This window comes from Ktedonobacter racemifer DSM 44963, from assembly GCF_000178855.1.
Taxonomy (GTDB): domain Bacteria; phylum Chloroflexota; class Ktedonobacteria; order Ktedonobacterales; family Ktedonobacteraceae; genus Ktedonobacter; species Ktedonobacter racemifer.
In genome coordinates this window covers 1903160-1960830 of the sequence record NZ_ADVG01000001.1, presented here as the reverse complement: position 1 = coordinate 1960830, position 57671 = coordinate 1903160, and the positions used below count along the sequence as shown (strand labels likewise).

The window sequence follows — 57671 nt, the reverse complement described above, 5'->3', positions numbered from 1 at the left end:
AGATCACGGGCACGGGCGCTGGTGGCGGTGGTGGTATCGGCTACGGTGGCGGTGTGTCTCAGGGCTATGGCTTTGCTGGCGGCATTGTCGGCAACTCCTACTACTGTGGCAACTTCTCCATTCGCCCCCGCACCAACCTGAACCTCGGAGATCGCCGTACCGATGAGGATCAGAGCAGCAGCACCGGCAAAATAGAGGGGGGAGACGAAGAAAAATCTCTCATTAGCGCCCTGAGTACCAACACCCGCACTACCCGCAACCATCGCTTCGATTTTGCGTGTAGCATTTCTGGTGGCATTGGTGCCAGCACGTGTATCTTCGGCGGAAACTAAATTACTCTATTTGCGCGACTTTAGTAGCGCAACGAGAAGAGGGTCAGGGCATATGCTCTGGCCCTCTTCTCGTTGGAAAACGATCGTCTTCAGAAGCTATAGAGAAAAGCTCTAAATAATTGCCAAAAACGTATTATATATGCTTTAACAGCTATTTATGTATTGCATATACTAAAGCAGGTAGACCACTTGAGGAGTGGAGGACAGAAGGCTACGAGGATTTTGTCTTTCATCGTTATTAAGAAGAGGTGAAGTGGGGTGGTGTTCTGCAAAGGGACGAACTCTGTTTTCACTGAGGGATACCAGAATGTTCAGTATAAAACAGAGAAAGGAAGACATAGTAATGCTGTATAACATGGTATACGCGTGGAAAAATGAGGAGTATCGTGAGCAGTTGAGCCAGGGCGAGCAGCCTCAGTTGCCTGAATGTCCGGCTGGTGAGGTGGAACTGAGCGAGGCTGAGCTGGAGTTTATTAACGGCATGAGTGGAGGCTTTGGCGGCGGTTATGGTGGAGGCTATGGCTTTGCTGGCGGCATTGTCGGTAACTCCTACTATTGTGGCAACTACTCAGGCGGTGGCACAACCAATTTGGGGTTTGACGGAGGCACCTTTGGTGGAGATACCTTTGACGGAGGCATCTTTGGCGGAGGTAGCAGGTTTAACTTTTCATGCAGCGTCTCAGGTGGCTTCGGCGGCAACTGCATCTTCGGTGGAAAATAAATAAAGAGCCGAAGGCATTTGCTGCAGACAGCAGGAGAGCCACCGCTCATGCCCTGGCTCTCCTGCCTTCTACTCAGTGGGAAGTTGCACATAATGATTACAAATATGCTGAAAATATTATAATCCACATAATATATTTAGTTTTACTTTTTAGATATACTGGTAACAGGTGCCCCGTAAGAGATGCAAATGAATGAGAGTTGTGGGCGTAGCCACAACTTCCAAAGAAGTGAAAGAGGTGAGGCAGAGGAAATCCCTTCAAGGGAGAAGGCTCTGCGGGCGCTGATGGGTATTACGACAATCAGGTTGAAACCGAGAAAGGAATATAGAGTTATGCAGTTTGATATGACACGCGCGTGGAAAGACGAGGAGTATCGCCAGAGCCTGAGCCGGGAGCAGTGGGCGCAGTTAATCGAGAGTCCAGCAGGTGAGGCCGAACTGAGCGAGGCCGAACTGGAGCAGATCAATGGTACTGGTCCCGGTGGTGGCCTCGGCAAGGGGGGTGGTGTAGCTGAGTCCGGAACCAGCGCTTTTGGTGTTAAAAATAACTCCTACTACTGCAACAACTTCTCGATTCGCCCCACAACCAACGTGAATCTTGGTGAGAATGACCGTAACAGAAACGGCCTGCTTGATAACCTCACCATCGCTCTCTTTGGAGATCATACCACTCGGGATCGTAGAAACATTAATTTCGATTTCGGATGCAGCATTTCGAGCGGCATCGGTAATAACGTGTGTATCTTCGGGGGCAATAAATAAAGAGCGCACACATCTATTGGCGCATACCCGATACAAGAGAGAAGAGAGGCGGGGCATCAGCCCCGGCCCTCTTTTTTTATTTCACTATATTATATTGCCTGCTTGTATTGCATTATAAGACAGTCTTTTGCCTGATTAATATAATATTAATAGAGAATTTTGAGGAAAATAATATGTGGAAAGTTAACAAAAGTCTCTGCATAGTTTAGATGCATTGATGAAGTAAATTTAAAATACTCTTCCTTCTGGTGCATCGTTGTGAAAAGAGCATCATATTATTTTTCCTCTCTCATTGCTAACTCTCAGATCTTATTCCGAACCCCAACCACCTAACCCCCATTCGGGGGCAAGCAGTGGCACGGCGCCACTTGCGTGCCTAGCGCTTCGCCACCATTCGGGGACCACCTAAAGGTGGCATGGCAAGCGCGCTCAGGTTTTTGGATAAGAAGCATTAGTGTTTTGAGGAAAGCATACCTATGAGCATGAAAGAGATTACCTCACCTACAAGCGCATCTACGCTTGAGCAGCAGTTATATACACATGTGAGCGCGAACTGGTACCGCGCCCTGACACTCGCGGAGCGGGCCGCTCTGCTTGCCCGCGCAGACAAACCTTTCCCTACGCCATCGCAGGAAGCAAGCGCAACTGCGAAACGGCGATTGGCACGCTGGAAGGAGCAGCGCCCCTTTAAAGATGAGTACTATTTCGCGCAGCGCCTGGCAAAGATTGGCGTAACGGAGGAAGAGTTCCTGCAATTGCTGAGTGTGCCCCCTGAATTCCTCAAAGAGTGCGCCGCTACCGTACCTGAGTGGCTACGTACCCTGCTTTCTATCTTTCAAGACGAGCAGGCACCAGAGGAGGCGGTGCTCAAGCTCATAGAGCAGAACCAGGCTCTCTCTCATTCGTTTATTACCACGCTTCGACCCCTATTGATATATGCCTGTCGACGCCTGAAGGATGGTGTGGATAGTATTGCGGAAGAATTTACGGCTCTGCCTTTTGAACGGGAGCAGGTCGTCACGAAGCTCTTCGCGCTCTTGCCAGACTTCCTCTTGAATCAGTCAGCCAAGACCTTTGTGCTTGAGCTAAACGTCGCGCGTGTGCAAGGGCGCTTGCAGGGCGAGACGCCAGAAGAACGCTTTCAAAACTTTCTGCAACAACTCAGCTCAAAACAAAACATACTGGCGTTCCTGGAAGAATACGTCGTACTTGCTCGCTTGCTTATTGAGGGCATCGAAAGCTGGCTGGAGGTCCACCTGGAAATCCTGAGGCGGCTCTGTCGTGATTGGCAAGAGATACGCGCGACCTTCTCTCCTGATCAGGACCCGGGCCTGCTGATTGAGATACAGGGGGGACAGGGCGATACGCATCGAGGTGGACAGAGTGTGTCTATTCTGCGGTGGAGTTCTGGCTTTCGGCTGGTGTACAAACCGCGTCCACTTTCTACAGACATCCATTTTCAAGAATTGCTGTTATGGCTGAATGAGCATGACTTTCAACCCGCTTTTCGCCCCTTTACGTTGCTCAACCGAGAGCAGTATGGCTGGGTAGAGTTTCTTCCCAGCACCACCTGCCAATCCACTGATGAGCTTGAGCGCTTTTATCAGCGACAGGGTGGCTTTCTAGCGCTTCTTTATGCCTTGCAGGCCGCGGATTTCCACGCTGAAAACCTGATCGCTTGTGGCGAGCATCCCTTTTTGATCGATCTAGAGGTGTTATTCCTGCCTCTGGCGGGGGACCCGGCAGAAGCATCTGAAGCGAATCAGGAAGCCTACGTAGTGGATGGGCCGCCGCGCACTGTCTTAAATATAGGGCTGTTACCCAGCCGTATCTGGTCAGACGAGAATCAGGACGGTGTTGATATTAGTGGCGTAGGAGGTAGACCAGGCCAGCTCTCGGCAGTTCCTGTATCAACCCTACAGGGAATGGGAACTGACGAAATGAGCATTAAGCGCGAGCGGATTGAGATGGCGCTTGGTCAGAACTTGCCGACGCTACAAGGACAACCTGTTGATCCCTTCGATTATTCTGAGTGCCTGGTGATAGGTTTTACTAGCGTATATCGCCTGCTACTTGCTCATCGCGAGGAGTTTTTGACGAGAATGATACCGCGCTTCGCGCAGGACGAAGTGCGCTGCCTGGTCCGCCACACGCAACTTTACTACACCTTGCTGGAGCACAGCCACCATCCTAATATGCTGCGCGATGCCCTGGATCGTGACCGGTTGTTTGACCGTTTATGGTTTACTGTTGACACCATTCCGCCGCTCTTACACGTGATCGATGCCGAGACTGCTGATATGTGGGCCGGGGATATTCCCTTCTTCTATTCCCATGCCTCCTCTCGTGATCTCATGAGTTACCGTGGTGAGCGTATTCCTAAATTCTTCGTTGAGTCCGGGTTAGACATGGTGCAACGAGAGATTTCGCGCCTGAACGAACGAGACCTTGCCCTGCAAAGCTGGCTTATTCGCTCATCATTTATCTATCTGGTGAATGGGTCCAATAGAAATCTCTACCCTTCATTACAGCTAGACCCTACGCCGAGACCGTTCTCACACGAGAGAGTCCTGGATGCGGCCCTGGCAGTGGGAGAGCGGCTGCACGAACTGATGCTAGAGAATGGCGAATTCATTGACTGGATGGGCGTTTCGATTTTTGACCAGGAGACATGGAGTTTAGGGCCAGCCGGTGCCGATTTATATGCTGGCAATGCTGGTATCATCTTTTTCCTGGCATACCTGGGAGCGCTCACGGGGAAAGAGAAATATAGCACCATTGCCAGGCGGGCACTCAAGATGCTCCGTGGCCAGGTGGAGTTCCACAGGAAGGTGGTGGGTTTCTTTAATATTGGCGTGTATAACGGCCTATCATCGTATGTCTACCTCCTCTCTCATCTGGGGACGCTGTGGAATGAGCCCGCTCTCTTCTCAGAGGCCGAAGAGTGTGTGCGCGCCATTGCTGGGCAGGTGCCCACAGATGAAATGCTTGATGTGGTCGCAGGTTCGGCCAGCGCTATTGCGGCTTTCTTGAGTCTCTACCAGGTTCATCCATCGCAGACAACTCTGGACGCCGCTATCGCGTGTGGTGAACGCCTGCTGGAGAAGAAAGTTCAGTTAGAAGTGGGTATTGGTTGGATTACCAAGACGGAGGATGCACCACTCGCCGGTTTGGGTCATGGGAATGCCGGTATTGCCCTCAATCTGCTCCGCCTCGCCGACATCAGTGGTGATGAACACTTCCGTGAGGCTGCTTTACAGGCTTTTGCGTTTGAGCGACATATCTTCTCGCCGCAGCATAACAACTGGCCCGATCTGCGTGCGGAAGCCGATGGAACAGAAAAGGACGAGCAGAAGAAATACATCATGGCCGCCTGGTGTCATGGGGGAGCTGGCATTGCCCTGGCTCGCCTGGGGTGCCTGCGCTACATTGATGACGAAGCCATCCGTGCGGAGATTGAGGCGGGTCTGAAGGCAACAAGGACGCGCGGCTTTGGGAACAGCCATTCGCTCTGTCATGGCGACATGGCAAGCCTGGATGCATTGCTCACCGCCGCGCTTGTGCTCGATGATCCACAATATCAGGAAAATGTTGAGCATGCCGCTCCGATTATTCTGGAGAGTATTAAACGCCAGGGCTGGATAAGTGGTGCCCCGATGGGCATGGAGACCACTGGCTTGATGTTGGGTATTACCGGCGCGGGATATACCTGGCTGCGCCTCGCGTTCCCCGATAAGATGCCTTCAGTACTACTGCTGGACCCGCCGCTAGCGTAGTCCAATAGGACAGCTATAGGTAGACTGGAGAAAACGCTGCGTCCCGTTCCTCATGGAACGGGATGCGTTTGTGTTGGAAAGGAGAGAAACGAATAGCATTGGTATCTGTTTATTCGTTAAATTACGCTATATAGCGATATATTTATGTAAATAGGGCATTAGTGGTGTAGGAAGCCAAGCGAATTTTATTGATATAATGCAATGGTCATTGATTTTTGCGCTAATAGAGTACATAATAGTAATGTGAATTGTATATGGCACTGGTGTAAGAAAGGAGTAAATAAAGCAAATTGGTCAAATAGATTATTATGTGATATGGAGAGAAATGATGAGATACGAGTGAGATGGGGGGAATAGATGCAATAAGCACATACATTGCGTAGAACATGGAGGGTAACCTTCCTTCTCCGTATACGGATGTGGGGGGGAAGGAGATTGAGGCACGGTATGTTCTTATCTCCCTGTTCACTGTAATGAGACGCTCCTCACGCTTTGGGTAGCGCTCCAGAATCTCAGAGAAGCCCGATGGAACCACCTGAAGGATGGATGAGAATTGTCAACATCGTTGACACACTATCAAGTGCCTTCTGGCGAGAAGTGCTTCATGGTTCGTTCAGGGAAAGGAAGTCGTTCTGCACCACATGTACGAGGTGAAATCCGGGGAGATGGGCACTACAGTAGAACCCACATGCGTACGTTGGAGACTAGGCTGACGCGCGGTACGCGTGGGGTCAAGTTTCTCGAAATCATTGCCTCCCCAACCAAAGGGTGGGGGAGACACAAGTAGCGGAAAGGTCTGGGGTGGACATGTCGCAAGAAGTATCGGCAATGGCAACAACTGGCATTGAAGCGGCAGTTGATCCAACTGTTATTGTAACAGCAGTTGATCTTGATTACACTTCGTCAAACCCGGCGGACGTGGCGGGAGATGGACTGAAGAAGTGGTTCATGTACAATGATACCGTCGACAATACGCTTGGGTCTTTTGTCGTAGAGCCTGGGATACCTCCTCCTGGAAATGGAAGGGGAAGTGTACAATTCACTCTTGGGCCATCTCTGCTTCCGCCTCCTCAGCTTACGCAGCGCGATAATATCGCGACATATCAGTTCAGTGGCACACGGCTTGTTTCGATAACGGCGATGTCATATAGCGCATACTCGCATAGCGGAGTAGCGGGGCCGAATGAGTCGCCGTTTCTGAATTTTAACGTCGATTTTGACGGCAATAGAGCCGATTTCCAAGGACGACTTGTCTATGTACCAAGTGCCAATGGTGCAGTTCAGCAAGATACATGGAACACATTTGATGTGATCGGTGACTGTAGCCCCCTATGGACATGGTCACGTTTGGGAAGTCATGGGAATAAATGGCCGGACTATCCCCTCCATCAACCCCAAAGTACCAGTCAGTACCGTACATGGCATGACATTATAACTGCATTTCCGGATGCGCGTATTCTTCCAATTTCTCCGGATAATGCCGGATGGCTTGGCATTCGTGTAGGCGAACCAGGACCGACAGGTTACACGGGCAATGTCGGTTCCTTCACACTGGGTACTGCTGCGGGAACGACCACATTCGATTTTGAGCCGACAGCCATCGTGCAGGCCCGTGCCTTTGGCTTGCAGAGCACCAATCCGGCGGCGGGGCCTTTTGGGAATGTCTCGATCCAGTGTTCGGGAAGCAGCCAATCACTCACGGTTCCTTCCGCATTCGCCAGTGGAATCATTGCTGTAGGCATCACTGATACGGTTTCTAGTCCACCGGCATCGACATCTGTGCCACCAAGTGTGGATGCATCTTCGGTGATTAACCAGCTTAGCGGGCATGGAATAGTGGCTATCGGCATGAATGTCCAGGCCCATGCTACGGGATCATCACTATCACCGTCTGGCTCAACGTCCTTCGCAATGTTGATAGTCCCTGGTCAACCTGTACGCACGAACTATAGCCCTTCGCCGAATACACAGTTTACATTGCCTAATGGGGACACCTTGATGCTCAATGAGCAGGTTGTGGTGCAGCAAACAGTTCGGACCTCCATGCAGACCAATGGGCTTCACCTGCATACAGCGGGAGGAACCGACGTCCTGGCGGGCCACGTGGAGGCAACCATCACGTACGTCTAATCCGCGGAAGCAACGCTGCATGAAAGGCTCCTTTCTTCTCACATACCAGGGAAGGAGCCACTTCTTCAGTATCAGATTTGGGTGATGGTCCATAGCCGTCTGTGCTGATTGTAGTGTGACAGGAATTGAGACGTTTGCGCAAGGACTTCAACGTGATTTCCCGGCCGTGAAGGCTGCATCCTAGCTTCCCTGCAGCAATGGTCCAACGGAAGGATTGGTGAAGCGGCTCAAGTTAGTGAAACAGATGATGTATGGGCGTGGCAGTCTCGAGCTCTTGCGCCAACGAGTGCTCAGTGCTATCTCTTGATAGTGCTGAGCACTATTATATTGGAATTGGTGAGGATAATTGACCAACTTCTAATAAAATTATTGGGAAGAATACCAGGGGTCTCTTCTTTGTAATTTGGGATCTTTTCCCATGCCCAACCTGATCTAGCGCTCCTAACGATGTCGTAAACTGGCTTTTGGTGTTCTTTTAACGGTAATTGTGCAATCGCACATACTTATATGTTAGTTATCCGAATATCATTTTGTATGGATTGTATAGTGGTAATAGATTGCTCAGAGGGAAAAGAAAAATAAAAGCGACTCCAAAGGACGAATGTCTTTTTCACGATGTCGATGTGGAAATGTTGAGTTGTCTGATGCCAAAAGCAAATATATCTTTCAACCGAGTGGGCAATTATAAAATGAAGATTGAAACACTGAAAGGAAATAATGAATATGCAGTATGATATCGTTCGCGCTTGGAAGGATGAGGAGTATCGTCAGGGCCTGGGCCAGGAGACACTCGCAGAGAATCCTGCTGGCGTTGTGGAGCTGAGCGATGAGTCTCTGGAGATCGTTAGCGGTGGTTGTCACCATGCCTGGCACCGTGGCCGGCACGAAGAAGAGAACAATACCAACCAGCAGAACAACGTAAATGTCTCGTACACCTATGGTAATGGTGGCCTGATCGGCAACGTTGTCAATGTTTGCGCTTACTCGCTCACCGTCATTGGTTCTTCCTGCAACAACACCAACTACAACGGCTAATTCGTAGTGGTTCAGGAACGATATACGTTTTTCTCGGAAGTGGGCTGGGGAATCATCCCTTGGCCCTCTTCCGCTTTTCTCTGAGTGCCTGATTATGTGTCGCTCCATGCTGGAAGGATTTTGCTCAATGGATACAAATCTCATTAGATAAAGATACATTAAGCATATGGAACAATTATTTAGAATAATTGCAAAGATCGCATTTTGTGTGGAGTATTTCTCACGCAGTTGCAGATAAACGCTTTAATCTTATTGTGTTTTTGCATATAAGTCAGTGTTGTTCGGGGAAAGTACATAGATGAACATAAGAGATATGATTCAGGCGTCGGGGAAGCCAAAGAATGGGCAGGTGAACGCAAACTGGTATCGCGCGTTAACGCTTGCCGAGCGTATCGCTTCTCCTCTCCATGCCCAGGCGACGAATCCGGAGACTGCGATTAGCGATAGTGCTCGTCAGCGCCTGGCACGTTGGAAAGAACAGCGGCCTTTTAATGAGGACGATTATTTTCGTCAGCGTTTAGAAATGGCGGGGCTGACGGAGGCTGATCTGCTCTACTTGCTCAACGAACCTGTAGAGGCGCTGAAGGCGCGTGTGGGGATAATCCCTGACTGGTTGCACACGCTACTCACTGTTTTTAACGAGCCCTCGCCCCCTGATGCGTCTCTGCTGAAGATAATTGATGGTGAGCAACATATCCTGTCACGCTCATTTCTGGCGGCGCTGCAACCATTGCTGGTTTATAGCTACCAGCGCTTGCAAGTCGGGGTGGATCAACTGGCGGAATCATACCCAACGCTACTCTTTGAGCGTGAGCAGGTGACGGCCTCACTGTTTAAACTGCTGCCAGAGAAGCTACTCAGTAAGTCGACGAAGACATTTATCCTCGAATTGAACGCGGCACGTGTGCATGGGCTACTACAGGGGGAGACGCCAGAGGAGCGCTTTCAGAGCTTTCTCCAGCGTTTACGCAACCAGGAGCACATCCTGGCCTTTCTAGAGGAATACGCGGTCCTGGCGCGCTTGCTGGTCGAAATCTGTGAAAGCTGGGTGAATGTGCAGCTAGAGCTGTTGCAGCATCTGTGCCTTGATTGGGAGTCGCTGAAGGCCCTCTTTGCTCCTGATCGCGATCCAGGGGCACTGGTCGAGGTGCAGACGGGAAGGGGGGATGCCCATCGCGGTGGTCGTAGCGTCGCGGTGCTCCGCTGGAGTTCTGGTCTGCGCGTGGTCTATAAACCACGCTCGCTCGCCACGGACCGCCATTTCGCGGCCCTGCTGGACTGGCTGAACGCGAAGGGCTTCGAGCCGGAGTTTCGCACGCTGAAGATGCTGGAGCGCGAGACCTATGGTTGGGTTGAGCTTGTTGAGTCGTTGACCTGTCACGCGGTCGAAGAGGTCGAACGCTTCTACCAGCGCGAGGGTGGCTACCTGGCGATCCTCTATGCCTTGCATGCGGGCGATTTCCACGCGGAGAATCTGATTGCCTGCGGTGAGCATCCCTTCCTGGTCGATCTTGAGGTGCTCTTCCTGCCCCGTTTAAAGGCACTTCCCCGGCCGCCTGAGAGCGAAGAACAGGACCTCTTATTTGATGGGCCGCCGCATACAGTTCTCAATGTGGGCATGCTCCCCAATCGTATCTGGTCGGATGGCAAGAACGCGGGGGTCGATATTAGCGCCGTGGGTGGCCGTCCGGGCCAGCTCGCCCCAACACCTGTCCCGGTTGTTCAGGGGGCTGGTACTGATGAGATGCGCGTCGAGCACCAGCACATAAGCTTGAGCTTAGGCCAGAACTTGCCCACGTTGCAAGGCGGGGAGGTTGATATTGCCTCCTATAGCGAGCATTTTGTCACTGGCTTTGCCGCTGTCTATCGTTTATTGATGATGCATCGCGAGGAGTTCCTGACCGACCAAATCGCGCGTTTTGCTGAGATCGAGGTCCGCTGTCTCCCGCGTAATACACAGCTCTACGATCTGCTTCTGGAGCATAGCTACCATCCAAACATGTTGCGTGAGGCGCTGGAGCGTGATCGCCTCTTCGACCGCCTCTGGTTTAATATCGATAACATACCTCAACTCAAGCCCCTCCTGAACTTAGAGATCGCAGATCTCTGGGCGGGCGATATTCCCTTTTTCTATACGCATGCCTCGTCGCGAGACTTGATCAATGGACATGGTATCCATGTTCCCGAATGCTTTGCTAGCTCTGGCCTGCAACTGGTACAGGAGTTTGTCGCGCAATTGAATGAAGAAGACCTGGAGCGTCAGTCCTGGATTGCGCGTGCATCGTTTGTCAATCTAGATCTGCCAAGCGGGCGCAAGCTGTATCCCTCGCTCAAGTACGAGTCGACAACCACTCCATTCTCGCGTGAACGTGTGCTGGATGCTGCACTCGCTGCTGGAAACCGCTTGCTGGAATTGCGGCTAGAGAATGGTGAGTTCCTTGACTGGCTGAGTATTACCTCGCGTGGCCCAGGTCGCTGGGGTCTTTATCCCTCTGATCTCGATCTATATAACGGGGTGACGGGCATTGTCTTCTTCCTGGCCTACCTCGGTGCCCTGACCAGGGAAGAGAAATATACTTCGGTTGCCAGGCATGCCTTAAGATTGCTTCACCGTCAGATGAAGTACAGACGCGAATCGGGGCGCCCTTTTACCGTAGGTGGCTATAACGGTGATAGCTCGTATATCTACCTGTTATCGCATCTAGGGACCCTCTGGAGTGATCCTACGCTGTTTCTGGAGGCCGAGGAGTATATAGGACCGCTGGTGCAGTCTGTGGCGCGAGATGAGATGTTTGATGTCATGGCAGGTGCGGCAGGCGCCCTTGCGGCCTTGCTCAGCCTCTACCAGGTGCATCCATCTGAAGCCACGCTGGATGCCGCGATCAAGTGCGGTGAGCGCTTGCTGGAGAAAAAGGTACAGCAGGAGGTTGGAATTGGCTGGATCGCCTCGGTGGAGACCGTTGCCCTGGCTGGAATGGCTCATGGTACTGCCGGTATCGCGCTCAATTTGCTGCGCCTGGCTGGCGTGAGTGGCGGTCAGCGCTTCCACGAGGCTGCATTGCAGGCCTTTGCCTATGAGCGCCATCTCTTCTCGCCAGACGCAAATAACTGGCCAGATTTGCGTTCAGGAAGTAAACCAGGGGATGAAAATGAGACGTACAAGATGTCTGCCTGGTGTCACGGGGCTGCGGGTATTGCCCTGGCGCGTTTAGGCTGCTTGCGCTTTGTTGATGATGCAGCCATTCGGCAAGAGATCGAGATTGGCCTTCAGACGACCATCTCCAAGGGCCTGGGCAATAGCCACTCTCTTTGTCATGGCGACTTGGGTAATATGGATATTCTCTTGAGCGCGGCCCAGGTACTGGAAAGGTCTGAGTTCCTTGAGTGCATCGAGCAAGCCACGCCCAAGCTATTAGATACGATTGATCGGCAGGGTTGGGTAAGTGGTGGTCCCATGGGACTGGAGACGCCAGGCCTGATGCTGGGCCTCTCAGGGGCTGGCTATGCGCTGTTGCGCTTAGCATTTATGTATCATGTACCCTCTGTATTGCAGTTAGAACCGCCGATCAGCGCTCAATAGCGCCTTATAGTATTAACCCTATTCGCGTAATGGACCCTGGCAGTTGCAAGCTGCCAGGGTCCATTACGCTACCAACCAAGAATAGGTATGTATGTGTTTTTCGTATCTGTATAGTATGTGTAGGCGCGCTTTTTCTCGGTGGCGTTATCTATGGGCTGGGTTGTTAAAGACCTGGAGAGGAAGAGTGTGCGACGAGGAAATCCTACTGTTTGAATTATTGGAAGAGGAAACAATGCGAACGCATCAAAAGATCTGGAATATATTCCGGGGAAGCAACGGGGCAAAGAGTGTGGTGTGGAGATGTGCGGCGGTAGCGTTGGTAATGTTCACTATCGTTGCGGCATTGAGCGTGAGCATGCATGGACTTCAAGCTCCCAAAGTAGCACATGCCGATGATGATGCTGTGTATACGAATGTCTATCCCTACGGGGAATGCACCTGGTTCGCCAATGAGCGCTATCGTGAACTGCATGGCTACTATGTGCCCTGGACATATGGGAATGCCAATGAGTGGGTTGATCGTGCCGCCAATTATGGTTGGATTGTATCGAGCCAGCCAGTACTCCACTCGATTATGGTATTGCAAGTTGGCGTCCAGGGCGCTACAGGCTATGGACATGTAGGCGTGGTCGAGGCAATAGAGAGTGATGGAGCCGTGGTCATGAGCGCGATGAACGCTGATGGAGGACCTGGAGTAGTGACGCATAATGAGTACTATCCTGGTCCGGGGGTCTCGTTTATCTGGGGGTAGTGCTCTCTGTAGTGCTCTCTAATTAATATAGATGCTACGCTAATCTTCAAAATAAAGGGAGTGTGTATTTTAGTTGCGTTCAGGTGAAAATATGGCATAAAATGAGAAGAGATAAAACGGCGTGTATTCTTGAGCAGGCTGTCCATCTCCTGGAGGCGTTCAGAGAATACATTCAGCGTTGAATGGCGAAAGGATGTCGTTGATGCTCAATTTTTCTCCCTCTGAAGAGCAGGAAGAAGTGCGCCGCCTGGCCTCAAGCCTGTCCATTGATCTATTGCGTCCCCAGGCCAGAGCCGCGGAAAAGCAGGGCGATATTTCTCAAAATGTCATGCGTACACTCGCGCAGACCGGGCTTACGCTTCCCTTTGCTGAAGAATATGGGGGGGCTGGCCCCATCGAGGCCGCTACCTACGCTCTGGTGGCTGAGGAACTGGGATATGGTGATGGAGGCCAGGCCTTATCTATCCTCGGCTCGCTGATGGGACCACTCTGTGTTGAATTGGCGGGGAATGTGTCGCAGAAAGAAGCCTATCTTCCAGATTTTGGCGATGCCCAGCACGGGTATCTGGAGCGAGGCTGTCTGGGTATTGCCGAGCCTACGGGTGGCTATGAGCTTCGCAATGTACAGACAATACTTAAACGTCAAGGCAATCACTATCTTCTCTCTGGTGTTAAGCGCGATGTCCTTCATGGAGAGCAGGCCCATCTAAGGCTAGTTCTAGCGCGGATAGAGGGGACAAGCGACTATGAAGGTTTGTCTGCTGTGCTCCTACCAGAGCAGGCTAGCGGCCTGGAGGTGCGCCCTGAAACGCAGAAGCTAGGGCTTCAGGCCGCGCCCAGCGCCACCTTCCACCTGGAGAATGTTGTTTTGCCAGAAGGGGCTTTGCTTGGTGAGCCGGGTTCGCCCGCGGTGTTAAGCGCGGCCTCGCTGTATTTGCTTCTGCGGGCTGGGGTGGCATGTGGGATGACGCGCGCGGCACTTGAGTATGCTAGTCGCTATGCCGAGGAGCGGATCGCCTTTGGTCGCCCCATTGTCTCATACCAGGGAATTGCCTTTATGCTGGCCGAAATGGCGATGAAGCTGGATGCGGTCCGACTCTTTCTCTGGCAGGCGGCGACGCTGTGGGATCAGGGGCAGGATATAGCCGCGATTGTTCGCGATGTCGAGGCCGTACAGAAGCAGGCTATCAAGTTGGCACAATCAGCGACGATTGACGCGGTACAGGTTATGGGTGGCGCTGGCTTTCTACAGGATCACCCCGTTGAGATGTGGATGCGTAACGCAGCATCGATGGAGTAGAAGCTCATGCTAGATTTTCGCTTAAGCGCAAAGCAGCAGGAATATCGCGAGTTTGCACATCAGATCGCGCTAGAAGAGATGCGCCCGATCTCATTGGAGTGTGATCGCACCGAGCAGATTCCCGAGTCGTTTTTCTGGCAGATGCAGAAGCGTTTCCGTGGTGGCGTCGAGGGGCAGACGCGACAGTTTCGCCAGCCGGGAGAGCGTCAGGAGGCGCTGCTGGCGATGCTCGCGCACGAGGAGATGGCCTGGGGTGATGCCGCCCTTGCCACCGCTATGCCTGGACCGGGCCTGGCCGCTCCCCCTATCCTTGCTCAGGGTTCACCAGAGCAGCAAGAGAAATTTTTATGTATCTACAGAGATGACCAGTTACACTGGGGCGCCCTGGCGCTGACGGAACCCGGGATTGGTTCAGACGTCGCCGGGATGGCGACCACGGCCAGGTTAGAGGGCGAAGAGTGGGTCATTGATGGACACAAGCACTATATCACCAATGGGGCCAGGGCTGACCTCATTATTACCTTTGCGACCATAGACAAGAGTATGGGGCGCGCGGGTATTCGTCCCTTTGTCGTCCCTAAAGGGACACCGGGACTGGTTATTGGTCGTATTGAAGAGAAGATGGGGTTGCGTGCCTCGCAGACAACCGAGTTAATCTTTGAGAACTGCCGTATTCCTAAAGATCACCTGCTTGCTGGACGCGAGGCGGGCGCGAAGGGTGGTTTTAAGGCCGCTATGGGAACCCTGGACGCTACACGTCCCATGGTCGGAGCGCTTGCGGTTGGTATCTGCCGGGCGGCGTATGAGGGCGCGCAAGCCTGGTATCAGCATGAACTACCGGCAGGATATGCTCCATATCAGCGACGCGAGATCGCTGAGAAGTTGGAGGAGCTGCGGCAGGAGATCCAGATGGCGCGGCTGCTTGTGTGGCGTGCGGCCTGGATGGCTGATCAGCGTATTCCCAATTCCAAAGAGGCGTCGATGTGTAAGGCATACGCGGGCCAGCTGGTCATGAAGGTAACCGCTGAGGCTGTGCGCCTTTCGTCGCCTGGAGAGATGACGGAGACAAAGCAGTTTATCCATAAGTGGTTCCGTGACGCCAAAGTGTTTGACATCTTTGAGGGAACCGCGCAAATTCAGCGCCTGGTGATTGCGCGGCGTATGTTCCCGAAAGTTAGCATCCCTTGATGTATCGCGCATTCGGGTCGAATACGTAGAGCTAGTGGGTCAGCTTGCAATTGAATACCCTCGAATCACTGCAGCGCTCGATCCGGACAGACGGCGTGTCCGCGCGCGTTCGCGCCGTCGCCTGCGCTTGCCATTCCAGACAAAGGGCGTCGGCTTCACGTTCCAACCGGCCACTGTTTGCTCCAACCAGTCGATGACTTGTTGGGGGTTCTTGGGATGTTGCCCAGACAAAGCGCGCGGCACAATGATGCGTTGTACCGACTCTGCCATATTGAGCCACGAGCCACCAACGGGAGTGTAGAGCGGCATCACCCCATGATGAAACAACCATACCACAAGGTCGGGAGTCAGGTGCCCAGCCAGATTGTCCCACACGAGCACGATGCGTAAGGGAGGAAGCCCCTCATCGTTCTCGTGTGGCCACAACCACGTTTTCCACTGTGCATAGTGCGCCCGCTCTGCTTCCGGCGGCAAGGTCTCTGCTGGCTGCTTTTTCTCCAATTCGTCCAACACCTCCGAGAGTTGCTCTTTCAGCCAGGGATGCAAGACGGCATTGGGAGCGGAGAGCACCCCTTTCGCTCGGAGCTGGCCTGTGGCAGGGCGAAAGAGGGTCAGCAGTTTAGCGGTGCCCCCCACGCTCGTACTCGTGGGGATGCAAGAGGGGATGGCCCTCTGGTTGCCACGAGGAGCCCGGCTGTGGGATGGCCTGATACGGTCCAGCTTCATCTTCATTGAGTTGCACGATCCCGGCAGCTTCCGCGTGCTCGCATGCCAACTCGATCAGTCTTTTTTTTCCAGTGTTTGCTCGTCATAGGTCGTCACCGTGCCGCCTTTGCGTTTGCGCAGCGCGTAGCCGGTGCGGCACCAGGTGCGTGTTCGCTGATAGCTGTAGCCTGAACCATGCAGCACCTGACGAATGGTTTCGTTGGCGATGTGAGGCAGATCCGAGGCTTGCAGTGCCTTGCGCAGTAAGGAGAGTGACCAGGTAGCAGTCTGATCGGTCTGCCGATCTGGGGTCCTGTGTACTTCTTGCAGAATACGCGCCTGCTGCGCGCTCGTGTAGGTCGGCTTGCGCCCACGACCAGCAGCAATCGAAAGCGCTGCCAAACCGTGCTCATTGAAGCGCTCGACCAACTCGCGCACACTGCATGCCTCTCTAAAGCCTGCCACCAATGCTGCCTGCGGAAAAGACTGCGAGGCCGCTACTGCCAGCAGCGCTTTGGCTCGCCGCGCCACGTCTATCCGTTCACTGCTGGCCTTGACGATGCGCTGCAATTCACGCTCTTCCTGCTCGCTCAAGGGACGCAGAGGGTGTTTTGGGGATTGAGCCATGGACGTTTTCCTTCTTTCTCCCCCTATTCTATCACCTCCGCTTCCCTCCTGGTGCTCAATTGCGAGTTGACCCACTAGTGATGAAAGGAAGAGAGGGTGGCGAGGATTGTGCCACCGTTCTCCGACACTTGGACAAATATGGACAAGCCACATTCACCCGGATCGGTTCCTGCTTCACCGAGGGCAGTTTCACTGAACCATCTCACGACGGATCAGCCAGAGCTGCCCTCTCCGACAGGCGTTTCACCCTTCCCGAGGAACTCCCGGTAGGGACCTGGCTGGCCGCTCAGATACAAGATCGCCAGCGCTGCCAGGTTCAGCGCGGCATTGAGGTCACGATCGATCACCAGCCCACAGGCCGGATGCTCGCAGACATAGATGCGCTCTGAAAGGTCTATCTCTTCTTTGATATGGTTGCAGCCAGAGCACAGTTTGGTGGAAGCAAACCAGCGATCTGCCCACAGCAGGTTTTCGCCTTGCCAGAACGTTTTGTAGCCCATTTGCCGCTTGAACTCGCCGAATCCGACATCGCTGATTGCCAGAGCCAGCTTGTGGTTCTGTGCGCATCCCTGCCACATGGAGATCTTCAAGCACGACCACGGCAGGACGCCTCTGGGCATCCGAGATGCAAGCCTGGCGCAGCAGTTTTTTCATCTGCTTGGCTTTGACCTTGTTCGCAATGGTTTTCGGCAGGGGTTCTGGGGGCGACTCCTTCTTTGATCGCTTGCCACGCTTTGGCTTCACCTTGGCTCTCGGCTCTGGCAACGTAGCAGCAATCTCAGCTTTGCGGATTTCACGTTCTTCTGGCGTCAGTTGGGCGCGGGTGAGCTGGCTTGTGCCTTTGTGGAGGGCATCCTCGCGCACATAAGCGACGCGGGCATACTTGCGCGCTAATTTTTGACGGGCTTTGGCGCGGTTCTTGCTCCCTTTCTGTTTCCGGGAGAGCCAGCGATGCAGCCGCTTGATCCGCTTGAGTTCGGATGTGAGGGCTTTGGGGTTGGCAATGGCACGCCCATCGGAGCATTGGGCCAGGGTTTTGATCCCGGTATCTACGCCGATCGGCGGACCAGCTGCCTGTGGGGGATCGGGCACCTGCTCAATCACTTGCACCGAGACAAACCAGCGCCCTGCCTTTTCACTGACTGTGGCCGAGAGCACAGCGACGCCGCCGGTAGGCAAATAGCCACACTCGTGCAGGCGCAGCCGTCCGAAGCGCGGCAGTTCAATGGCTTGCTCGTAAATATGAATGCTGCCTGTTAGCCGGAAACTGCCCAATCCTTTCCGTTTGGTCTTCGGCTTGGGGAACCCCGGCTTGCCCCTCCACTTGCCTTCTTTCTTGAGGTCACAGCGGCGGAAAAAGTTCCTGTAGGCTTGATCTAGATCGCGTAACGCCTCCTGCGGCGCGGCTTTTGACACCTCGTACATCCAGGGAATCTCGGTTTGCTTGAGCGTGTTCAATTCCCGGTGCAGTTCCATCGCACTGATCCAGCGTTTCTCCTGTTGATAGACCTCTTGCTTGCGTCTGAGCCCCCAATTCCAGGACCAGCGCGCTGCGCCTGCATGCTGTTTGCAGAGGGTGATTTGTTGGTGATTGAGATCTAATTGCGTGCGATAGCCGCGTGTAATCAGCATCGATCTGGTCCCGCCTGCATCTTAAGAACGCCTCATCAAACGCACTCCTCGGTCCGCTCCTCTTTCATGACAGATTCCACGCACTGCTTGATGCGTTCGGCTCTGTGCCGAGAGCCGCGCCTGCCGTACATCCGGGCCGCCATACTGGTCATGAGGCTGACAACGTCATCGACGAGATCGTCCTGCGTCTCATTGGGAAAGATGGCTTCGATGCGGCGTCCCTGGGCTTGGAGCAGCGGTGTGAGATACCTCCACCCAAAACGGGTGCCACGATCGCGGTGTTCGACAAGAATGGTGCCAATACTTGGGTCGGCCAGCAGCTTGAGGAATTTCGGGCGGTTGTCGTTGAGGCCCGATGCAATTTCGACGACTTCTTTGGCCACTGGGTAGCCACGGGCCGCCGCGTAGTCGCGCAGGCGTTGCACCTGGCGCTCGAGATCGCTTTTTTGATTAGCAGAGGACACGCGCGCATACAAGGCGATGCGCCCCGTCTCTGGCTTCTCCGCCACCGGATCGCGCACGATCACCGTCCCTGTGGGCGTTTGGTAGGCATCGAGCGTCCCGGCTTTATACCACCGCCAGGCGGTTTTATAGGTGACTCCAGCTTTTTTGGCATACCGACTTAACTTCATGTCCATATAGTACCATGAAATATCCATATTAGTCAATACACTCTAAAATCTTTTTAACCCTCTCTTTGCTTTATGCGTGGGGAGATGGGGATTTTTGAACCTTTACCGCCGCCGCCTCTTCTACCTCCTCTAGAGCTTCGGCCTCGTCAGCCAGCTCGTCAAATGGGAAGTCTTCCTCTTCCTCTAGCTCTGGTTCGAGCCAATTTCCGCGCGCTCCACGCTTTGCGGCATGTTGGCGTTTGGAGAGGTCCTCATAGAAGCTATCCTTGTGGCTTATAGCGCGTTTATCGCGTAGTTTCCCTCTCATGCTATCACCTCCTCTCTGGTACGAGGTAATAGCGAGTTTCTGAGCACAGCAGACCAGTGAATAGCAAGCTTTCAGCCTTTCTTGTACTGCGAAAAACTCAGTCAATAATCAAGGGCATAAAAGTATTGTGTGGGTAGGGATACCTCTTTACTGCGCAACTAAAATCACTTTCAAAAGGAACTTTGTATGTGGGTAAGGTACGATGCTGATGCATGAGGAATGAAAATGTATTTCGAGGAGGAACGGCGGCCACACCAGACGCCCGGGTAGGCGCTGATCCCGGATGCTATGAATATATGTGCCAGAGCCAGCAAGGGGTTAGCTAGCGGCTCGCGTTGCTGGTCAGGTGAGTTCCGTCGTTGCTTCTCATCATGCGCATCACTGTGTTGCGTGTTACGCCCATAGAACTCACCTCCTATCTGTTTTGAGAAAAATGTGTGTAACATCATTCTTTATATCAAACTGACTACCAATGAGTCTCCCAACTGGTGATGAGTGTACAGGTCTTCCGGGGAAAAGTCAAGCCTTTTTCAGTACATTTGCAGGGCTGCGCAAAATTTCGCCTCTATTGCATAAAGAGAGGTGGCATGATGAGTTAGCAGTACCAGCTCATCATGCCACCTCTCTTTATGCAATAGAAAAATGGCTTAGGGACGATAGTTGCCCGCTTGCGTAAAAAATATTTTGCGGAAGCCAAGAAAAATGACGATTGCAATTCCCAATTCAATCACAGCCATGCCAATCCAGAGCCAGATGAGATTGAGTCCATGAGGCCCAGTTGGCGAGGATGGATCGATGGCTTGCAGGACGAGCGGGGAGAGAATGCCGAGTGGGATAAAGAACAAGAGTATGCAGCACGCGGCGACAAAAGCTGGCAAGAGAATGCGCCAGAGCCCCGAATCCTGCAAATTCTCGGTCTTGGCGGTTCCATAGGCTTTGCGAGGCTCATTTCCGGCGATTTCTGGCTTAGTTGAAACCTTTTGTTGCTCTTTAGCTGGCTCCATTGCCACTTTATTTGTGGTTGAGGTCTTTTCTTCCATAGATACTATCTCCAAAGAACAAGAAATTACTTCTGTCCCTCAGTATATCATACAAAAGCGCCAGGCTCAGCCACCGTGGCGTATGGATTAGATATGTCGTTGGACGAAACGTTCGAGCTGGCGACGAACAACAAGGATCAATGCAGGAACGAGCACTGTACTGATCAGCCATTTGCTAACTCCTCGCCCGGCGGATATGCGTGACATAAGTGGCCCCCTCTGCTTATGTGGTCATAAGATTAGCTCTCTGCTCCAATTAATGTAGTAAAACGTATGCATGCATAGCTCTACCGCATCTTTCGTTGTTCCTGCTTCCCTCCCAGGTGCCTCCAAGCTGAAGCCCTTTGGTCTTACCCCAAGTCCACAGGCGACTTTTACGCTCCGCCCGAGCCAGTATCGAGAGCGGCCTGATCAATCAGCCCGATCAAGCGTAGGGCTTCAAAGAGAATATTGAGGCTCGCATTCGAGTCTCTATCCTGCTCAAACTGAGAGTAGGCGCACTGGGGATTCTGGCAGTGGAACGCCCGATCAGAAAGTTGCATCTCTTCCCACTTCCAGCCACAAGCATGGCAGGTTTTGCTTGAGGGGAAGAAGCGCCCCACCTTTACCACCTGCCCGCCGCGTTGTTCAACTTTGCTGGTGAGCAGGTTCAAAAGTTTGCCAAGGGAGGCATCAGAGAACGAGCGAGCCAGTTTGCGATTTTTGAGCAACCCGCTTCCGGTTGAGATCCTCCACGCCAATGATCCCATAGCTATTGGCGAGCCTCGTTGTGAGCTTGTGGAGCACATCATCGCGTAGGCAGGTAATGCGATAGTGGAGGCGAGCCACTTGACGACGCGCTTTCTCCCGGTTTTTGGAGTCTGGCTTGCGCCGATGGAGACGTTTATTGGCCTGACGCAGCTTTTTGAGTGCGGTGCTGAGGCATTTTTGGTTCTCAAATCCCTCACCAGTACTCAAGGTTGCCAACCGGTTCAAGCCGACATCTATGCCAATGGCAGCGGAGCGCTTGATTGGGTGATCATTGGGGACTTCTACCGCGATCGAGATAAACCACCAATCCGCCGTGCGCGTTATTCGCGCTCCGGTCACTTTCCCTTTCCATCTGAGATTTTCCGACATATTCACCCATCCAAGTTTGGGGATCCAAACGCGGTGGTCACCGAGTTCCATCTGATCATTGGCCAGATAAAAGCTCGGCTTACTGCGCTTTTGGCTCTTGAAACGAGGACGGTGCGCCCGACCCTCGAAGAAGGCGGTCCAGGCTTTGCCCAAATCCAAAAAGGGCTGGTCCGAGGCATTCTTGGTGACCTCCCACGTCCAAGGAAAACGCTCCCTCCGGATCTCGTTGAACTGTTTTTTCAGTTTCAATACGGTCGGTTTCTCGCCCACCTCATATTGCTGATTCCACTCAGCCAACGCCCAGTTCCATGTAAACCGTGTAATTCCAGCGGCTTTCGCAAAATAGAGCGTTTGCTCCTTGGTAGGATGGAGGCGAATTTTGTGCGCACAAATCACTTGAAAGTCCTTTTTACACCATGAGCTTCTTTTACATAATTATTTGAGAACATTTCTTCCCTGATGTCAATGAGAAAGGAATGTGTGCCATGTGCTGTTTTTTGACTCCATTCTCCTCTCTTTTGATGAACTGTTGATTTCTCTTTTAAGCATAGGTGCCTCCACAAGCTGAGGCAATTGGGGAGCGTGAGGGCGATAATTTGAAGATAAAAATTGCTTGACAAATAGCTGCATAGATGTTACTATGACGACGTCAGCAATTAGGGCGCTTAGCTCAGCGGGAGAGCGCTTCGTTCACACCGAAGAGGCCACTGGTTCGATCCCAGTAGCGCCCATTTTTAATCCCCCTTTTGCAACTACTTTACCTCTTCTTCTCTTGTTTGTTCTTCTTTGCATGGTTACGCTGCTCCCACATTTTTCCTGAAAATGTCTTTACCTCTTTTTGTGAGCTATATTCTTGTTTTTCTATCCTTTTTGGGCTGTTGCAATTGCTTCCCTCGAATTTATAGCTTATAATAATAGATACACACTACTGGTTTCGGCGGGTTCTTGTCTTCATGCGAGGACTTTCTGACCGCGTTTTGGGCGAGGGTATGCTATGCCAGCATTAGCAGTTATGCTTATGAATGTCCTGCACCTCCAGGTGGTATATCCGCTGGGAGCCGTCCTGCTTGCCGTCTTCTGGATAATCTCTTTCCGCTTAGCACATCTCCTGGTGCTTTTACTACGGCGGGAGCCTGTGATCGGGTGGGCAATTGGTCCCCTTGGTGTCTCCTTTATGGTCTTGCACAAGCCTTCCGTGTTCTTCACCTGGTTAAACGCGCTTGTCCCGGCGCTGGTCTCTGGAAGTGTGCTCTACATTGGCTTCTTTACCCCTCTCAGTCCGTTTATTGTACCTCACCATCCTCTGTTTATCGGACTGGTGGTCTGTTGTGGCATTCTTGTTAGTAGCACGAGCGATGTTGTGCTTGCTTTGCGCGATTTGCTCTATCCACTTTGGGGCGAGGCACGTATTCTGCGCAATATCCAGATCCTACGGTCCACCTGGGCCAGCATCCATTTCACACCCTATGGTCACTCATATGTCAATGACCACTTTGGCTCGTCCCCCGCTGATTTATTGAAAGCTTTTTAGTCAATAACCCCATACATGAATGCAAGGGCTTGCCCACATCCTAGGACTGGGCTTCAGGGCTGATTGACAGCAGCCCACTACCCCGAAAGGCAGTAAAGCGGTTGCGAATGTTGTGAAGTAGGCGGCTGACGCGTTGCCCTGCGGTACGTTTTCATCCGCCCCTTCCCGAACCAGGACGTGCGCGATTTCCGCGCATCCGGCTCTCCGGTTTCTTGTCGTTTCATGGAGGTAGGCATAACGCATCTCGCGCACCGCTCCATCTGCGACAATACTCCCTGCTTCCCTTCCCCTTGTATCAAGCATTACCTTGATCGTTTGAGTACTATGGAAGCTCCGTCGTCATAGGCTCGCACCCGTAGACGATCCCGCATTTGCGCACATCAAACGTTAAGTACGTTTAGGTGCCTCGTTCGTTTCCTTGAGCCAGTTCATTACTGGTCGTTCATTGGAGAGAGTATTCCACGCCCGCACTGAAAAGGCGTGTATTCCAATGACATCGCCACAGGTATGCTGCGATGAGCCAATGCTTAGACCACTGGAAACTGAGGTTCAGCCAGTCTAGGTTTCACCATACGTACAGGACTCGCGGTGCATCACACTACATACCTTCGCGTTTAACCGCTTTTCCGACATGCTATTTTCCTCTTTGAGTTTCCTCGCCAAGTAGGCCGAATGTCCTTGAGGTTATCACTCTCAACCCCATCTTCCTACGGAAGAAATTTAATGTACGCCGAAACGGCGCACTACCGCCGCATTCACATCAGCATGGTCCGTGTGACCACAGTGAGGGCAGGAGAAGGCATGACGTTTGCGCATCCCACGCAAGCCACAACGAGAACAATTCTTACTCGTGTAGGCAGGGTTTACCTGAGTGACACTCAGCCCACATTCCTGTGCTTTGTTCTCCACACAGGTGCGGATGAGGCGTCGTTGCCACAGCGACATTCGACGTCGAAGTGCCTTGCCCCTGAGCTTGCCCTTCTCTGGTTTGGGCATATGCAAGTCCTCAAGGACGAGCACGGCATTCTCAGGGGCAAAGGTGATCAGGTGCTTGGCTGTTTGTTGGGCAAAGGTGCGGGTACGATTGCGTTGTGTGCGACCAAGCCGTTTGAGAAGACGCCGAATACTGCGTGTATCCTTCTTCTCTGCCTTACGGGTCGCGTGTTTGCGCTGGAGACGAGTGCGGGTCTTGGCGGTACGTCGGTTTTTGACTTTGATGTCTTTCCCACTCACAAAGAGGGTGCGCCCATCGGGGTCAACGGCGACAAGGGCATTTGTCTCATTGAGGTCAATGCCTACCGGGAGAATGCCTTGAGGTTCTGGGGCGTCGAGCGTGAGCGTCACACGCCCAATGAGCTTGCCGTCGCGTTTGATGACCGTAAGGCTATCAATCTCAAGAGCTTTCTCAAAGGCGGTCTTGAAGTCTTGAGGAATGGAGTAGGTCAGATGTTTGCGCCCCGCCACGGTCCAGATGGAGAGGGTGCCGTCCCTGCGAAAATCAGCGTCACGCCCACGCTTTCCGACCAGGAACAACGCACGGGCGGGCTTTCTTGAAGAGAAAGGGGCGTTGTGCAGGTTTCTTGTTGGACGTTCCAGAAGCATAGGCGGCGGAGACAAGACGAATAGCAGAGATCGTCATTTGTGCCGAGAGCGAACCTTTCACCTGATGGTAACACGCCCGTTGCAACGCGAGAGCACCAAGAGGTTTCCCACCATTGAAACACGGTTCAGAGAGGGCATGTTGCACCTCCCGAAACCCATCAATAGTGTGCTCAAGGTCGCTGTCAGGCTCTATAACAATGGGAACGGTTCGTTGTATCTGCATACACACATTTTACCACTAAACGGTAGTAGTGTCCAATTGTACCTGTGGCATTCGCGGCAATTCCTCTCTACGGCTCAAGCCGAGGGCACCCTTGCCGCAATTCTGGTGGGGGTAGTGGTTTATTGGTCTGCGAGCACGCCAACGAGAAGCGTGGGCCTCAAGTCCATACCAGCATGGACCCTACACTCTCTAGTGGTTGCGCAGTTCGTGCGAAGCCGTGCGCGTGGTTGGTGGCAGGGTAAAGTAGAAGGTTGTGCCAATATGTTGATTATTCGTAAACCAGATACGTCCTCCATGCCGCGTGATAATTTCTCTGGTCACAAAGAGACCCAGCCCGATGCCCGAATATTGTTGGGTTGAGGTGTTGTGGACGCGGTAGAAGCGTTCGAAGATGTGGTCGTAGTGCTCGAGACTAACCCCAATGCCCTCATCAATGATACTCACCAGGAACTCCCCTTGCTGTCTTTGCAGGCGTACAGTAACCTTTCCTCCATTGGGGGAGTACTTGATCGCATTATCCAGAATATTGCCGATGACCTGTCCAATCCGCTTGCGGTCGGCAATGATACGTGTATCACGTGTCTGAATATCCAGGTAGAGTGTATGTTGCTCGGCGCTATTTTGGATGGTATGGACATATTCATTGAGCAGGTCGGTCAGGTAAAACTCTTCGTATTGTAGTTGTAGCTGGCCCCATTGGAGTTGTGAGAGATCCAGCAGATCATTGACCAGGCGTTCCAGATGCTCTGTCTGGCTCTGAATGATGTTCAGGCTGCGCAAGTCATAGCTCTCAGGCGGCTCGGGTGTGGGCAGAGGATTGAGTTGTGGAGGCGTGCCACGTAGCTTGCGCAGGCGTCGTTCAACGCGTCGTACCAGGTGTTGCGTATAGCCTTTGATCGCTGTTAGCGGAGTGCGTAGCTCATGTGAGACGACGGAGACAAACTCATCTTTCAGGCGTTCAACCTGTTTCATCGAGGTCACATCGTTGAGCACGGCCACAATCCCTATCGGGGGAGAAGTGACATCATCTGCGGCATAGAGTGGTGCGGCGCTCACATGGAGCGTCAATGGTACGGTTTCGTTACCCTCGCCAATAAAGAGTTCTTGATTCGTCACCGTTTTCCCTTGCAGGGCTTCTTGAGCAGTATCTGCCAGGCGTTCGAGCCAGGGAACAGCGTTTTCTTTAGCCAGTTCGTGCAGGGGGATGTTGAGTTGAAAATGGACATTCGCTTGCCCAAGCATATGCCTGGCGGATTGATTGAGGGAGGTAACCGCCCCTTCTGCATCGGTGATCAGCAGGCCTTCAGCCATACTGCGAATGACCAACTCCAGGCGCTGGCGCTCAAGCTCTGCTTGTCGCCAGAGTGCATTCTCCCGTTCGCGTAGACGCACATTCTCCAGTGCGATAGCGGCATAATCGGCGATCATCGCGGTAAGCTGGAGCAGGTTGGTGTCGAAGGCGCCGGGCTGTTCATCAAAGAGGCTAAGCAGTCCGATGATGTGGCTTTCGACCGTTAAAGGGATGTTGAGGCAAGAGCCGACGGTCTCTCCTGAGTCGCCTTTTCGCGCGCGAGGTTGTGCCAGTTCATCGGGGGCATCCAGGTAGGCGGTTGCCGCGAGTTGTTTCTCATCGATATGGGGAAAATCCATGACATGAGCCGCGCTGGTAATCCGGTGAATCATGGCTTCGAGCAAGGGTGTGCTCAGGGGATAGGATGGGATAATGAAGAGCTGGTTGGGAGGGCCTTTGAGCAAGATACAGCAGGCAGTGAAACTATAGATCTCTTGTAGGGCCGCAAGCAGGGCACGGTGGACTTGAAAGCGATCAAACGCCGCAACGAAGCGCTTTCCGATAGTATTGAGATATACTATCTCTTCACGGATATGAACCAGGCGATCCGCGTTCTGTCCAGTGGAAGAGCGAATCGCGCCTGCCTGGGATTGCATTTCCGATTGCACGCTGCTCTCCATGCTCTTTCCTTGCTGCTACTAGAGTTGCCGTAGTTGCTGGGTTACTTCCTCGTGCAGGTGTGGCACAATAAGGTCTCCTGTCAATTCTCGTAAGCCAGCGAAGCATTCGTCAAGAAGGTCATTGAGACCGATGGCGAGCTCGGTTGGGGTGACGCCTGAGAGTTCTTCCTGGATGGCAGATGGATGAATATCGGTATAAGGCCGTTTAATAAGACACCCAAGGAAGGGATGTTTATCCATAACTCTTTTGGCAGCTCCCTGAACCAGCACGCGCGTGGTCGCTCTCCCCAGATAGGGATAGACTCGCTTGTCAATCAGGCTGATGGCCTTCAGGAATGCCTCAGTAACTTGCTCACGAGAGATGGAAGAGGAGTTGTCAGGTAAGTATGACACTGTTCGCTCCCTTCACCTGTTGAAAAAAACGCTCTCCTTTTTTATTATAGCATAGTTGCCTATATATTGTAAGTGTATGGTACTTACAATGCTTGAGCCGCTTTCTGGCTTATACACAGCCTTTTAGTCTCTTCTGGCTTTTTTCAAATTATGCTATAGAAACATTGATAGATGCACAATGAAAAATGTTGAGACTATTCTTTTGATGAGATTGTGGGTGCTACTAGGTGCTACTATTTTAATGGAATAGTGGACCAAGGTGTGTGCTTGACTTCTCGCGCCTGCGGCCCTCGCCCAGGTTAAAGGATGGAATGCGGGATGGCAGCCCCCGGCTGCCATCCCGCATTCCATCCTTTAACCTGGGCGAGGTTGGATTTCTATCCTTAGCCTGGGCAAAAGTTCGCGTGTTGTATGCTTCTAGTATCCTCGTTAGAAGAGTCCGGAGACGTGTAGTAAGAGTACGACGGCGACGATGACCAGGATGAGCAGAAGGGAGAGTACCCAGAAGATGGGGTTACTCAGGGCTAGCATGGATGTGCCTGCGCCTGACAGGGCTGGCAGGTTTGAGAGCCGGTCCTGGCCTGCGGCCATCTCAAGGAAGCGTTCGCGCCCCTTCTCAAGCTTGGTCTGTTTCTCCTCGGCCTTTTCCTGAACATCATAGCGATCGCGTTGCTCATCAATCGCGAGGGCAAAGTGCTCGGCGCGAATCTGGAACTGGGTAGTATCCTGGGTGGGAAGCAGGGCCAGGCTATTAGAGCTGGCAGAGGTTGCGTGTAGCGCATTTGTGACATCGGCCGTCGCCGCTGCTTGAGCTGGAACAGTCGCTGGTTGCAGCGTATTGAGTTGGGGCGTGATCCATTCGCGCAGGGCGAGGAGGGCCGCGCGCCGACAGATGGCCTCGATATCCGCGCCGCTACGTCCATCGGTGAGACGCGCCAGCTCTTCGCTGGTCACTTCAGAGGCAATGGGTCGACCGCGCAGATGCACATCAAAGATCATGCGGCGCTCGTCTTCGTTGGGATAGCGCAGTTCAACGACCAGGTCAAAGCGTCCCGGGCGCAGGATCGCAGGATCGATGAGTTCCGGGCGGTTAGTTGCCGCCAGGACGATGACGCCTTCGCGCCCCTCAATACCATCCATTTCGGTGAGTAGCTGGGCGATCAGGCGGTCGCCGACGTTGCCATCCATGCCGCTGCCACGGCGGGGTGCGAGGGCATCGATCTCGTCGAAGAAGACCAGGCAGGGCGCGGCCTGTTTCGCACGCCTGAAGACTTCGCGTACGCCTTTCTCCGATTCACCAACCCACTTCGAGAGCAGTTCTGGCCCCTTGATGGAGATAAAATTCGCCTCACACTGATTGGCAAGTGCCCGGGCGATCAAAGTTTTACCCGATCCAGGAGGACCCGCGAGCAAGACGCCGCGTGGTGGCTCGACCTTGGCATTGGCATAGATGTCGGGATAGCGCAGGGGCCACTCGACCCCCTCGGTCAGGTTCTGTTTAATATCCTCCAGACCACCGATATCATCCCATGATGTTTCGCTGACCTCGACATAGACCTCGCGAGTGGTCGAGGGTTCGATCTCGCGGAGCGCGGCCTGGAAGTCAGCCATGGTAATACTCATGTTGATCAGGGTCTCATAGGGGATGTAGCCTCGCTGATAATCGATATGTGGAAGCACACGTCGCAAGGCAATCATGGCGGCCTCGCGGCAGAGCGCCTCCAGGTCAGCACCTACAAAGCCCGGCGTCAGTTGTGCCAGGCGCGCAAAGTCGATGTCGCTGGCCATGGCGGCATCCCGGCTGTGGATGTTCAGGATCTCTGTGCGCCCGCGTACGTCGGGAACGCGCAGGGCGATCTCGCGGTCAAAACGACCTGGGCGGCGGATGGCGGGATCCAGAGCATTGGGCTGGTTGGTCGCGCCAATGAGCACGATCTGGCCGCGAGAGGCCAGGCCATCCATCAGGGCCAACAACTGTCCTACGATGCGCCGTTCGACCTCGCCGCCGCTCTCGGCACGTTTAGGAGCCAGGGCATCAAGTTCATCGATGAAGATAATGCTGGGAGCCTGGCGCTGGGCCTCCTGGAAGACTGAACGCAGGCGCGACTCGCTCTCTCCATAGAACTTATTGATAATTTCAGGCCCATTAATGACGAAGAAGGCGGCATTGGTCTCGGCGGCGACGACACGCGCGATCAAGGTTTTGCCGGTTCCGGGAGGACCATAGAGCAAGACACCCTTGGGAGGCTCGACGCCAAGGCGATCAAAGACGGCGGGATACTTGAGGGGCAGCTCAATCATCTCGCGAATGCGCTGGAGCTCTTTGCCTAAGCCGCCAATATCCTCGTAACTGATAATCCCTGGACCATGATTGGTTGCGCCTCGTGACTGCGCTCGTACCAGTGTTCCTGGTTGGACCAGAACGGCCTCAACATCAGCTGTTGGCTGAGGTGGATCAATCGGGGGCAACTCGCTGGTGGCGCGTTTGCGCAGCGCATAGGCGGGTGTGGCTGGCGAGGTGTTGATAATCAGGAACTCGCGTGGCGAGGTTCCCGGCATGCCAATGCGCAGCAGATCGCCAATAGTGACAGGGAGTCCGACCAGGTAGCGGGCGATGTATTGCAGATCGCTCTCCTGGATTGGCGTTCCCGCGCTTAGTGGGAGGAGCGTGATCTTCTCCGCATCGCGTACTTTGGCCTTGCGGACCGTCACGCGCTCACCCAGGCCAGAGGCGCAATTCTGCCGTACCTGGCTATCCATCTGGATAGTGGGCTGGCCGCGATCAGTGAGCGCGCTGGGGACGACCTTGGCCGCGGTCGTGCGTGAACCCGTAATCATCACGATATCCCCTGCTTTACAGCCCAGGCGCGCGATTTGTGATGGATCGATGCGTGCGACACCTCGCCCGACCTGGAGACCCTCAATCACCGTGAGCTGGAGCGCATCACTGCTCGCTTCAGTGACCTCTTGCGCATCAAGGGGCCGCGTTGTCCCGCGGGTAGTGGTTGCCTGTACGGTTGTATGTTCTTGTTCCTTGGGAAGCTTGGTTGTTGTAGTGGTTTGGGGAGCACGATTCTGCTCAGTGCTGCCAGTGTCCTGTGACTCCGCCATAGAATATAAAGCCCTTTCTCAGCCACGAAAATACTCTTGCTTCGTAGACATTCAGATCTCTCTGTAGTAGCTTACGAAAGTGCGCAAAAAAAGTTGAATTGTCTTCTAACGTCTGGTACCAGGAAGGGCTACATAGACAAAATGGGGAGGAGGAGGAAAAGCCGCCAGGAGCGCGAAAGATGGCAGAATGGGCGCTCCTGGTTCTGCTTCAGGGTTAGCGGCGCGCGTTCCAGAGGGTGGTGTGAGCATCGACGCTTGAGGTGCGTCCAGCCTCGACGATGGTGCGGCGCAGGAAATAGCCACCTATCAGCACGAGCAGCGAGATGAGTAGACCCTTGCCACCACGCGCCCGCGTGCGCCGTGGTTTCTTTCCACCCAGCAGGGTGAGTGATTGCAGAAGCCAGGGGAGCACCAGGCCACCACCTATCATAAAGCTCCAGAAACGCCGACCTTGCTCCTGGGGACCAGTGCCGACGAGAGGGCGTGCGGCCCGACCAGAACCGCGTAAGAAGCTAAAGATCTCCAGAGCCTCCAGGCTCATAGCCACCCACTCAATCTTTTCCAGTTTATGCAGAGTCCGCGTAGGCGCGCCTATGATGCGCAAGATAAGCGAGATCAGGGCCGCACTGGTGGAGAGGGCGGAGGTGAGGAAGATTGCCCCCAGGCGCTTATCACGTGACCAGAGGGGAATGCTGGTAGCTGTAAGCAGGACGCCTGAGTAGCTCCCCAGGAAGAAGGCCAGGGCGACACCAGGAAGCGCGAGTAGCTTCTGGGGCAAGGCCGCGAGCACACGCGCTCCCCACCACTTGCCAAGCAGGCCATCGCGTGCGGCCTGGATGGTCGCGGTTATACCGCTAAAGAGGGAGAAGCCAAGCAGGCACCAGGTCCCCATGGACATGGGTGACTTGACTTTGAAGACGCGCAGCATATGTAAGAAGCGCTCCGGGCGTCCCAGGTCTTTGATTAGAAGCGGTGGACAGGGCAGCAGAGCCAGCAGCGCAAGGTAGTATCCTGTGCGCACTACCACGCGATCCTCTTTGCTACCAAAAAACGAGGCAATGCTGGCTAGAACATAGCAGCCAGCCGCGAGACCTCCAAAGAAGAAGTACCAGATAATCTCGGTACTCCAGAAGGATTTCGTGAGCACGGGATAGTCATAGTAGGTTGGCTCCTGGCTCTCTTTAACTGGATCAGGCTCATACCCGGTCGTCAGCGTGGCCAGGCGCTCAAAGAGCGTGTCTGTATCGTTCATGTTAGCTCTCTACTCCACTAGTCTTTCTGCTGAAAGAAGAGCATACTCGCCAGGCCTAGCACGAGCGCGGCCAGAATCGACCAGAGAGACGCGACTGGCACATTATTCATGGGGCGCGCTGGATTGCGAGGCAGGTTATAGACCTCAGGCTCTTCTAAAAGTAAGAAGAAGGAATTGAGGCCACCATCAAGGATCTGGTCATCGACGCCGTAGAGGCGTGCCTCCTTGACCCCGTGCTTCTTCAAGACACCCAGGCGCTCACGCGCACGCTCTTTGAGCTGCTCGACCTCGCCAAAGGTGATGGAGTCAGTGGGGCAGGCCTTGGCGCAGGCGGGCTCCATATCGTCTTTCAGGCGGTCGTAGCAGAGGGTGCACTTATGGGCGGTATGGCTTCCGCCATCGTCGCGCGCGATCACGCCGAAGGGGCAGGCAACCGTGCAGTAGCCACAGCCATTGCAGATATCCTGCTGCACATAGACGGTATCGAACTCGGTGCGGATGATTGCGCCCGTGGGGCAGGCCTCCTGGCAGGGAGCGTTGGCGCAATGCTTGCAGACATCGCTACGCATAAGCCAGCGCTCATTATTGAAGAAGGGCAGCGCCGTTCCGGGTGGGGTCTCAGGCAAGATGCCTTCGAACTTTGCCGCGGCGATTTTATCTTCGAGTGTCTGTACCTCAAAGAGTGGAAGCTCCGGGACAGGTTGTCCAGCATGGCCATTGCTGGCGGGTTCAACGCGGTCGATCTGCTCGATAAACTGCACATGGCGCCAGGTATGCGCGCCAAGGTGCGTCGTGTTATCGTAGCTGGAGCCGCTCCACTGGGCTGGAGGCGGCGTTAACTGGTTCCACTGGCGGCAGGCCACCTCGCAGGCTTTACACCCGATACAGATACTGGTATCGGTAAAAAAGCCCATCGTTGCCTGCTGTGGTGGCGGTGTCTCCTTATGGAGCGGCTTGAACATATTTAAGAGCACAGGCGTCCCCGACCGTCGTTTAGCGACGGTGGGTTGGACCAGTGTTGTGTTGGGTGTGGTTTCAACGACCATTCGAGTCCTCCTCGTGGAGGCGTCCCGGGCGAATATTACAGGTAAACGCCTTGGCCTCTTCAATACTCACATTGGGTTCAAGCACCATATGGGTCAAATCATTGGTGATGCTGCCCGTGCTCTTGCCCTGGAAGCCCCAGTGGAAGGGCAGACCAATCTGGTGAATCTGACGTCCCTGGATGCGCAAGGGGCGCATCCGGCGTGTGACCATGGCGCGTGCCTCAATCTCGCCGCGTGGTGTACTGATCACCAGCCACTCACCATGCTTGACGCCGCGTTCAGCGGCCAACTCAGGGCTGAGTTCCGCGAAGAGTGCGGGCTGAAGCGCGTTAAGCCAGGGCATCCAGCGCGTCATGGGACCGCTGACATGGTGCTCGGTTAGGCGATAGGTCGTAATCACGATGGGATAGCGCTCATCGCCAACTGCCGCGAGCGGGTTGCCTGGGCGACCCTTGAAGTACTTGGCGGTCGGATTACTCTGCTGCTTGTAGAGTTTATTATGCACGGGCGACTCAATCGCCTCGTAATGTGTGGGCAGTGGTCCATCCTTGAGGCCAGAGGGGGCGAAGAGCCAGCCTCGCCCATCGGGCTTCATGATAAAGGGATCGCTACCGGCAATGGCATCCATTCCCGTGGCGTCAGGGGCCGGAACATAGTCTGGCCGCTTGTTTACAGGAAAGTCGGGGATATCATAGCCAGTCCACTGCTGCTTCTCTTCGTCCCACCAGATGTACTTCTTCCGTTCCGACCAGGGACGACCCTGGGGATCAGCCGAGGCACGGTTATAGAGAATACGGCGGTTGGCGGGCCAGGCAAAACCCCATTCCAGGTTGGTGGGACCGCCAGGTGTGCGGGAGGCCGCGCGGTTCCTCCCTGGCTCGGGATAAACGCCGCTATAGATCCAGGAGCCACAGGCCGTGCTTCCATCGGCCTTGAGCGCCACAAAATTGGGCACGTGAGGCGCGTCGTGCAGCGTATATGCGCGCTCATCGACAGGCTCCCCCTCTTTGGCGGGCTTACGCACGTAGTAGCCGTTGATCTCTTTTAAGACGAGCTGGACATCGGGTTCATCAAGGATGCGCGAACCCGGCTCGGGTTCTCCACGCTCATAGTCCCAGAGGAGCGTTTGCAGACCACGATCTCTGGCCTCCTTGCTCTCGGCATAGAGTTCTTTGAGGCGCTTGCCCAGGTGATAGGCAAACCAGAGATCCGAGCGCGCATCCCCAGGAGGATCAACGGCCTTATCGCGCCACTGCATCAGGCGTTGGGTATTGGTAAAGGAGCCTTCCTTCTCGGTAGAGGCGGCGGCAGGTAGGAAGAAGACCTCGGTCTTGATCTGCGTAGGATCTACCGGCCCGGGACCCTTATACCAGTAAGCGGCGCTCTCCACCTCGTACAGATCGCGCACGACCATCCAGTCAAGCTGCTGCAAGGCTTTACGTTGCAGGCGCGCATTGGTGCTGCCCGCGGCTGGATTCTGGCCAAAGAGGATATAGCCCTTGACCTTCCCATCCAGCATGGCATAGGTCGTGGCCAGGTGCGAGTGGTCGCCAGTAATCTTGGGGAGGTAGCGATAGCCGCTATCGCTCTCCTGATCAAGGACGGTCTCCTCGCCATACCAGGCGGTGAGCAGGCTCTTGATATAGGCCGGGAAGTTGACCCACCAGCCTGTCTTCTGCCCGGAGGTGGCAATATACTCCTCCAGCGTATTCTGGGCTGGCACATGCGCCGTACTCGACTGAGCCCCTTCCAGGCGTTCAGTGGTCTGTGTTTGAGGCATGGCTGCTGGCTGAGGCATATAGCCTGCCAACAGGTCATAAAGCGTCGGGACGTCGGTCGAACCCTGGATAGAAGCATGACCGCGCAGGGCTAGAATGCCACCCCCGGGACGCCCAATATTGCCCAGCAGGAGTTGCAGGATGGCTGCCGAGCGAATGATCTGCACGCCCTTGGATTGCTGTGTCCAGCCGACCGCGTAGCAGAGCGCCGTCGTGCGCTCGCGACCCGAGTTGTGAATGAGTTCCTGGGCCACCTGGAGCCACTGCTCACGGGGAACGCCGCAGACCTCCTCAACCATCTCAGGGGTATAGCGCGCGAAGTGGCGACGCATTACCTGGAAGACGCAGTTGGGATGCGCAAGTGTGGGATCTTGTAAGGGCTTGCCATGCTCATCGCGCTGGTAGTCCCAGGATTTCTGGCTGGTGTAGGTCCCACTCTCGGCGTCATAGCCGGAGAAGAGCCCATCAAGCTCTTCCGTATCTTGAAAGTCCTCGCGTACCAGCATGGCGGCATTGGTGTAGTGCTGCACATACTCCTTGAAGTACGACTCGCTTTCGAGCACATGACGAATCAGCGCGCCCAGGAAGACGATATCGCTGCCCGCGCGAATGGGGAGGTGCAGGTTGGCCAGGGCCGAGGTGCGCGAATAGTGTGGGTCGATATGGATGACCGTCGTACCGCGTTCCTTGGCTTTGACTACATTGGCGAATGCTACAGGATGAGCCTCCGCCATATTGCTGCCCATGATTAAGATGCAGTCGCTCTCAACGAGATTCTGCGGGAATGACGTGGCGCCGCCACGTCCATATGTTGTACCCAGACCGGGCACAGTCGAGCTGTGTCATATACGGGCCTGGTTCTCAATCGATACAATGCCCAGGCCGCCGGAGAGGAGCTTTTTGATCAGATAATTCTCTTCAACATCCAGCGTTGCCCCGCCCAGAGAGGCGATGCCCTGGGTATGATTGACCTCGCGCCCATCATCGAGGCGTTCGACAAAGGTCTCGTCGCGCGTCTGCTTGACCAACTGTGCGATACGCTCCATGGCCCAGTCGAGGGAGACCTCTTCCCAGTGATCGCTGTAGGGCGTGCGGTGAAGGACCTTGGTTAAGCGACTGGGGTTAATTGTGTATTGGAAGGTTGCTGAACCCTTGGGGCAGAGCGTGCCATGATTGATGGGGCTCTCGAGGTTACCCTCGATATCAAGAACCTTGCCATCTTTGACATACACATTTAAACCACAGCCGACCGCGCAGTAGGGGCAGACACTGTGGACAAGCTTGGCGTCGCGGATACGTGGGGCCTTACTCAGGCTCTCCTTGCTAAAGGATTTTGTATTTGCGCCAACTTGCAGAAGCTCGGTAAAGGCGGATCGCACCGTCTTTGGCAGAGAAGTATGTTCATCCATTCTCATTTGTCCTTTGAAAAAAGTGCAAAGCTGCTGCCAGTGGATAGGGTGTGAAAAAAGCGTGTTGAAACTGGTAACGAAACCAGCGCTATATTCTTTCTATACGGATTGTAGCATAGCGCTGGTTTCGTTACCAGGAAAAAGCCACCTGGACGTGTGCTTGCTAGTTGCCAGTGCTTGGAGCAACTGTTTGAGCCTGGCGGCGCGCCAGCACCTGGGCTAGCAGCGGCAAGACACAACTGACAAGCATGAGTCCCGCCAGGATAAAGAGCGTCGTCTTATAGTCAATACTGGAAATCAGTAACGGGCCAACGATGCCTCCCGCGCTCCAGGCGGTCAGCATCGCGCCATAGATCATGCCAGAGTTTTTCGAGCCAAAGAAGTCCGCGGCGAAGGCGGGCATGGTGCCGAAGCCTCCACCATAGCAGAGACCAATGAGCGAGGCCGGGATAAACAGAAGGGCGATGGCCCCGATAAAGGGTGTTGCCAGGAAGGCCAGGACCTGGACCAGGAAGATGGCCAGGAAGGTATATGGGCGTCCAAGCGCGTCGGAGAGCCAGCCCCAGAAGAGACGTCCCGCGCCATTAAAGATCGAGATGGTAATCACCAGGGTCGAGGCGACGCCCGCGCTCACGCCAGTAAACTTCTGCGCCAGGGGAGAGGCTACGGATATGAGCGCTGCTCCCGCAGTCACATTGAGGGCGAGAATGAGCCAGAGCAAGTACCAGCGTGGCGAGCGCAGGGCCTCTCCCAGGGTATAGTTGCGGGCGCTTCCCTCTTCCTGTTGCTTCGATGTGGGAGTCCAGCCGGCGGGCGCGTAACCTTCGGGTGCGGTACGGAAGAACTGGGCAGCCACAACCACGATGATACAGTAGGCAATTCCCAGGATAATAAAAGTCGTGTTGAGCTTATAGGTTGGAAGCAAGAGGTTCGCGGCGATGGGACCTGTCAGCGCGGCCCCCGCGCCAAAGCCCGCGACTGCCAATCCTGTAATAAAGCCGCGACGGTCGGGGAACCACTTGATCAGCATCGCGATTGCCACGATATAGCCCAGACCCAGGCCAATACCACCGATAATGCCGTAGGTGAGATAGAGTAGATAGATGTTTGGCGATGCAAACGACGCGAGTAGAACGCCTACGCCGTACAGAATTCCTCCTACTGTCGCGATGACACGTGGCCCAAAACGGCTATTAAAATAGCCACCAAAACCGGCGGTAATACCCAGGGCCAGGAGGGTGATACTGAAGGTCAGATTCGCCTGGGCCTGTGAGACCTGGTAGAGACTGATTACAGGCTTGAGGAAGACGCTCCAGGCGTAGACTGCGCCCAGCGCTAACTGCATACAAAAGGCTGCGATGGCGATGGTCCAGCGGTTGATGCCGGTACCGAGTGTGGGATGACTCATTGAATACTCCTTTGTAGAAACAAATTGAGCATGCCGAGAATATATGGTAAGAGACGTTAAGCAAGCGCATATGTCCGCTACAAGAAGCGAGCAGCAGTGCATATGCTTGAACGGTCTCTGTGCCATCGATGAAGATGCAAAAGTGCGTGTGCAACCATAAGGCGCATCAAGTAACGGTTTCCGGATCAGGAGCCGCACTATATTTGGAATGTGGCGCTCTTTTGGCAACGTTGCCTAAATCTTCGCATTTTTCCGGGCGAATGTGTATAGTACTTCGGTACCAACGATACGCAGAGAAGAATGAAGAAACAGAAACTCTCCAATTGTCGCTAGCGCAAGCGTATATGATGGGAATCTAGTTTTGTTTTCTAATAATTCTAAGATTTCTAAGTGTTTCTTCACCTTGCTAAACAAATTCTTATAAGTTATACTAGCGACAAATTGATATAAAGAGATACGTCCGATTCCGGCGTTAGATAGTTTTGGTAGTTTTTTAGCCCATTTAGTAAGCACAGTAAGCACAGCGATCACAGCGTCAATCACAGAGTATAGAAGGGTCTAGCGTCTGCATGGAAATGCCTCCAAAAAATAACCGCGAAATGAGAAAATCAAACCCACAAAATTCAGCCCAGAAGGCCGCACGAAAGAAGAATGCCATCTTGCGTTATAGCCTGGCGGGTTCGTTAATTGTTGTCGGTATTATCTTGTTAGGCGTAGCGTTAGCGCGCCTGGCTGGTGTTAGCTTTGGTGCGTCAACCGTCCAGGAGAAACCGATTAGCGCTGTATTGACCATGGCGCAGCAGCATAAGCTGAAGTCGGTCTCGCTTAGTGGCAATGACGTTACCGCGACAGCCGCCGATGGCACACAGATCCACGCGGTCAAAGAAGAGGGCCAGCCTGTCACGCCTTTCTTTACCCAAAATGGCGTCACGGTTGATGTCCAGGATCCGCAGAGTGGTCAGTGGGTGCAGGGACTTGAGGCCCTGGTGTTGATTCTCCTGGTTGTTGGTTCTATGGTGTTCTTCATGCGCCGCAGTGGTGGTATGGGTGGTCAGGCGGCTCCCTTTGCGCGCTCAAAGGCGAAACGTTTTAGCGAGTCCCGCCCGTCGATCCTCTTCAAGGATGTCGCTGGCGTCGAAGAGGCCAAGATGGAACTGCAAGAGATTGTAGAATTCCTCAAGCATCCTGCCCGCTTTACTCAGATGGGCGCGCGTACCCCGAAGGGCGTCTTGCTGGTTGGTGCTCCAGGCACAGGTAAAACGCTTATTTCGCGGGCGGTTGCTGGCGAGGCCGGAGTCTCTTTCTATAGCGTCAGCGGTTCTGAGTTCGTTGAGATGTTTGTCGGTGTAGGTGCGGCGCGTGTGCGCGACCTCTTCAAAGAGGCCAAAGACCATTCTCCATGTATCATCTTCATTGACGAGATCGACGCCGTTGGTCGCCAGCGCACCAATTCAGGTATGACCGGCAATGATGAGCGCGAGCAGACCCTGAACCAGTTGCTTGTTGAGATGGATGGCTTTGATAAAGAGACCAACATTGTGGTGATTGCCGCCACGAACCGCCCTGATGTGCTTGATCCCGCGCTGCTGCGTCCTGGCCGCTTCGACCGTCGTGTGATGCTTGATAAGCCTGACATTCGTGGCCGCCTGGCGATCCTGAATGTGCATGCCAAGGGCAAGCCTATGGCGCAGGGCGTCTTGATGGAAGATCTGGCACGCCAGACCGCTGGCTTCTCTGGTGCCGACCTGGCGAACCTCTTGAACGAGGCCGCTCTTCTCGCCGCGCGTAATGGCCTGACCGAGATTCAGAAGCCTCACCTTGATGAGTCCATTCTGCGTGTGATGGCTGGTCCTGAGCGCAAGAGCCGTGTGATCACCGAGGCTGAGAAATCCATCATCGCGTACCACGAGGTTGGACACGCCATCGTTATGCGCTCGGTCCCGGGTGCGGATCCCGTGCAGAAGGTTTCCGCCATCGCTCGTGGCATGGCCCTGGGTATCACGGTCCAGGCCCCTGCCGAGGATCGCTACCTCTTGCGCCGTTCGGAATTGCTTGCTAAGATGGCAGGTGCCATGGGTGGGCGTGCCGCTGAAGAGGTTATCTTCGGTGATATCACCACCGGTGCGAGCCAGGATATTGAGTATGTGACCGGTATCGCGCGGCGCATGGTCTGTGAATTTGGTATGACGCCTCTGGGCAATGTAGCGCTCAAGGCTGATGCCGATGGCACAAACCCGTTTAGCGCTGAGACCGCAGCCAAGATCGACGCCGAGGTCTCCATGCTGGTCAACCAGGCCTATGATACGGCCCTCAACATCCTGCGCGAGAAGAAAGAGAAGTTGATCGAGATCTCAGAGCACCTGATCCAGGTTGAGACCATCGACGGTGTTGAACTAGACTCGATGTTGTTTGCAGCATAGTGCCTATACGGAAACCTGAGCACGAAGCGCTAGCCACGACAGTGGCGTTGGTTTTCGCATAAGAAGATTGTCAGGAAAGCATGACAAGAACATTCATTGCCCTTGAAGTCAATCACCTCCGGTCAGAGATCGGAGGTGTTTTGTTTACCTCTGGACTCCACCGCAATTCAGCGTACCTTTGCAGGCGCGCTGCTTTGGCCTCACGGTCCGAGGCATCAGGGACGATTGGTAGGGTAGACCGCCAGCGAGGTGCCTCATCCGTTGCACGTTCACAACGAAATAAGATCCTTTTCCAACGGTCCCCCACAGAACCGTGCTTGCACGCTTTCCATGCACACGGCTCGCCAAGAGCACCTTTTTCAAGTTTCCAGTCTCTCTGGAGTCCTTCCCCGTGTCTCACCCATTACGGTGAGCGTTTGGGGTAGGGTAAGAGGCCGGGTCCTGATGATTCAGGAGCACCAACCCCTCCCCTCCGAACGCAGCATGCACCTTTCGATGCACTACGCTCTCCAGAGGCCAGTGTCTTTTCAACACGACTCCCACAGCGGTCTTTTGACACATCCATGTCAACCGCTACTTTTGAGTCTGGCCTCCTGCGACCCTTTGTCAGATAAAATCCGACTCGTATGGTCGCTCCGTCACCTTGCGCTTTACAGCGTTTAGGCGATCCCTCAGTTCCTCCAAATGTCTCAGTCTGTACGTAGGTGCCCATTTCGTCACTTCCTGCTCCTTGCAGGCTGGCTCCAACGAGAGCTTGCAGGGGAAGTAGTACCGTTCCCCTGCACGTTGAACACAGGCGATAGTCCCTTCTCCTGTGGGCTGGCGTTTTTCCGCCATGACTTGGATTCAGCCAATCAAGACTTCACCTTATACAGCTTCGCTTGACTTCCCTCTGGCTCCTGGGACTGGAGCTTCACCAGCATTTTACACGACATGCTACTTTCCCTTCAGTCCTTTCGGTTGAAGGTATCTCCGTCCACTTACGTGGGCGAATAAGTCGCTGTGTTACTCACCTTGCTCTAGTGAGCTTACCCCGACGGGTAAGAGAGACATTTGTGGCACAAAGGCGCACTACTACGACTCCTCCGTCGCCCTGCGGTGAAGTAGGCGGCTGACGCGTTGCCTTGCGGTACGTTTTCATCCGCCCCTTCCCGAACCACGCATGCCCGTTTCCGCAGCACGTGGCTCTCCAGTAGCAGCTTCCCTCCAGTTCAGCCAATGCACATCACGTGCGCTTCCCCCTGGAAAGCTGTCTACCTGGACCGCTTCGCCTTGCACGTGGCCTTCCCACGTTCCCTGGTGAGGCATGACTCTCACGACTACTACCGGTCCTCCGTCGCCAACTTCCTCTCGAAAGGAAGGCGATCCCGCGTTTCGTCACGATGGTACGTTCTAGCCACCGACGTAGGGCATCCACTCATCTCCTTACTTGACCTCATCGGTCACCGCCCACAGAGAAGAGGTTGTATCAGGCGCGAGACTAACCTGTTACACACTGTGGCATCGATATCAGACGTGGTATCGACGGGGAAACGTCGTCCCGATTGGAGATTGGATTTCAAGCAATACAGCCTTACCCATATCGTGCGGGTCTTGCAGCGCATCTCCTTACACGTCTTCGGTTGATCACTGCGTTAACGGCATGCTGCGGTCCCGTTCTGAGTTTCCCCATCAGGTAAGCCGTTGACCCAAGAACATTCCTCCTAGTTCTTCCTAGCTGCGCTAGGGATACCATCGTGCGCGACACGGCGCACTCTCGCGACGTGTAGGCGATCCCCAGGTTACACAGCGAACTCGGTTCGTACGTAGGTTCCCGCTCGTCGTTTCCTCTTCCCTAGAGGCTGGTTTCGATGGAAGCTCCGCAGGAGTGTTTGTCATCCTCTGCGGCATCGAACAGCAGGCATCGACGCTAATTGGGCCTGCGGATGGGGGTAGCATCACCACGACTTGGGTTTAGACAATCCAGTCTTCGCCATATACGACCTAACTGACCAACTTCTGGTTTGTAGCGTTCAAACGTCATTGGCCTTTATAGGATAGGCGGCCAGTGCGTTACCTTTCAGGCACGTTCCCAACCGCCCTCCTCCGAACCATGGCATGCACGCTTTCCATGCACCAGGCTCTCCAGAGGCCTACATCTTTTCAATGCAACTCCCGCGATGGTCTAATAACTCATCCGAGTCAACCCCCGCTTTCAGAGTTTGGCCTCCTGCGGCACTTCACCATGTAAATGGATCTCCCATTCGCCGATTACTATTGCCGCTCTGTCACCTTGATCCTCGCGGATTTTAGGCGATCCCCAAGTTATGCGTGACTTTCGCTCCGTAGTTAGGCCTCCTGTACGCCGTTTCCCTTTCCCTAAGGGCTGGTTCTGATGCAGGCGAGAGTAACGCTGCCAAAATTCATCACTCTCATCAGACGTGGGCGATCATACCGTTCCCACGGGACGCATGGGTTCCACCACGACTAGGATTCAGGCAATCATGCCTTGACCATGTACGGCCTAGCTGCCCGTCGTCTGGCCTGTGGTACTCAGGCTTCAACGGACTTTGACGCAACCATGCTACAGTCCCCCTGAACCTTTCGGATCAGAAGTAAGGTGCTGCTTTACTCACCCCGCCTGAGTGAGGCTGTGCTCTCGCACAGCAGAAAATCACGCGCCTCTTTGGGCGCACTTGGCACCATGCTATTGTCCCCTCTGTCCTTTCGGGAGAAGGTAAGGTGCTGTTTTAGCCACTTCGCTTCAGTGGCACCGTCCTCTGACGGCAGAGTTCACTGCGCCTCTCTGGGCGCACACAAACATCCCGTCCTGATCCAGTCTTGCCGAACCAGGAGCGTTCTCATCGTGATATTTCTCGCGCCAACAAGATCAGCGTGTAGGCAGTACTGACACTGCTGACACACGAACAGCAACCCTTTCTGCGGGCGGTTCTTCTCGGACGTATGCCCACACATGGGGCATGCCTGTGAGGTGTAATCGGCATCCACCTTGACAGCGAGTGACCCGCCAAGCGCGGTCTTGTAGCTCAGAAGCACATGCAGTTCGGCAAAGGATCATTGCGAGTAGACTCGATTGGCTTTACATGCCTTTGCAGACACAGGTTCATAGCCTTTGCCATTCTTCTTGCGTCTGCGCTTGCGGCGTTTGGTGCGCTCTCGGATATCCGTCAGGTTTTCCAGTCCAAGAAGCGTGTGTGGGTGCTGTTGGACGATCTGTTTGGCAAGGGTGTGATTGGCTTGCATTTTTAACCGTCTCTCTCGTTGCCCGATGCGTCTCAAGCGACGTTTCGCGCCACGAGTGCCTTTCTGCTGCAAGCGTTTGCGTAATCGTGCGTAGTGGTTAGCTTTGTGTCGAACTCGTTTGCCTGGATGAAAGCTGGCTTTGCCTGTGGAGGTGGACGTGACAGCCAGGTAACGAATGCCCACATCCACTCCCACGACCTCTTGTAGCTGTGCAGGAATGGGATCAGACACCTCAAGAGAGAGGGAGACGAGCAGGTAGAGCTGCTTCTTTGGTTGGTCATACCAGAGTTTTGCATCCCCGATCCTGGCTCCCTCTCGAATGAGCGCGATGTGCTTGTTGTACCCCTGGTAGGCCACGCTGATCCGTCCATTAAGTGTCCCGAGACTGACTTGGCTGTCTCTCTGAAACGTGTAATCGCGCTCATAGGTATATTGCATGGTCGGAGATGTGTAGTGCGGAGGCTGGTCTAAGCCCTTGAAGCGTTTCTTGGTGATTTTCGCACGGCGATGCTCAATATTCTTCTTGAGCTTCGTCCACAGCCCCTTGTAGGTTGCTGCCACTTGCCGTTCCACACTACAGGCGAGCTGGGAGGGAAGATGATAGTGTGTGCGAAGTTCAGTTTGGAACAGTATTGAAAAAGCGATGAGAATGCATTAAAATGTAGGAACGAAGAATAGCCATTCTCTTGCAGAATACAGGAATGTGATAGAAGCGAGCGGCCGTGTTGGAAAGGGAAGATCAGGATGATCAAAGCCCACAAAATACGCCTTCATCCTACAGAGGAGCAAAAAACCTATTTTGCCAAAGTTGCAGGCACCTCGCGCTTCGTTTGGAACTGGGCACTCGCTGAGTGGAATCGGCAATACGAGGCTGGCGAAAAACCTACCGCCTTCAAGCTCAAGAAGCAGTTTAATGAGATCCGGAGAGCGCAGTATCCCTGGACGTGGGAGGTCACCAAGAATGCCTCTGATCAACCCTTCCTCGATCTGGCAAAAGCCTGGGCCGCTTATTTTGACGGCTTGAAACAGGGAAAAAAGACCGGTCGGCCCACATTCAAGAGCAAGAAGAAAAGCAAACCGAGCTTTTATCTCGCCAACGATCAATTCGAGCTTGGAGATCATCGGATCTGGATCCCCAAGCTCGGCTGGGTGAATATGGCAGAGACGTTGCGTTTTGTGGGCAACGTGACAGGTGCGCGCATCACCAAAACAGCAGACTGGTGGTTTGTCTCCATTCAGGTCGAACTCCCCGACCCTGTCCCAGTGAAGAAACCAGCCGCTGTTGGCATCGACGTGGGGCTGAACCGACTGGCCACCTTGAGCACAGGAGAGAAGGTCGAGAACCAAGCCTTCCTCAAAACCGCGCTCAAGAAACTTCGTCAGGCGAACAAGCGGCTCCATCGTCGCAAACTCGGCTCAAAAAATCGAGAGAAAGCTCGCAGACAGGTGGCACGACTCCACTATAAAGTGACCTGTCTGCGTGATGATGTGCTCCACAAGCTCACGACCCAGCTTGCCAACTGTTATGGGATCATTGGCATCGAGGATCTCAACCTCAAGGGGTTGCTCAAGAATCGGCGGTTAGCTCGCTCGTTCTCCGATGCTGGGCTAGGCAAACTGTTGAACCTGCTTCTCAGCAAAGTCGGGCAGCGCGGTGGACAGGTAATCAAGGTAGGACGCTTCTTCCCTTCGAGTAAGACCTGCCACTGCTGTGGGTGGAAATGGGAAGCGATGACGCTGAACGATCGCACCTTGGCCTGCCAGAATCCATCATGCCCCTATTATCAGTGCGCGCAGGACCGCGATCATAACGCAAGTCTGAATATCTTGAATGAAGCCCTTCGCTTGATCGGGCTCATTGATCAAGCCGTCGGCGGTACTGGCTCGGACGCGACGTGAAACGTGCCTGTGGACTTGGTGTAAGACGGCTCACATTGCGGTGTGAGCGCAACTGGGAACGAAGCAGGAACAACGAAAGGTGTGGTAGAGCTATGCGTGCATATGTTTTACTACATTAATTGGAGCAGTAGAAGATGCTTATGTGCTTGACATGCAAGAAGAGGCTGTTTCTAAAGTTATCAAACAGTTTCAATCAACTTTGAAGGCAATAGAACAACATGACAAGAACATTTATCGCTCTGGAAATGAATGATGCTCAGCAGCGCCACCTGTCGGAAGTAATCCAGCAGGTGGCGCTGTCTTTTCCCAGCATTCGCTGGGTCAATCCCGAGAGCATCCACCTGACCTTAGCCTTCCTGGGAGAGCTTGATGACGAGCGCCTGGAGAAGGCGATTGAGGCCGCCCAGGAAGCCGCCCAGCAGGCAGTACCATTCAGTTACCGTCTGACGCAATTAGGGGCCTTTGGTCCCCCTCACGCTCCCCGCGTCATCTGGATGGGGATTGAGGAGCCAACGGGCAAACTTGAGCGCGTCTACCGGGCGCTGAACCGCGAACTTCGTGCGCGGCGCTTTGAAGTGGAACGGCGGCCCTTCTCGCCCCACTTGACGCTAGCGCGTGTCAAGGCGCCCCTTGACCTTGTTGCACAGCAGGACTTGCAAGACTTGTTACAGAGCAAGCAACAGGGACTGACCACGAATGAGGCGTACACGATTACAAGCCTGCACGTCATGAAAAGCGAGCTCTCACGTGGCGGCGCGCAGTATACCTGTCTGCAAGAGTGCTTGTTTCAGCGTTAGGAAGCCCGTATGTAGCGCATCATGCCTCACGGAGACGCGTAAAGCCCATTACGCTGGTGGTTGCGATGATGAGCCCGCAGATGGCAATGGCCTGGGGAACAGTGAGATAGGCATAGAGCAGAGCTGCCAGCATAGGGCCGAGAATACTGCCCAGCGAGGAGATCATGTCGTAGAGGCTGTAGACCTTGCCAATATGCTGTGAGGGCAGCTCGGTCTGCATCATAATCGCCAAAGGAATGTCTCCCATTGGTCCACCGGTTGCCGCCAGGGCCGCGCCAAACATGGCCATTGCCAGGTTGGGCTGGCTGATCATCAGGATGAAACCACCGCCAACGATGAGGCGCCCAAGCAGCATAATTCTCACCGGGCGCCGTAAGGGCAGACTCCCAATAAGAAGATTGCTGACGACATTTCCCGCTCCGTAGGCGGCAACGATCAAGCCATAGGCGCTGACTGTCCCTTTGAGCACCTGTGAGGCGAAGAGCGGGATGCCGATGATGAAGCCTGCGCTCCAGGCCATTGAGATGAAACCACTGGCAAAGATAGTCCAGGCGATAGGTTTATGCCCACGAATGGCCTGGAGTGCCTTCCGGATATCCAGTACAAGGCCGCCCAGGCCTTTGTTTTTGTGCTGCGTGCTCTCTGAGGCTTTCCAGGCGAAGTGACGACCCATAAGTAAGATGGCTCCCGCTGAAATGAGAAAGCTGAAGGCGTCTATGGTAAAAAACTGGCTCAACGGGAGAAACGTGATTAGAAGTGCTGCCAGGCTGGGACCAAACGTACGTGCCAGGCGCCGCGTGATATCCATCAGGCCATTTGTGGCCTGGAGCATTACTTTGTCTGGTACCAGGGCGGGAAGGCTTGCCTGTAGGGCAGGGTTAAAGAAGGCTCCCAGACTGCCTACAAGTATCGCCACGAGTGTAAGTTCCCAGAGCGCAAGTGGACCGTAGAGTGCCAGGAGCGGAAGTGTGCCCACAGCAAGGGCGCGCAGAATGTCAACTGTGAGCATAGTATAACGGCGATTCCAGCGATCCGCATAAATGCCTCCTAAGATCCCGAATAGCAGCGCTGCTGCCGCTTCTATGCCTGCAATGAAGATGCCTCCCTGACTGCCAGCAATTTTGATGGCTAGCCAGAGCATCGCGATTTGATAGAAGAAATCTCCCATTGCTGAGAGCACCTGTCCCGACCAGAGCAGAGCCAGGTGAGGAAGTCGTAAGACTCGAAGAAAACGCATGGTAATATATCTATCCTTGATTGTGATGTGCAAAGTATAGTGCGTGCGTGTGGTATTATTCAATCCGATAGCGATAATACCTGTTATCGAATTTTTCTATGGCTGAAGTGGACTTGCAAGATGGATTATGAGCAGCTACTTACCTTTGAGCGCATTGTACGCGAGGGCAGTTTTAGCAAAGCGGCCCGTTCGCTCAATATTGCCCAACCAACAATTAGCGCCCGTATCCAGGCCCTGGAAGCAGCGGTTGGCGGAGCGCTTTTTCGCCGAGGAGGGCGCTCGGTTTCCTTAACTGAGCGGGGAGCCAGTTTTCTTCCCTATGCCCAGCAAGCCCTGGCGATTCTCGCTGAAGGCGTAGAGACGGCGCACTTGACGCAATCGGGACATCGAGGACGCGTCACACTCGCGACAATGCAGTCGCTCTCGGGAAACTTTCTGGGTTCGGCCATTGCCAGTTTTTATCGTGCTCATCCGCAGGTTGACCTCGCTGTGCATATCGCTCATAGCCATGAGATTATTGCGATGCTCATCGACGGTATCGTAAAGCTGGGGCTGATTGGCTATCCCTTTCACAATCATAATCTGCGCATCCTCTTGCGGCTACGCGAATCCCTGGACCTGATATTGCCGGTGACGCATCCGTTGGCGAGTCAGAAAGAGGTAACAATCGAACAATTACAGCGTGCGGGTTCACCCTTCTTATTTGCAAAGTGGAATGCGTCTATTAATCTGCTGATGCAACAAGTTGCCGTTCCTGGTCAGCCTTTACTGGAGGTCCCCTTCAACATGGCACGTCACCTGCTGTTAGAGGGCATTGGAATGGCATTCCTTACGCGTGCTTCAGTAGAGGAGGAGTTGCGCACTGGGCGCCTTGTTTCCATGCGTGTGAGTGATGGACCAGCCTTGTATCGCGAGAGCGCGCTGGTATGCCTGGCGCATGGTGAGTTGCCTTCGGCAGCAGTGCGAGACTTTGTACACACTCTAAGTACTTGTTAAAAAATAACTTTCTGCTCTTCTGAGAGCCTGTTTACAAAGGTTAGGATGAGGAAGTCAGTTGGATAGATGTGGTTGGTTTTCATTCTTATAATTTACCTTATTTGAGCCATAGGTAAATCTTTCTGAAAAAAAATATGCCTATGGCTCAAATGAAGATTTTCTCATTTAAAAGAAAGGAATTTCATCTCGTATCCAATGACCGCTAGGAGCGCTTTCTGCTATCTTTCGGAGAGGCTCATCATCAGTGTTAATAAACGTATGTATAGCATAAGAAGCAAAAAAACGGTCTTCGAGGGTGGCATTTTCCAGAGCTATGACCTGCTCAAAAAGCTCTTCATCAGGCCCACTTCTATTCCAGAGGTTTCTATATGCTTCTCGAATGAGCGGTTTCCCTGGGGAATCTGCAAGAAAAGCAGCTCGACGTTCCTGAATACGGGGGTGAATTTGTACCACAAAAGCACTTCCATGAGGCCCATAGATACCCGCTTCGAGATGAAGAGCAAAGACAGAGAGGAGTTCACGAAAACCCGAAAACAGGACTTCAGTTACTCCAGTCTCGTGTCCCCAATCTAAGATTTGTCCATAGGTACCCTCGGCGGTGGGAGAGAGATCAATGCAGAGCGTATCACCTGCACCATTCGTGGTAAAATCGAACCAGGAAGGGTGTCTCCAAACAGGTTCTACGGGAAGATTTTTGCCTTGTTGTACCCAGTTAGGAGTTTCGCTTGCCCATCCTGGGTCTTGCAAGAGTTGTGAATACCCACTTTTTTCAAAAGTCTCGATCCCGAAAAAGATTTCCCAGCCCAAAATGCTCGTTCCACCGTTATGAATGCGATAGGACTCCTTCACATCTTCAGGGAGTTCTAACCCTAATGCGGCTTCAACGTGAGCAATTTGTTCTTGAGAAACACCTGGGGAGAAATAGGTATCCGCTCGTGACGGTGCGAATTGCTGTATCCAGGCATCGATGCGTTGCCAGGATTCGCGTACAGTATCCATGAGTTCTCCTTTGAGAAAAAGTGATATCATCGGCTCTCTTCTTTCTTGACGATGTAAATGTGGTAATGATACACAGTGGGCTGCGCGGATTACCCGTCAAGCCAGCCATCTGAATGGCTGACTTTTCCTTTCTAAATAGGCTCTGAGGTGTGAGCCGCCTCGGAAAAGACAGCGAGCCGTGGTCGGATGGTATAGTTCCACTGGCGACATACGCTGTGATGTTCGACGTTGAGTTGCTGCATTTGGTCATCGGAGACCTTTTGCCCTTTCTCAAACGTTGCGTCTAAGCAAGCCGCCCGCACCGTCAACCCAGTTTGGGTGGTGGTGCCGCGAATATAGTTGAGCATGGTGTCTAGGCTACGCAGAGGCTTCCCTGCCCAATTCAGGCTGATCTGACTAAAGAGCCGATGCTCGATGGGATTCCATTTTGAACACCCGGTGGGATAATGGCAGACGGTCACACTGAGTCCATAGCAATCGCTGAGCTGCTCTTGCAGATGGAGCTTAAAACTGCGAGACCGACAGCCATTACTGCCTCCGGCATCAGCCAGGATCAAGAGCTCTTTAGCGGTAGGAAAGCGCTGTTGCCCCTCCTCTTCCCACCAGCGGGCCAGAGCGGTCACGGCAAACTCCGGGGTATCGGCAGAGGAACCCACGTAGACCGAGCCACACTTGCTGCTCACGTCATAAATCCCGTAGGGCACAGCGCGCATCAAGGCATCGTGGGGAAAGTCATGCACATTCACCGCCTCAGCTTCTTGACCCCAGGCTCGCCCGGCGTTTTTGAAGTTGCCAATCAACTCTTTCTTCTTGGTATCCACACTGATGATTGGCCAGCCTGCGGCTTGAAAGACTTGCTTCTGGCCCTGGATCACCTCGAACTGCTGCTGCCGATCAGGATGTGCGGCGCTGGCCTCCTGCTTTTTCACATTCACCCGCAAGGAGTAGCCGAGCTTGCGTAACAGACGACCCACTGTCGGGGGGCTGGCAGGATGACCCATGTCCTCCAAACGTTGACTGAGATGACGCAGACTACTGCGCACCCATTTCTGCGCACTCATGGGATTGCCTGCCGTTTCTGGCTGCACCAAGCCGTCGAGAGTACTCTCTAGTGCGGGGTCTTTTTTTCGGCGCGGGGCCGACCCGCGCCGGGCAGTCGCACGTGCTGCTCCGGTCGCTCCGCAAGTTCCCCGGCCAGTTCTTTTCTTCCCCTCTGGATCGTCTTTTCGTCCAGGCCCGTGATTTGGGCCAACAGCCGATCTTCTCCTGCGCCAAGGCGGTTGGACTCCACCGCCACATACCAGCGACGTTGTTGTTCATCCAGCCGACTCAGCAGCAAATTCATCTGCCGATGCAACTCTTGATCAGGATAGCTCGTTTCCTGCTGGCAATGGAGACACTCGCATTGATGGACCTCGGGTCGGGACATGGCTGATTCCCCTCATTTTTATTAGTACTGCTCACCTATTCTATCTCCTGTCTGCTCGTCTCACCAGTTTTGAGGAATCGAACGGAAGTTATTTTTTTACAAGTCCTAACTGCCGAGGCTGCGAATTCATCCACCTTTAGCGGTATCCATCAGGATAAGAAGCTATGGCCTGAATCGTGAAATTTTTGGGTGTCCCATCTTTAGCTATGGGCAATCTATCTGTCTAATAGGCCTTTCTACTGTGCAATCTGTCTATACTGTGTGGGAGGCCTGGAAATGATATGGAAGAGGGTTGACAAGAGTCGTGTAGTTGGGGTATCCTGCAACAACAAGTAAACGACACAGGTCACAACACGCTGGCGAGGTTGCTATGCGCAGTGGCTTTACTGTGTGCGGTTAGTGTTACACGAGACGTTGCTACTGACAGGCATGGCCTTGCTAAAGATGTACAAATGTTGTAGAAACGAAGCGGAGAGAAGATAATGGCAGCGACATACACAGCGCAGATGCGGTCAGCAATGTTTGCTGACAAATGCCACGCTCGTAGTATGCCCAGCATGCCTGAAGCTATGCCTGCTGCGTCTCAGTGTGCCGCTCAAATGAACGCGAAGAAGAGCACTGCTTCTAAAACCGACGTGATCTACACGTCGGTTTTTTTGTTGGCTGTGGTCCTTCTGACTTCCGTATTCTCCATTAACATTGTATTCTTGCTTAGCTTGCTTGGCCTTATTAGCCTTATTGTACTCCTCCTTAGCAGCCTTACCGGACTGAACGGGTTTGCGAGTCTGGTAGGGCAAAGTAAGAAGCAAGCCACGAGAATTGCAATGGGAGATTAACGGGAGCAACGAAGCGACCAATCCAAAGAAGGTAACCTGATGAGGGCCTCCCTGGTGGAGGCCCTCTTTTTGTTATCTTTGAAAACTGCTGCGGAGGAATTATGGCAATCGCGACCAATATTATGCAGGAAGCAGGAAACACCCGCGAACGAAACGCTGGGGCACGCGAGCTGACCGGAAGCCAGATTGTGTGTGAGGCACTCGTCCGCGAAGGTGTGGAATTTATCTACGGTTATCCCGGTGGCGCTATTATGCCCTTCTATGATGCGCTGTCCTCTTATCCCGCCTTACATCATGTACTGGTGCGTCATGAACAGGCGGCGTCGCATGCCGCTGATGGCTATGCGCGCGCGACCGGCAAGGTAGGTGTGTGTGCCGCCACGAGCGGTCCAGGCGCGACAAACCTGGTCACAGGCTTAGCGACAGCCTTTATGGATTCAACCCCTATGGTGGCAATCACCGGCCAGGTGGCGCGCACTTTTATTGGGCGCGACGCTTTCCAGGAGACGGATGTCATCGGTATCACCCAGCCAATTACCAAGCATAGCTACCAGATTCAGCGCATCGAAGAGATCGCTCCCACGATTCACGAAGCCTTTCGTGTGGCGCGGAGTGGGCGCCCTGGTCCTGTGCTGGTAGATATTCCCAAGGATATTCAGCAGGGCAAGGGCTGGTATGATCCCACGCAATATCAAACCTCAGAGGAGCAACTACGCGAAGAGCGGGAGCGGCCCGAGCGCCCGGCTCCTCACTTGATTGTCCAGGCCATCGAACTGCTCGCCTCCGCCCGGAAGCCTCTCATTATGGCAGGTCATGGCGTCATCCTATCGAGCGCCTACAAAGAGCTGAAGGCGTTTGCGGAGAAGGCTGACCTCCCCGTAATCACCACGCTTCTGGGCCAGAGCGCCTTCCCTGAGGATCATCCATTGCACCTGGGCATGCCGGGCATGCACGGCCCGGCGCACGCCAACCGCGCCATTGGCGAGGCTGATGTCATCGTTGGCGTCGGTTTGCGCTTCGACGACCGGGTGACCGGGAAGGTAGCTGAGTTTGCTCCCAAGGCACGCATTATTCATATCGATATCGACCCCTCGGAGATGCATAAGGTCAAGATCGCGGCTGTACCCATTGTAGCGGATGCGCGTATCGCCCTGGAGGCCCTGGCAGAAGCGGTTCAGCCCGCGAATCACCAGGAGTGGCTGCGTGAGATCCGTTCCTGGCAGGACGAGAGTGAGTCGCGCACCGGTACTGGTCAGTGGGACCCTGCCTTCCCCAGTCCCATAGACATCCTGGGGGAGATACGCAAGCAGACCGGTGGCAATGCCATTATCGTTACCGATGTCGGACAGCACCAGATGTGGACGGCCCGCCACTACACCTGGACGCGCCCCAATAGCCACATCACCTCCGGCGGACTTGGCACTATGGGCTTCGCCCTTCCCGCCGCGATGGGCGTGAAGATGGGTATGCCAGACGACTCGGTGTGGGCTATCGCCGGTGATGGCGGCATCCAGATGAATATCCAGGAGCTGGCGACACTTCAGCAGGAGCGTGTTCCTGTTAAAGTCGTCATCATGAACAATGGCTACCTGGGCATGGTGCGTCAGTGGCAACAATTCTTCCATTCGCGCAACTATTCCGAGACGCCCATCACGGGTCCAGACTATCTCAAGCTGGCAGATGCGTACGGGGTGACAGGTATCCGCGTCACAAAAAAGGACGAGGTAGCAGCCGCGATTCAACGCGCCATTGAGACACCGGGAACGGTGATTGTCGAGTGTATTATTGAAGCCGAGGCCTGCGTCTATCCCATGGTTGCCCCTGGAGCGGCTATCACTAGTATGATCGAAGAGGGTGAAAGGAGTGCCTAAGATGCTGGCAGCGCCAATGTCTAATTTTTCAGCAAGCGACTCTACTGCGCGTGCAGGCCAATCGGAGAAGGCACGCGAAACCGTCCAGGCACATACGCTTATCGCCCTGGTCCAGGATCGCACTGGCGCCGTTGACCGGGTGGTCGGTCTGATGCGGCGGCGACGCGCGAATATGCAGACGCTTGTCCTGGGTCGTAGCGAGGTTGATGACGTGGTACGCGTGACCGTCAGCGTTGACGACTCTGAAGTGGCGGTTGAGCACCTGGTTGAGCAACTGCGCAAAATTCTGGATGTGCGCAACGTCATCAACATTCCAGAGCAAGAGGCCATTTCGCGTGAGCTGGCGCTGATCAAAGTCGCCTATACGCCCGCGCAAAAGGCCGAAATCTTTGAGATTGCGCAACTTTTTAGCGCGCATGTCGTCGACGTGGCTGCGGAGACCATGACCCTTGAGGTCAGCGGCAGCACAGCCAGGGTCGAGAAATGCGTTGCGCAGTTGCACCCATATGGCATTCGTGAAGTGGCCCGTTCGGGACGCGTCACGATGGCACGTGCTACCAACGACTAGGTGCCACGCGCGCCTGGTCACTCGCGAGAGATCAGCAGCCTGACTTTTAGCTGTATTGGTATACATAGCCCACATTACCTTTTTATAGGTGGTGCATACGAAATTATCAATGAGGAGTGAAACACTATCATGGCAGCAACTATTTACTACGATTCCGACGCAAATCTCGATTTCATCCAGCAGAAACGCATCGCGGTTATTGGTTATGGCAGCCAGGGCCACGCGCATGCGCTCAATATGCGCGACAGCGGATGTGAGGTCGTCATTGGCCTGCCCAGCGAGAGCAAGAGTCGCGCCAAGGCCGAGGCCGAGGGCTTGCGTGTGATGACCACGGCTGAGGCTTCTGCCTACGCGGATGTCATTATGATCTTGATCCCTGACCAGCATCACCGTGAAGTCTTTGAGCGCGACATTCGTCCCGGCCTGGCCGCGGGCAAGATGATCCTGGTCGCACATGGCTTTAGTCTGCATTATGGGCAGATCGTTCCCCCCGCCGATGTCGATGTTGCCATGGTCGCCCCCAAGGGGCCTGGACATATGGTACGCCGCCTCTATGTCGATGGCGCGGGTATCCCTGGTCTCTGGGCGGTGCTCCAGGACGCAAGCGGACAGGCAGAGGCGCTGACCCTGGCCTATGCACGCGCCATTGGCTGCACGCGCGCGGGCGTTCTGCACACTACCTTCAAGGAAGAGACCGAGACTGATCTCTTTGGCGAGCAGGCCGTGCTGTGTGGAGGCGTCACCGAGCTCATGCGCGCGGGCTTTGAGACCCTGGTAGAGGCTGGTTACCAGCCAGAGTCGGCCTATTTTGAGTGTCTGCACGAGATGAAGCTCATCGTCGACCTGATCTACGAAGGCGGCATGAACTACATGCGCTACTCCATCAGCGATACCGCTGAGTATGGCGATTATATCACCGGCCCCCGCCTGATTAATCAGCAGGTACGCGCCGAGATGAAGAACGTGTTGAAAGATATCCAGGACGGTACCTTTGCCACACGCTGGATTCAAGAGAACCAGGCTGGCCGCCCCGCCTTTATGGCCATGCGCCGTAGGAACAGCGAGACCCAGCTAGAGCAGGTCGGCAAAGAGTTGCGCTCGATGATGCCCTGGCTCTCCTCGAAGGAGAAAGCGTCTGAGCAACAGGCGGAGCCAAAGGCGGAAGTCGAGACCACGAGGTAGCAGCAAGGTTGCTGCACGACCTCGCGAAGTGAGCTGAAGAAAGGGAGACACTGCGCCATGGAAGCTTCTGAGGTAGTAAAGATTTTCGATACCACCCTGCGTGACGGTGAGCAGTCGCCAGGGGCAACGATGACAATTGAAGAGAAGTTGCAAGTAGCGGAGCAGCTCGTTACGCTTCGGGTAGATTGTATTGAGGCAGGCTTTCCTGCGGCCTCCCCTGATGATCTTGCCGCGGTCCGTGAGATCGCGCGTCGGACGAAAGGGGTCGCGGTAGCCGCGCTTGCGCGCGCCACGGCAGGCGATATCGACGCGGCCTGGGACGCCATTCGCGAGGCCGAGCGTCCCGTGATTCATGTCTTTCTTGCTACCTCAGATATCCATCTTCAGCACAAGCTGAACATCAGTCGCGAAGAGGCCTTGCAGCGCGTGAAAACCATGGTAGCGCGCGCCCGTGCTTACTGCCCGACCGTCGAGTTCTCGGCGGAGGACGCCACACGCAGCGACCGTGACTTCCTCTGTCAGGTATTTGACGTGGCGATCAAAGCCGGGGCCAGTATTATTAACGTGCCTGATACCGTGGGTTATAGCACGCCGGGTGAGTATGAAGCGCTCTTCCACTATGTGAGTGCGCATGTACCGGGCATTGAGCAGGTCACCTTGAGCGCCCATTGCCATGATGACCTGGGCATGGCCACGGCTAATACCCTGGCGGCAATTCGCGCTGGCGCACGCCAGGTCGAGGTCACGATCAATGGCATCGGTGAGCGCGCGGGTAACACAGCTCTAGAAGAGGTCGTCATGGCGTTGCGTACGCGTCCAGAAGCCTTCGGGGTCGAGACACGTGTGCAGGCTGAACAGCTATTGGACGCCAGTCGCGTGGTCAGCCGCGTCACTGGCCTGCCGGTCCAGCCAAACAAAGCGATTGTCGGCCTCAACGCCTTCGCGCACGAAGCGGGTATCCACCAGGATGGAGTCCTCAAGCATGCCTTGACGTACGAAATTATGACGCCTCAGTCAGTAGGCTGGGGCGACACGAATCTGGTGCTGGGCAAGCACTCGGGGCGACACGGTCTGGATGCGCGTTTGCGTAAGCTGGGATACAGGCTTTCGGCGGAGCAGCTCAAGTACGCATACAAGAGCTTTATCGCGATGGCTGAGCGGCAGAAAACCGTGGTGGATCATGACCTGGTCTATATCGCAGAGTGCATGCAAGAAACCCCCTCGGCGGTGTAGCATATATTGCTCCATGGTTGTGATTGTAACGTCTGTGAGTGCCGAGGCGTGAATACGTTTCGGCACTTTTTTCTGTCATCACAGAGGGATATACGCATAATTGTGTAAAAGTATTGATATCGAAACATGCTACTTATGTAGATCTTTGATATGACTTTTGTACTGATATTGTCATTTATATTGTAAAACATGGTAGAATAGCCGAGAAGGCGAAAAGGAGAAACGCGATGCGTCTTCAAATGGAAAGGCAGGTAGCCGCCGATGGCACTGGCATTACCTGCTTCAGTAGAAGTTTTAGCACCAGCGACGTCCGCTAACTTAGGCCCTGGTTTTGATAGCCTGGGGCTGGCGCTACAGCTATACAATCGATTTAGCGTAGTAGAAGGTGGTGTGGACCCGCTTCTTCCAGAGATCGAGGTCCTGGGACCGCTGGGTTCAGGACTAGAGCGAGGGGCTGATAACCTCTTCTTTCGCGCGTTTGCGACCTTGTTTGAGCGCCAGGGCGAGCCTCTGCCGACGGTGCGCATTCGTATGCAAATTCACATTCCTCCGGGGTGTGGATTGGGCAGCAGCGCGACCGCGGTCATTGGAGGACTTGTCGCGGCGAACGAGTGGTTGCGTAAGCGTGGGAAGGTGGTGTCCAGGGATGATTTATTGGATCTGGCGGTTGAAATGGAGGCGGGCAATCATCCGGATAATGTCGCTCCGGCCTTGCTGGGGGGACTGGTGGCCACAACCATGATGAATGGGAAGGCGCATGCCATCAAGACGCCTTTTCCTGAAGCGTTAAAGGCCATCATCTTTACACCAACCTTTCCTATGGATACCGTGGCGGGTAGGGGACTCCTGCCAGCAAGCTATACACGAACAGATGTTACATTTAATACCGGGCGCGTGGCACTGTTGTTATCTGCCTTGCAGATGGGGAAATATGAAGTGATTGGAGAAGCTATGCAGGACCGGCTCCATCAACCGTACCGCCAGGCCCTGTTTCCCGCGATGGACAGCATCATTCAAGCCGCCAAAGACGCGGGGGCGTATGGGGCCTGCCTCTCGGGTGGTGGTTCATCGCTTATCGCCCTGGCGAGCACGCGCTTCTCGGAAATTTTGCGGGCTATGCAGTTGACGGCGCGTGAGCATGGGGTAGAGGGAACGGGTAGGGTGTTACGAGCTGACCAGAACGGGGCCAGGGTTTTGCAAACTCCACGAACTCGTATACGAAAGGAAGATAGTGCGCGTTATGGCGATCAATTCTGCTGGTCTCCAGCCAGGCCGGGGGGCAGGTAAGGAAAATATGCAATCTCATGCGACACTTGTACCTGAAATAGCGGCTCTCTTATCAGCCATACAACTGCGGTGCGTGGAGTGCTCAGCACTCTACCCACCAGTCGAGGCCCAGTCCTCTTCGGCGACGGGCCTGGTGCCGCGCTATCGTTGTGAATGTGGTGGAGTGCTTGATGTCGAGCTGGAGTTTACGCTTCCTAAACAGGTGGGAATGCAGGGCGATGAGGAGAGCTGGCACTTGATGGAGCGTGCCAGCAATGCCTCAGCCGTAGGAGCGCTCTGGCGCCAGGTCTTTGATGAACGCGCCTCGTCTCCG

The 57671-nt window shown here is 54.2% G+C and carries 41 protein-coding genes, 1 tRNA gene and 5 pseudogenes (2 of these 47 running past the window's edge); 24 read left to right on the top strand and 23 right to left on the bottom strand.

The window, feature by feature from the left end:
- The 11 genes and pseudogenes from KRAC_RS08595 to KRAC_RS08550 all read left to right on the top strand — a co-directional run.
- On the top strand, positions 1-332 hold the 3' portion of the coding sequence (locus KRAC_RS08595) for a mersacidin/lichenicidin family type 2 lantibiotic (RefSeq protein WP_007906102.1). The gene continues 106 nt to the left of window position 1, outside the view; the window shows 332 of its 438 coding nt (coding positions 107-438); the start codon falls outside the window, past its left edge; it ends in the stop codon at positions 330-332.
- Positions 333-675: 343 nt separating this feature from the next.
- The gene (locus KRAC_RS61105; RefSeq protein WP_007906101.1) at positions 676-1053 is read left to right on the top strand and encodes a mersacidin/lichenicidin family type 2 lantibiotic; all 378 of its coding nucleotides are present in this window, start codon (positions 676-678) and stop codon (positions 1051-1053) included.
- Positions 1054-1386: 333 nt separating this feature from the next.
- Entirely contained in the window at positions 1387-1815 is a 429-nt protein-coding gene (locus tag KRAC_RS08585) for a mersacidin/lichenicidin family type 2 lantibiotic (protein ID WP_007906100.1), read from the top strand.
- A 476-nt stretch (positions 1816-2291) separates the two neighbouring features.
- Positions 2292-5591 (top strand): type 2 lanthipeptide synthetase LanM family protein, encoded by a 3300-nt coding sequence (locus KRAC_RS08580; RefSeq protein WP_007906099.1) that lies wholly within the window; start codon positions 2292-2294, stop codon positions 5589-5591.
- Between the two features lie 807 nt (positions 5592-6398).
- Positions 6399-7721, top strand: a complete 1323-nt coding sequence (locus KRAC_RS08575; RefSeq protein ID WP_211221260.1) for a choice-of-anchor P family protein — start codon at positions 6399-6401, stop codon at positions 7719-7721.
- Positions 7722-7854: 133 nt separating this feature from the next.
- A pseudogene (locus tag KRAC_RS75695) lies at positions 7855-8028 on the top strand (ISL3-like element ISMdi2 family transposase); the annotation flags it as partial.
- Positions 8029-8444: 416 nt separating this feature from the next.
- Positions 8445-8756 carry a mersacidin/lichenicidin family type 2 lantibiotic gene (locus KRAC_RS65570; RefSeq protein WP_007906097.1) on the top strand — a complete coding sequence of 104 codons (312 nt, stop codon included), beginning with the start codon at positions 8445-8447 and terminating at the stop codon, positions 8754-8756.
- A gap of 298 nt (positions 8757-9054) precedes the next feature.
- Complete coding sequence (locus KRAC_RS08565) at positions 9055-12336, top strand: type 2 lanthipeptide synthetase LanM family protein (RefSeq protein ID WP_007906096.1); 3282 nt, start codon at positions 9055-9057, stop codon at positions 12334-12336.
- Between the two features lie 232 nt (positions 12337-12568).
- Entirely contained in the window at positions 12569-13087 is a 519-nt protein-coding gene (locus KRAC_RS08560) for a CHAP domain-containing protein (RefSeq protein ID WP_157506360.1), read from the top strand.
- Positions 13088-13289: 202 nt separating this feature from the next.
- Positions 13290-14387 (top strand): acyl-CoA dehydrogenase family protein, encoded by a 1098-nt coding sequence (locus KRAC_RS08555; RefSeq protein WP_007906094.1) that lies wholly within the window; start codon positions 13290-13292, stop codon positions 14385-14387.
- A gap of 6 nt (positions 14388-14393) precedes the next feature.
- Complete coding sequence (locus tag KRAC_RS08550; RefSeq protein ID WP_007906093.1) at positions 14394-15575, top strand: acyl-CoA dehydrogenase family protein; 1182 nt, start codon at positions 14394-14396, stop codon at positions 15573-15575.
- A 39-nt stretch (positions 15576-15614) separates the two neighbouring features.
- On the opposite strand, the gene KRAC_RS08545 is transcribed toward KRAC_RS08550, so the two are convergent.
- The 3 genes from KRAC_RS08545 to KRAC_RS08540 are packed head-to-tail and all read right to left on the bottom strand — an operon-like array spanning position 15615 to position 16907.
- Complete coding sequence (locus KRAC_RS08545) at positions 15615-16211, bottom strand: transposase (RefSeq protein WP_052568103.1); 597 nt, start codon at positions 16209-16211, stop codon at positions 15615-15617.
- A complete protein-coding gene (locus KRAC_RS70975) occupies positions 16195-16350 on the bottom strand; it encodes a hypothetical protein (protein ID WP_157506359.1) in 156 nt (51 codons plus the stop codon). Before KRAC_RS70975 ends, KRAC_RS08545 begins: the two co-directional genes overlap by 17 nt.
- Positions 16351-16355: 5 nt before the next feature.
- On the bottom strand, positions 16356-16907 hold the full coding sequence (locus KRAC_RS08540; protein ID WP_007906090.1) for a helix-turn-helix domain-containing protein: 552 nt from the start codon (positions 16905-16907) through the stop codon (positions 16356-16358).
- Positions 16908-16987: 80 nt separating this feature from the next.
- Between KRAC_RS08540 and KRAC_RS65565 the strand changes: the two genes are divergently transcribed.
- On the top strand, positions 16988-17296 hold the full coding sequence (locus KRAC_RS65565; RefSeq protein WP_007906088.1) for a hypothetical protein: 309 nt from the start codon (positions 16988-16990) through the stop codon (positions 17294-17296).
- Here the strand turns inward: KRAC_RS65565 and KRAC_RS75690 are convergent.
- From KRAC_RS75690 to KRAC_RS08515, 6 genes and pseudogenes are all read right to left on the bottom strand, one after another.
- Positions 17279-17407 (bottom strand): annotated as a pseudogene (locus KRAC_RS75690) (RNA-guided endonuclease TnpB family protein); the annotation flags it as partial. The gene KRAC_RS65565 and the pseudogene KRAC_RS75690 overlap by 18 nt on opposite strands.
- Before the next feature lie 214 nt (positions 17408-17621).
- Positions 17622-18539: pseudogene (locus KRAC_RS08535) on the bottom strand (RNA-guided endonuclease InsQ/TnpB family protein); the annotation flags it as partial.
- A gap of 35 nt (positions 18540-18574) precedes the next feature.
- On the bottom strand, positions 18575-19198 hold the full coding sequence (locus KRAC_RS08530; protein ID WP_244421987.1) for an IS607 family transposase: 624 nt from the start codon (positions 19196-19198) through the stop codon (positions 18575-18577).
- 43 nt (positions 19199-19241) lie between these two features.
- The gene (locus KRAC_RS08525) at positions 19242-19478 is read right to left on the bottom strand and encodes a hypothetical protein (RefSeq protein ID WP_007906083.1); all 237 of its coding nucleotides are present in this window, start codon (positions 19476-19478) and stop codon (positions 19242-19244) included.
- A 647-nt stretch (positions 19479-20125) separates the two neighbouring features.
- On the bottom strand, positions 20126-20518 hold the full coding sequence (locus KRAC_RS08520) for a hypothetical protein (RefSeq protein WP_007906081.1): 393 nt from the start codon (positions 20516-20518) through the stop codon (positions 20126-20128).
- A gap of 374 nt (positions 20519-20892) precedes the next feature.
- Positions 20893-22033: pseudogene (locus KRAC_RS08515) on the bottom strand (RNA-guided endonuclease InsQ/TnpB family protein).
- Between the two features lie 263 nt (positions 22034-22296).
- Here KRAC_RS08515 and KRAC_RS08510 point away from each other — a divergent pair.
- A tRNA-Val gene (locus KRAC_RS08510) sits at positions 22297-22368 on the top strand.
- 263 nt (positions 22369-22631) lie between these two features.
- Positions 22632-23168 (top strand): hypothetical protein, encoded by a 537-nt coding sequence (locus KRAC_RS08505; protein WP_007906077.1) that lies wholly within the window; start codon positions 22632-22634, stop codon positions 23166-23168.
- A 720-nt stretch (positions 23169-23888) separates the two neighbouring features.
- On the opposite strand, the gene KRAC_RS08500 is transcribed toward KRAC_RS08505, so the two are convergent.
- The 9 genes from KRAC_RS08500 to KRAC_RS08455 form a co-directional block, all read right to left on the bottom strand.
- Positions 23889-24701 carry an RNA-guided endonuclease InsQ/TnpB family protein gene (locus KRAC_RS08500; protein WP_040442163.1) on the bottom strand — a complete coding sequence of 271 codons (813 nt, stop codon included), beginning with the start codon at positions 24699-24701 and terminating at the stop codon, positions 23889-23891.
- The gene (locus KRAC_RS70970; protein ID WP_040442160.1) at positions 24673-24993 is read right to left on the bottom strand and encodes a hypothetical protein; all 321 of its coding nucleotides are present in this window, start codon (positions 24991-24993) and stop codon (positions 24673-24675) included. Before KRAC_RS70970 ends, KRAC_RS08500 begins: the two co-directional genes overlap by 29 nt.
- Positions 24994-25182: 189 nt before the next feature.
- On the bottom strand, positions 25183-26952 hold the full coding sequence (locus KRAC_RS08490; RefSeq protein ID WP_169460872.1) for an ATP-binding protein: 1770 nt from the start codon (positions 26950-26952) through the stop codon (positions 25183-25185).
- Positions 26953-26982: 30 nt separating this feature from the next.
- Complete coding sequence (locus KRAC_RS08485) at positions 26983-27357, bottom strand: hypothetical protein (RefSeq protein WP_007906073.1); 375 nt, start codon at positions 27355-27357, stop codon at positions 26983-26985.
- 429 nt (positions 27358-27786) lie between these two features.
- Positions 27787-30468, bottom strand: coding sequence for a CDC48 family AAA ATPase (locus tag KRAC_RS08480; protein WP_007906072.1), 2682 nt, complete (start codon positions 30466-30468; stop codon positions 27787-27789).
- 214 nt (positions 30469-30682) lie between these two features.
- Positions 30683-31720, bottom strand: a complete 1038-nt coding sequence (gene nrfD, locus KRAC_RS08475) for an NrfD/PsrC family molybdoenzyme membrane anchor subunit (protein ID WP_007906071.1) — start codon at positions 31718-31720, stop codon at positions 30683-30685.
- A gap of 17 nt (positions 31721-31737) precedes the next feature.
- Complete coding sequence (locus KRAC_RS08470) at positions 31738-32766, bottom strand: 4Fe-4S dicluster domain-containing protein (protein WP_007906070.1); 1029 nt, start codon at positions 32764-32766, stop codon at positions 31738-31740.
- Positions 32756-35953: a formate dehydrogenase-N subunit alpha gene (gene fdnG, locus KRAC_RS08465; RefSeq protein WP_274532087.1), complete on the bottom strand. Its 3198-nt coding sequence runs from the start codon at positions 35951-35953 to the stop codon at positions 32756-32758. Before fdnG ends, KRAC_RS08470 begins: the two co-directional genes overlap by 11 nt.
- 163 nt (positions 35954-36116) lie before the next feature.
- Entirely contained in the window at positions 36117-37361 is a 1245-nt protein-coding gene (locus KRAC_RS08455) for an L-lactate MFS transporter (RefSeq protein WP_007906067.1), read from the bottom strand.
- Between the two features lie 599 nt (positions 37362-37960).
- On the opposite strand from KRAC_RS08455, the gene ftsH reads away from it, so the two are divergent.
- Entirely contained in the window at positions 37961-39781 is a 1821-nt protein-coding gene (gene ftsH, locus KRAC_RS08450; protein ID WP_157506357.1) for an ATP-dependent zinc metalloprotease FtsH, read from the top strand.
- A 2772-nt stretch (positions 39782-42553) separates the two neighbouring features.
- Here the strand turns inward: ftsH and KRAC_RS08440 are convergent.
- Positions 42554-43642: pseudogene (locus KRAC_RS08440) on the bottom strand (RNA-guided endonuclease InsQ/TnpB family protein); the annotation flags it as partial.
- A 126-nt stretch (positions 43643-43768) separates the two neighbouring features.
- On the opposite strand from KRAC_RS08440, the gene KRAC_RS08435 reads away from it, so the two are divergent.
- Both KRAC_RS08435 and thpR read left to right on the top strand, forming a co-directional pair.
- Positions 43769-44923, top strand: coding sequence for an RNA-guided endonuclease InsQ/TnpB family protein (locus tag KRAC_RS08435; RefSeq protein WP_007906064.1), 1155 nt, complete (start codon positions 43769-43771; stop codon positions 44921-44923).
- 218 nt (positions 44924-45141) lie between these two features.
- Complete coding sequence (thpR, locus tag KRAC_RS08430; RefSeq protein WP_007906062.1) at positions 45142-45720, top strand: RNA 2',3'-cyclic phosphodiesterase; 579 nt, start codon at positions 45142-45144, stop codon at positions 45718-45720.
- 19 nt (positions 45721-45739) lie between these two features.
- On the opposite strand, the gene KRAC_RS08425 is transcribed toward thpR, so the two are convergent.
- The gene (locus tag KRAC_RS08425; protein WP_007906060.1) at positions 45740-46957 is read right to left on the bottom strand and encodes an MFS transporter; all 1218 of its coding nucleotides are present in this window, start codon (positions 46955-46957) and stop codon (positions 45740-45742) included.
- Between the two features lie 120 nt (positions 46958-47077).
- Here KRAC_RS08425 and KRAC_RS08420 point away from each other — a divergent pair, with 120 nt between their 5' ends.
- Entirely contained in the window at positions 47078-47953 is an 876-nt protein-coding gene (locus KRAC_RS08420; RefSeq protein WP_007906059.1) for a LysR family transcriptional regulator, read from the top strand.
- Positions 47954-48118: 165 nt separating this feature from the next.
- Here the strand turns inward: KRAC_RS08420 and KRAC_RS08415 are convergent, their stop codons facing one another.
- The 3 genes from KRAC_RS08415 to KRAC_RS75685 form a co-directional block, all read right to left on the bottom strand.
- Entirely contained in the window at positions 48119-48952 is an 834-nt protein-coding gene (locus KRAC_RS08415; RefSeq protein ID WP_007906057.1) for an SMI1/KNR4 family protein, read from the bottom strand.
- 131 nt (positions 48953-49083) lie between these two features.
- Positions 49084-50043, bottom strand: a complete 960-nt coding sequence (locus tag KRAC_RS08410; RefSeq protein ID WP_244421986.1) for an ISAzo13 family transposase — start codon at positions 50041-50043, stop codon at positions 49084-49086.
- Positions 50044-50060: 17 nt separating this feature from the next.
- A complete protein-coding gene (locus tag KRAC_RS75685; RefSeq protein WP_052568095.1) occupies positions 50061-50381 on the bottom strand; it encodes a hypothetical protein in 321 nt (106 codons plus the stop codon).
- A gap of 958 nt (positions 50382-51339) precedes the next feature.
- Between KRAC_RS75685 and ilvB the strand changes: the two genes are divergently transcribed.
- The 6 genes from ilvB to thrC form a co-directional block, all read left to right on the top strand.
- Entirely contained in the window at positions 51340-53088 is a 1749-nt protein-coding gene (ilvB, locus tag KRAC_RS08400; RefSeq protein WP_007906050.1) for a biosynthetic-type acetolactate synthase large subunit, read from the top strand.
- A gap of 1 nt (position 53089) precedes the next feature.
- Complete coding sequence (gene ilvN, locus KRAC_RS08395; protein ID WP_007906049.1) at positions 53090-53656, top strand: acetolactate synthase small subunit; 567 nt, start codon at positions 53090-53092, stop codon at positions 53654-53656.
- Positions 53657-53785: 129 nt separating this feature from the next.
- Entirely contained in the window at positions 53786-54838 is a 1053-nt protein-coding gene (gene ilvC, locus KRAC_RS08390) for a ketol-acid reductoisomerase (protein ID WP_007906047.1), read from the top strand.
- Between the two features lie 57 nt (positions 54839-54895).
- Positions 54896-56071, top strand: a complete 1176-nt coding sequence (locus KRAC_RS08385; RefSeq protein ID WP_007906045.1) for a 2-isopropylmalate synthase — start codon at positions 54896-54898, stop codon at positions 56069-56071.
- 261 nt (positions 56072-56332) lie between these two features.
- Positions 56333-57358 (top strand): homoserine kinase, encoded by a 1026-nt coding sequence (thrB, locus tag KRAC_RS08380; protein ID WP_007906043.1) that lies wholly within the window; start codon positions 56333-56335, stop codon positions 57356-57358.
- On the top strand, positions 57312-57671 hold the start of the coding sequence (gene thrC, locus KRAC_RS08375) for a threonine synthase (RefSeq protein WP_211221258.1). The gene runs 1140 nt beyond the window's last position; the window shows 360 of its 1500 coding nt (coding positions 1-360); the start codon lies at positions 57312-57314; its stop codon lies beyond the right edge, outside the window. The genes thrB and thrC overlap by 47 nt, the downstream gene beginning before the upstream one ends.

Coding starts and splice junctions, on each gene's coding strand:
- KRAC_RS61105 (WP_007906101.1), top strand. CDS start 676: ATGCTGTATAACATGGTATACGCGTGGAAAAATGAGGAGTATCGTGAG.
- KRAC_RS08585 (WP_007906100.1), top strand. CDS start 1,387: ATGCAGTTTGATATGACACGCGCGTGGAAAGACGAGGAGTATCGCCAG.
- KRAC_RS08580 (WP_007906099.1), top strand. CDS start 2,292: ATGAGCATGAAAGAGATTACCTCACCTACAAGCGCATCTACGCTTGAG.
- KRAC_RS08575 (WP_211221260.1), top strand. CDS start 6,399: ATGTCGCAAGAAGTATCGGCAATGGCAACAACTGGCATTGAAGCGGCA.
- KRAC_RS65570 (WP_007906097.1), top strand. CDS start 8,445: ATGCAGTATGATATCGTTCGCGCTTGGAAGGATGAGGAGTATCGTCAG.
- KRAC_RS08565 (WP_007906096.1), top strand. CDS start 9,055: ATGAACATAAGAGATATGATTCAGGCGTCGGGGAAGCCAAAGAATGGG.
- KRAC_RS08560 (WP_157506360.1), top strand. CDS start 12,569: ATGCGAACGCATCAAAAGATCTGGAATATATTCCGGGGAAGCAACGGG.
- KRAC_RS08555 (WP_007906094.1), top strand. CDS start 13,290: ATGCTCAATTTTTCTCCCTCTGAAGAGCAGGAAGAAGTGCGCCGCCTG.
- KRAC_RS08550 (WP_007906093.1), top strand. CDS start 14,394: ATGCTAGATTTTCGCTTAAGCGCAAAGCAGCAGGAATATCGCGAGTTT.
- KRAC_RS08540 (WP_007906090.1), bottom strand. CDS start 16,907: ATGGCTCAATCCCCAAAACACCCTCTGCGTCCCTTGAGCGAGCAGGAA.
- KRAC_RS65565 (WP_007906088.1), top strand. CDS start 16,988: ATGAAAGGAAGAGAGGGTGGCGAGGATTGTGCCACCGTTCTCCGACAC.
- KRAC_RS08530 (WP_244421987.1), bottom strand. CDS start 19,198: ATGGATATTTCATGGTACTATATGGACATGAAGTTAAGTCGGTATGCC.
- KRAC_RS08525 (WP_007906083.1), bottom strand. CDS start 19,478: ATGAGAGGGAAACTACGCGATAAACGCGCTATAAGCCACAAGGATAGC.
- KRAC_RS08520 (WP_007906081.1), bottom strand. CDS start 20,518: ATGGAAGAAAAGACCTCAACCACAAATAAAGTGGCAATGGAGCCAGCT.
- KRAC_RS08505 (WP_007906077.1), top strand. CDS start 22,632: ATGCCAGCATTAGCAGTTATGCTTATGAATGTCCTGCACCTCCAGGTG.
- KRAC_RS70970 (WP_040442160.1), bottom strand. CDS start 24,993: ATGCAGATACAACGAACCGTTCCCATTGTTATAGAGCCTGACAGCGAC.
- KRAC_RS08480 (WP_007906072.1), bottom strand. CDS start 30,468: ATGGCGGAGTCACAGGACACTGGCAGCACTGAGCAGAATCGTGCTCCC.
- nrfD (WP_007906071.1), bottom strand. CDS start 31,720: ATGAACGATACAGACACGCTCTTTGAGCGCCTGGCCACGCTGACGACC.
- KRAC_RS08470 (WP_007906070.1), bottom strand. CDS start 32,766: ATGGTCGTTGAAACCACACCCAACACAACACTGGTCCAACCCACCGTC.
- KRAC_RS08455 (WP_007906067.1), bottom strand. CDS start 37,361: ATGAGTCATCCCACACTCGGTACCGGCATCAACCGCTGGACCATCGCC.
- ftsH (WP_157506357.1), top strand. CDS start 37,961: ATGAGAAAATCAAACCCACAAAATTCAGCCCAGAAGGCCGCACGAAAG.
- KRAC_RS08435 (WP_007906064.1), top strand. CDS start 43,769: ATGATCAAAGCCCACAAAATACGCCTTCATCCTACAGAGGAGCAAAAA.
- thpR (WP_007906062.1), top strand. CDS start 45,142: ATGACAAGAACATTTATCGCTCTGGAAATGAATGATGCTCAGCAGCGC.
- KRAC_RS08425 (WP_007906060.1), bottom strand. CDS start 46,957: ATGCGTTTTCTTCGAGTCTTACGACTTCCTCACCTGGCTCTGCTCTGG.
- KRAC_RS08420 (WP_007906059.1), top strand. CDS start 47,078: ATGGATTATGAGCAGCTACTTACCTTTGAGCGCATTGTACGCGAGGGC.
- KRAC_RS08415 (WP_007906057.1), bottom strand. CDS start 48,952: ATGGATACTGTACGCGAATCCTGGCAACGCATCGATGCCTGGATACAG.
- KRAC_RS75685 (WP_052568095.1), bottom strand. CDS start 50,381: ATGTCCCGACCCGAGGTCCATCAATGCGAGTGTCTCCATTGCCAGCAG.
- ilvB (WP_007906050.1), top strand. CDS start 51,340: ATGCAGGAAGCAGGAAACACCCGCGAACGAAACGCTGGGGCACGCGAG.
- ilvN (WP_007906049.1), top strand. CDS start 53,090: ATGCTGGCAGCGCCAATGTCTAATTTTTCAGCAAGCGACTCTACTGCG.
- ilvC (WP_007906047.1), top strand. CDS start 53,786: ATGGCAGCAACTATTTACTACGATTCCGACGCAAATCTCGATTTCATC.
- KRAC_RS08385 (WP_007906045.1), top strand. CDS start 54,896: ATGGAAGCTTCTGAGGTAGTAAAGATTTTCGATACCACCCTGCGTGAC.
- thrB (WP_007906043.1), top strand. CDS start 56,333: ATGGCACTGGCATTACCTGCTTCAGTAGAAGTTTTAGCACCAGCGACG.